A 57,671-nucleotide genomic window follows, 5' to 3' on the forward strand; every position below is an offset into this window, starting at 1 on the left:
AATGTTAGTTAACTATCTAACTAACCCTTTTAAACGCTTCATCACTGGCCATTGTGTAGCAAGCCCTAGCGTTGTTAGAGAATATCATCATGAATGGAATTTTATTACTGTATTGCGAAATCCTGTAGATCGATTTATTTCGGAATATATTTACAACAAGTTCAAAAAATCTGAATGGGCAAAAGTTGATTTAAGTATAGAGGTTTACCTCAAATCATCTGTGGCTCATGCAAAAGGGGTAACAATCGCGAACTACTTTTCGGGCTTAAGTGTGAAAGAGTTAGATAATACTAAGGAGTCTACTATTGTTGATCTGGTATTAGATAACTTAAATCATTTTAAAAGTGTTGGTTTTGTAGATGATATGGCAAATTGGAGTACAAGTTTGTCTGAAAAACTAGGCGAAAAGATCAGTTTTTCTAACAAAAATACTAGTCCAAACTCGTCAGCATTTTTAGCTATAAAAAATGATCCAGCCCTACTTGATAAAATCAAAGAGCTTTGTGCTTTAGATTTGAAAATTTATGATTTGGCAAAAATTAAGTTTGGCTAGGACTTAAAATCTAGGTTCTTGCTTCAAGGAAATTACATGGGCTTATTGACATGAGTTATGATAGTCGAAAAGAGAAGGGCTCGTCAGTTTATTTTTATCCTTATTCTCACAATAATGATTTCATAAATATTAATCAGAAAGAAATTGAAAGTTTAGGATTTAACATTACCCCGATTCGGCAGCTGTTTTCATTTGGGGCATGGCGCGCACGTAAGAATAGCGTGTTGATACTCAATTGGGTTGAAGATCAAATGTACCGCAGCGGTATTTCCTTGTTTCATGCATTAACGCTTTTCGTCTGGTTCTTTATCATTGCTCTGTTAGGAAAAGTGATGACAAATAACATTATTTGGGTTCGGCACAATTATGTTCCTCACAATGCCAAGGGTAATCTTTATTTACACGCTCTCATGTGCAAAATATTGAATATGCTAAGCACTAGGCAAATTTGTCTAGAAACTTATTATGGTCAGCAGACTATCCCTCATCCACTTTATTTATCTGACGAACAGATTCAGTTTAAACTAGCAGAGATTGAGTTCGATGTGCACACCCGCCCTCGCTTTGCTTTTGTAGGCGCAATTAAATCGTACAAAGGGATCCATAAGGCGTTAGCTAGTTGGCCTAAGTGTCAGCCTATGTTAATTGCTGGTGCATGTGACGATATCGCCTACGCACAAAGACTTGAAGCAATTATTGAAGAGCGCGGGTTAGAAGTAGAATGCCGTTATGGCTATCTGAGTGATCATGCACTCGAAGGCATTTTAAAATCTTATGACTTTATCGTCTTAGCCCACGAAGATAACCGAATGATTTCATCTGGCACTTTTTATCATGCCATTACGTTTGGCTGTAATTTACTTTGCTTACCCTCAAAGTTTACTTTAACTAAAGCCGCTGAACATGATTTCGTACATGTTTTAACGCCGAGCGAGTTTACTCCGGATAATATTGAAAGATTGCCTTTAATCTCTAGAAAGCAGGTCATGCAAGAAGCTCTACGGCATTATTCTCGTGAAAAAATACGAAATGTATGGCGTACTATACTCTCTTGAAATAAAGGCTAGAGTGCGCCTAACCTCGCAATTTTCACTTTACTTTTTCGTTCTTTTTAAAGCCTTAAGCTCTTTGAGTGAGGTGTAAAAGAAGGGCCTGAATAACAGTAGAAGTACAGCTAAGTAACATACTCCCCCCAATATTACATACAGCGTTAAGTCTAATGGCAGTAAGCCAGTCTTAATGACCCTAAACTGCAGGGAACTATATACCACGGCAAACATAGTCAAAGCGCCTACAGTGCTAGGAAAAACGCTTTCAAGCGATTTTTTGAAGCTGATATTTACGAATTTTTGGATAATACGATAGCGCATAGGTAAGGTGACAAAGGTTACTAACGTCACGGCGACAGCTATTGCGTAAATCCCAAAGAAGGCCGCTGCTATAGCCGCTGATACGTTGCCAATTAGCGTTATAACACCTAACAGAAATGCTGCTCGTGTTTGGGCCTGAGATATCATAATTGCTGGTAGAAACCAGCCAAGAATACTAGCGATAATAACAAATGACAAAATACTGATGAGCTCTGCACTGACTAACCATTTGTCGCCGAAGGTAAGTAGCACGGCTAACTCTGCAACCGCTGCGAAACCTATGATAACAGGTAAAACAATGAACGACGATGTGCGTAATACACGGTAATAAGATTCAGCCACTTTATCATTACTGATACGCGAGAATGACGGTACCATCATCTTGTTTAGCGGGCTGATTGTAAGAGAGGTCAGTGTAGTTTGGCCCCGTTGGGCGACTGATACAAACGCGAATGCTGCATTGCCTAAAACGAGAGCGACAACAAAATTCATGGTTTTCTCGGCGATAAATCGCATTAGTGCAATCCACATAAGGGGCAGGCCAAAATGTACTAGTTCTGTAATATGTACTCTATTTATTGTTAGAGCTGGGCGAAAGCGAGTTGCTGTAATCAATAAGACACTATTTAGAGCTGATTGGAGTAATCTCCCCCATATGACGGACCACACGCCGAAATCATTCAAAGCCAAGCTAACTGAAACAATACCACCTACGGTGACTGATATTAGTGTAATGGCTGATAACTGTTTGTTTTTAAAATCACGCTCTAGTTTTGCAGAGTTAACCAGCGAAACACCATTTAAAACAGGCACTAATGCTAGAAATAGTAAAACAGTGCCTGAGCCCGCTTGGTAATAATAATTGCTAAGTGGCGCAATGACCAACGCAATGATGGTGCCGATAAGTGTTGATACTCCAAGTAAAAACCAGAAACAGGTTTTGGCAAACGTATCATCCCATTCGTTTTTTTGGATTAAGTTTTGGTTGATACCAAAACCTACAAAAAGATTACCGAGTTCCAAAATAAGGAAACTAAAGGCAATAAGGCCAAACTCTTCAACGCTCAGTAATCGAGCGAGCAACACGTAAACTAATAACGATATTAGCTGATTACCCATGTTGCTCATGGTATTCCAGAGGGTACCAATCATGGTTTTTTTTGCGTATGACATATTTTGGTCTTATTGGGGAGTGACTGAAAAACTGTATTTGAATTGTAACAACCTAAAGAGATTTAACGTCGAGAAATTTTCGTTTGATTCGATTAAGCCCTTCAAAAATGCATTAACTTTTTTCGCGCGTTAGTATTTGAAGATTTTCGTTACCAATATAGAAAATCCAGCTGAATTATACATTCAACTGGATTTTAGTCATTGTGTTTGTCTGCGCGCATAGATGATGCGCAAACAACAAGCTTACTGACGGCGCAATCTAAATACGGCCGCCGCAGCACCTAGCAGTACTAGCACTGTGCCTGGAGCCGGTACGTTAGTCGGTGCTGCAGGGTTAGCAGAAACGAACGTGAAGCGTACTGCATCGGCAATTATGTTTTGACCTGATGTAGAATTGCTATCATCGATCATGACTGAAGCGCCACTAAGATCAAAGCTGTATTCGCCTAGGTCATTCCAAACCGTGCCATTGAGTAACTGATTGATAACCAAGCTAGCAGTGGATGAACCAGAGTCAATGGTGACTGCGGCGTTATTTGCTCTTGTTGGGCCTGAGGTCCAAAGCATCTCTACTTTCCAGATACCAGCAACCCACTCACTGTCGCCTGTTGGATCCCACATACCGAAATCGCCTACTGAGTTGCGTGTATCAGCCATATAATTAGCGCCGAAATAACCTGGCTCGTAAGTACTAATGTTAAGACCACTAGAGGTGAAACCAGCATCCGTGTTGTCGACTGTAATAACCGCAGCGTTAGCAGCAACAGAGGCTGTTAATAGCGCACATGTAGCTAAGCGGGTAAATAAACTTCTTAATTCCATATTCTAGCGTTCCTACTAAATTAATTTATATTGTACAAAAATTAACTAACACAATGAGTTAGAGGGGGATGTATAAACCTATCGTTTTATTGCAAAAATAAATAGCAAAAATCAAGCCGATATATTTTTATGTATTATTTTCAATGAGTTGAAAATATTATGTTGATGGGGTTTTTAATCTTGTAAATTATTCCGACACTTCATTGCTATTTAATGCTCTAAGCTCTATTTTCTAGAGCTTAACCGGTTCTTTATATGAAAAAAGCGCAAGTTTACTATGGTAAATAAGTTTTTTAAGTAAGTTGTTTAGAATGACTGTTAACGCCAGATAAATATAGAAATGGATAATAAGTGGTTATCCCTAAATACTAGGCTAAGTGCGCTATTTCAGCGCATACCAGTGTTTGTGAATAATATTTGATAGGTTGGGTCGTAAAACGCCGTTTAGATACTATTCGCTCGCTGTTTCTAAAACCGTGCGACTTCCCTCAATAGCATTCAAAATCTCACCTTCAAGGTAATAACTGATGGTTTCGCCTGCTGACACTGAAATGTGGTGAGCGTCTTTGTACATAATTTTACCGTCTTTGCTACCGCCGCATTTATCTTCTTCGCAGAAAAAACTGTCCAAGGCGATCATATTTTTACTGGGGTAGAGCATTTCTTCGAAACGTTTTAGCTTGGTAGCATATTCACTTCTGAGGACGTATTCCTGTTCATCATTCAAGCCCAGTTGTTGCCTGAAAAACGCCCTTGGGATATTGGTTTTTTGTTTGGGAATTTGCGGTACAAAAACATATTTCAAATGGTTTTGCTCAAAAAATGCGATGGTGCGTTGCAACGCTGCGTGCATTTCTTCGACTTGCGAAGATTCTGTTTCCAGTAATTCATATTCGATGTAATTGTCCCAGGCGCTCACATCTAAAATAAGGTCGTATTGATTGGTTTGCTCCAATAAATAGGATTGCATGTATTGGTTGTGTAAATGGCAATCATTGCTTCCTTTGCGCTTAGTATCTACTAGGCTGGGGCAGCCAGAGGTATTCATCGCATGGATAGTGAAACGATCAGAAAAGTTGTCTAGCGCTGACATTAATGCCGATGCGTGTGAGTCACCCCAAAGTAGAATAGAATATTCGGCATTAACCCCTTCTTTTAGCACGCACACCGAATATTGGCCTTTAAGTCTTTTTGTGTCGGTGCAAGTATCGCGAAAGGGTTCGCTGACTAAAGAGTTCGTATAAGCGGATATGCTGGGCTCAGAGATCGGCAACAAGCGATTGTTCGATTGTAGCGAGAAGAAGGAAACGCTTGCTATTAATATTGCAGCGAATCCACCTAAGGCCGTTTTACTGTATTTACTCTGATAGAAGGAGGGCTGTCTTAATGGTTGCTCAATAAATCGATAGGATAAATACGCCACTATGAACGTGAGTGCGAAATAAGCGCCCATGTAGGCCGGTGAGGTATTTTCAGTCAACCATTCAAAGCACACCCATATTGGCCAGTGCCACAAATAAAGTGAATAGGACAGCAAGCCGGTAAATACCAAAGGTTTTGAGCACATCACTTTGTAAAGTAGGCCTTTAGTTCTGTTGTCAATCAGCATCAGTAGTGTGCCCATGACAGGTAGCACGGCGTAAAAACTAGGAAAGGCAAGCTTGCGATCGTATTGAATAGCGGCAATGGCTATCATTACCAGTCCTATTTCACGTAGGTACTTGAATTGGTTAAAGGCGTTCGGTTTGTGAGTTAAGTGTATGGCGAACAGAGCACCCAAGCCCATTTCGTAAAAGCGGGTAGGCAGCACATAGAAACTAACAAAGCTTAAACTATTAGGGGCGAACCAATAGGCTAAAAATAACGATACTGCGCAGGCTACCCCGACTAGGCTGAGAACGGCACTTTTCTTTAATTTGAACAGCCCTAATAAAACCAGCGATAAAGGGAATAGAAAATAAAACTGCTCTTCAACGCTCAAACTCCACGTGTGTAGCAGCGGCTGTAATTCTAAATTGGGGCTAAAGTAACTGGAGGTCTGCCAAAAATATAAGTTCGATGAAAACAGCAGTGAAGCCATGGCTGATTTAGCCAGGGTTTGGAATAAATTAGGTGGATAAATAAATGCAAAAACCAGCAAGGTCACCAGCGTCATGAATATACTGGCAGGTAGTAAGCGCCTTGCTCTTCTTTTATAAAAGTCGAGAAACGAGAAGTTGCCGGCCAGTATTTTGGGATAAATAATGGAGGTAATCAAAAAACCGCTGATGGCGAAGAAAATATCTACGCCTATATAGCCACCGGGAAAAAGGTTAATTTTTGCGTGGAAAAGAATAACCAGTATGACCGCAACGGCGCGCAGGCCGTCTATATCCGCTCTGTACTTCATCAGATATATGCTCCATAAATTGAGCGTACACAATGAAACGTAGGCTGAATATTTGATTGCTCACTGATTGGCAAAACACATTGTGCAATGAGGAAGTTTTTTGTGAGGTGGGTCATTACTACGTCCGTATAAAACACTACTGGCATCCCTTTTAGAAGATTGATCGACTACTTAATTAGGATCATTCCACTTCATTTACTGGTGATAAAATAAACTTTACGAGCGCCTGTTGCAATACACAATCAGCACTTACTAATAGTTGCGGTAAGTAATTTTCCCGCAGGTCAACGTAGTATGGGAGCGCTTAATTACGGCGAGATCACAGAAATAGTTCCGAAAATTCCGAGTTAACAGATGCTTAGCGCAGGCAGAGCGAAACTGAAATATAGACTCGTGACTCGAATTTAGTTAACGTCAAAAAAATAAATTTTATCCCGCTTATGTCGATTGCATAAGATTGAGTGAAATGAAGATGTTTAACTGCATTTCATATGGACTTGTACTTCTAAGGTGAAAGTGTGCTGAGTCGAGACAGAGCGTTACTGCTAAAAATAACTCTGTGCTACGGGATATTCGTTATCTTTGGTAGCTGGGTGCCATTTAATGTTAATTCGCTGTCCTTTGGGGACGCAGTGAACGCGTTTATGGAATTGAATAAATTCGATTTCAGCATTGTTAATCGCTCTGATTGGTTCACTAATTTTCTGCTGTTTATGCCTTTGTCGTACTTGCTTTTTATTCTGAGCTCACGGCAAAGTTCAGCGCTGGCCCGTACCATTCAACTTATCTCTATCTGTATTGTATTACTCAGCCTTTCAGTTGGTATTGAGTTTGTGCAGCTGTTTTTGAACGATAGGGTTTCATCGTTTAAAGATGTCTTCGCTCAATTCTTAGGTATGATCACCAGCTTCGTTTTATACTTTTTTACCCGCGATAAATTTACTTCCATGGTGCATGAGCTCAACCGTCATGGTGGAGACAACAAATGGATCACCTATGCCAATGGCGCATTAACCGTATTGGTTATTTACAGTGTTATGCCACTGGATTTATCCATAAGCCCTGTGGAGCTGTTTAAAAAATGGCAAGAAGGGCGCATTACGTTACTTCCCTTTACCTCATTCGACTCAAGCATTAGCGAGTGGCTATTTGGCATTTTATCCGACATCTTTCTGTGGGGCTTTATCACTTGGCTTTATGTGAAGAGCGCCAAGTACACACCGAGTCAGATAGTAAAAAGGTGCCTCTTTTATGCCGTTGGCATTGAATTAGCACAGCTATTGGTACTCAGTCGATATACTGATTCGACCGATATCGTGACGGCGTTGATGGGTATTCTGCTTGCGCTTAAATTCTTCGCCAACTCAAATACAGGCCGCAGTAAAAACGGCGCGCAACAACCTTATGCCATTGCGACGAACATAGGACTCACGTCGTACACCCAAGAGCTGATCTTGTTCGCTTGGTGCATCATGTTGTTTGTTTTCGCTACCTATCCTTTTGAGTTGGTCGCAAATAAGCAAGCCGTACTTGGCAATTGGCACAACTTTTTCTCTGCGCCGCTTGAAACCTATTGGCGGGAAGGGCCTTTGCAGGCGGTCACGCAACTACTACGTAAGGTGCTGCTCGTTATACCCCTGGGCCTGTTGCTCGCGTCTATTTCGGCCAAGCACCAACTGAAAAAAGAGAGCCGTATACTATTTTGCCTACTTGCGGTGATGTTCCTGTTCGGCCTTGAGTTATTGCAGATAGTTATGGCCAATAAGGTAGCGGTCGCAACTGACGTCGTGTTAAATCTATTTGGCTTGTTCTTAGGTTGGAAGGTTTTTCAGATGCATTCAGGTAAACAAGGCATTGATAAACAAGACATAGCTGAACAAGACATTGATGAATGTGCAAATAGCCCAGAGGGAGCGCCGATACTACAACAAGGAGCAGATTACGCGTCATCAAAAAACGGCAGTCTAGGAGAAAATAACACCCCAGTGAATACCAGTGGCAGGTTTATCAAGTTTTATCCATTGGTTGTATTTGGGCTTATCTTTTTGGGGCTTATATTGATTCAGGGGGATCCTCGAACCCCCTATAATATAAAAGAGTTATTTGATTCTGATTGGGTTTGGCTAAGTGCGGCCATGATGTCATTGTCTTTTTTAGTAGCGTTGGGATTACCGGGCGTCGCACTTAATCTCGCCCTCAAGCTAGGCAAGACCTCAGCTTTGTGGTTATTTACAATGACGCTAGTGCATACCTTGCTTGTATTTAATCTATTTTACCTGAGCTTTCCCATTGAGAGCTTGCATGACATTTTGGGGTATCCCACATGGCGAGAGCAGTCACATTATCTCGAGTTATGTTATCGCTTTGTCGGATTTTACCTGCCTATTTCTGGCGCGTTTTTTATGGTCTACAGCTGGTTTATTACGACTCAATCCGTGGGGTTCAAAGCCAGTCGATTCGCATTTTCGTTACTCTATACGTGCCTAATGTTGCCTATTGCGTACTTGATAGTGGTGGTGCAAGCCGGTACAGACAATATTACTGAACTACTGCCAAACGATGGGTATTCCTTTAAGTTACTTAACCTTGTGGCTTATATCGTTCTACTGGTATGGGTTTCTACTTGGTGGGTTAAAAATAGCACTGCTACTCGGCCCTTAACGTTGCTGGTTTATATTACGCTCACCTTACTATCTGCCCCGTTGGGCTTTTATCTGCTACAGCATGGTATGCAAGATGTCATTATTAAATATGGTAGGGTATTTTCTAGTTTGCAGTTTATTCTGAGCCCATCTAGAGATAATTTATTAACCACAGATCAAATGTTTATTAGGTACACAATGTTGCATTTTATGCTGTTGGGGATGTTCTTTATCGCGGGGTTTTCTGCTCGGGCGTTTTCTTTTAGCACTAAACGTAATGAAGATAAGCATACCATTTTACAATCTCAGCGCACCACAGCGAGCTCTTAAAATAGCCGTTGTAATGTGCACTGAGAAAATCGATACACCAGTGTTTTTACTGCACTGTTATTACTATTAGTACTATCAGCGCGGTATTAATCTCGCTAAGGTATTGCCAAGAATATATAAAAACAAACGAATAATCATATTCATGAGAAAAGGAGCGCAGATGCTGTTATCAAGGGGAAGGGGCGTTGTTTTTTTATTAAGCGCGCTAATATATTTAATGGCTGGTGCGGTGAATGCAAACAGTAGTGCAAAGAGTATTGCAGAGTTCACCGATGGCATGGCGCACAAAGCTGGCTTTTTCGATTTTTATTACGATGACGAGAATGACAAAGTCTATTTGCGCGTCGATAAGCTGGCACAGCCGTTTTTGTTTCAAAGCAGTCTGCCCCAAGGCATTGGCTCGAATGACATCGGCCTTGACCGTGGTCAGTTAGGTGAAACGCGTTTGGTCGAGTTTCAACGCTTTGGAAATAAAGTGATGCTCAAACAGCTGAACACGGCTTATCGAGCGACCTCGGCAAACCCCGCAGAGCAGGCAAGTATTGATGAAGCGTTCGCTGATTCTGTGCTAGTAGGGTTGCCAGTTGTGGCTTCAAACGAAAATATTGTGCTGGTGGATTATACGGATTTTCTACTGTCTGATATTCACCAAATTAGCGACCGATTAAGCGCGACTAAGCAGGGCAGTTATAGCCCCGATGCCTCCCGAAGCGGCGTGTATTTGGCGCGCAGCAAAGCCTTTGTTGATAATACTGAGCTTGAATCCATGGTGACGTTTGCTGGTAGTCAACCGGGGGAATACGTTAAACAGGTGACGCCGGCGCCCAAGAGTATTTCGGTGCATTTACACCACTCGCTTATTCGCTTGCCGGATGACAACTATCAACCACGCAAGTTTGTGCCGTTTTCTGGCTATTGGGCATTGGGCTATCAGGATTATTCAGCGCCGCTTGATCAAAGCATGACGACGCAGTTTATCCCTCGCCATCGCCTAAGTAAGAAAAACCCCAAGGCTAAAACGAGTGAAGCGCTTGAGCCTATTGTGTACTACCTCGACCCAGGTATTCCTGAGCCAGTTTTAGGCGCATTGCTTGATGGCGCGCGTTGGTGGAATCAAGCCTTTAGTAAAATTGGCTACAAAGATGCGTTTCAAGTAAAGGTGTTACCAAAAGGTGCTGACCCAATGGATGTGCGCTATAACGTGATCCAGTGGGTACACAGAGCCACTCGCGGCTGGTCTTACGGCAGCTCTGTGGTTGACCCTCGCACAGGTGAAATCATTAAAGGCCACGTAACGCTTGGTTCACTGCGTGTTCGTCAAGATTATTTAATCGCCCTTGGCTTGACCAGCCCATTTGGTAACACTAAAGGCGCTACTGATACGCAAGCGCAACAAGAGATGGCGCTAGCGCGTATTCGTCAATTGTCTGCCCATGAGGTGGGCCACACCTTAGGTATTTCGCATAACTTCGCTGCCAGTGAATATGGCCGTGAGTCAGTGATGGATTATCCGCACCCGTATATTAGCCTGAAAAACGGCAAAATCAGTTTAGAAGGTGCCTATGCCACAGGCATGGGTAAATGGGATGACTACGTAATTGCCTATGGCTACCAAACGTATTCCAGTACTCAAGGTGAAGCGGCGGGCTTGAGCGAACTGGTAACACAAGCGCGCGCGAGTGGCATGCGATATCAATCCGACCCGGATGCTCGGCCTCTGCACGCGGCTAACCCGTCTGGCAGTTTATGGGATAACGGCGCAGATGCTGTCACTGAATTAAAGCGTGTTAGCGATGTTCGCAGCGTTGCAATACAAGAGTTCGGTATTAGCAGCATTCCTTCTGGCGATACGTTATCTTCACTGGAAGAGCGTTTTGTACCTATATATTTGCTTCATCGTTATCAGTTGGATGCGGTAGCAAAACTGATTGGCGGTGTGGAATATGAGTATGAAAGTAAAGGTGACTATACTCAGCCAAAGGGCGCTAAAGTTGTAGCCAGTAAAGCGCAACAAGACGCAGTAAATGCACTACTTGATACTTTACAGCCTGCATATTTAACCGTACCCCAGCATATCGTTAATTTGATCCCGCCTAAAGCCTATGGCGAGTCCCGCGATCGGGAAAGCTTTAAAGGTCGTACTGGGTTAACGTTCGATCCTGTTTCAGCAGGGGAATCAGCGGCAAATTACAGTTTAACCTTGTTGCTGCAACCCCAGCGTCTGAATCGTTTGGCTCAGCAACACAGTGCAGATAAAGATGCCCCAAGCGTTAACAGTGTCATATCAACACTGTTAACACGCAGCTTAAAACAACAAAGCGATAAGCAACTTGCACAGCGGATCAACTACGTGGTGCTTGATGGCTTGGTAAAAGTGCTAGCAGAGCCTGAATTAGCACCGGAAGTGGCAGGCGCGGTTGAATTGCAATTGCGCGATCTAACCAAGTGGTTAGGCAGTCTGAAAAAGCGTGGGCAAAACCGAGTGTTAGCAGAGCAGCTTAATCAGTTTTGGCAAACAGGAAAGTGGCCAACACATTTCGAACCTAAGCCTTTGCCACCCGGCTCTCCCATCTGATAGCAGGTTTATTTAACTCATTTCGTGAAAGCTCATTTACGTTGCATAAAGTGAATGAGCAACTTTGTCCCTCAGCTGTCCTTTTCTCGATTAGAACAAGCTATTTATTCTAACGTTGATGCTATCCAATTTGCTCTTTGAGCCAAGTTTTAGCGGCAGCTTCCTCTTCAAAAAAAACATGTTTAAGCGTAGTTTGCTGCAATATGTTGCTCCAAAATTGCTGAGAAATAGTTTTATATTGCACGTTGTCAAAAATAATAGCGTTAGCGACCAAGTTCAACTGTTGGGCCTGTTTGATTGAATCGACCATTAGGCTAGAAGCCTCTGGCGGGAGCAGTGGTTCGCCGCTAAATATAGTCAAGCTAGCCCAAGGTTTTGTGCTCATTTTGACTCGATAATCGTGCAATTCCTTCTGGTATTTTAAGACCATTTCTGTGTTCCCAGGACCTTGCGCATAAATGATCAATAATTGGCCCTCGCGGGTTATTTTTAATCCACCGTGGGCGGCAAATGTTCTGTTATTCATTTAATTCTCTGTGATAAAAGCAGCAGGACAATACCGTTTTAACACGCCAACGAGTATATGGTTATTAGCATTTAGTGTAATTTAAGGAGTAATAAGGTACCCAGAGGAGTATTGAGAATAGTTTCACAAAAGCAATTTAAGCACCAATTATAGGTATTTTGTCACGCTTAAGTTATGCGTTGTTCCATGGCTTAATCAGTAGAAAAATGACGCTCTGCCACTTGTTTCTTGAGCCATGCTTTGGCGGTTAATTCGTCATCAAAAAAAGCATGTTTCAACGTCGTGCGTTGATAAATTCCTTCCCAAAATTGCTCCGAGATAGACTTGTACTGTACATCATCAAAAACAATCGCTGTCGCCACAAGGTTCATGTGCTCAGCTTGTTTAATTGACTCAACCATCATCCCTGCTGCTTCAGGAGGCAACAAAGGCTCACCGCTGAGTACAGTCAAGCTGGCCCAAGGTTTGTGACTCAATTGCTCTCTATGTTGATTTACTTCACGCTGGTACTGCAACACCATCTCGGTGTTAGCTGGGCCACGAGCACGAATGATCATTAGCCCTGACTCTACGCATATGTTCAGACTTCCATGAATAGGGAAATTTCTGTTGACCATCGAGTCTATTCCTTTGATTTAACTCAAAATACACTCTAGGTATAACACAGATCGTAATTGATCACATAGCGTAGTATTTTACTATATCGTCGCTGAAAATGTCTGCTGAGTATCGAGCCCCAAATATGCATCAAATGCCATGCAAATGCTGCGTAACAAGAGTTGGGCTTTGGGCTGAATATACAGCGCGTGAGGTAAATCCAGCATTAAACCATCTTTAATAAACATAGTTAATCCACGTAATTCACTAGCAAAGTACTCGTCAAAATCTATGTTAAAGCACACAGAAATTGCGGTCTTATCAACCATGGAGTTACACATGATATCGCTAATTACTCGGCGACGAATGCGATCGTCCTTGCTGAGTGTTAATCCTTTCTCAAGGGCGGATTTCTGGTGTTCGATTGCATAATAATAATCAGAAAGTCCTTTTTGATTCTGGCTGTAGCTATCGCCCACGGCACTGATAGCAGACACCCCTAACCCTAGCAGGTCTGTATTTTGCCCCGTGGTATAACCTTGAAAGTTACGCATTAAACTGTTGTCTTGTTGCGCGAGTGCTAACTCATCATTCGGCAAAGCAAAGTGATCTATGCCGATAAATTGATATCCAAATTGGGTGAGTTTATCCACAGCAAGATGCATTAAGGCGAGTTTTTGCTCTGCGTTAGGTAATGTCTCTACAGATAATTTTCGCTGTGCAGCAAAACGCTCTGGTAAGTGGGCATAGCTAAACAATGAAACCCGCTCCACTTGCATCGCGTGTACGGCTTCTAATGTATTGGCAAAACTTTCAGGGGTTTGATGAGGCAAGCCATAGATTAAATCTAAATTGACCGAACGAAACTGACGCTCTTTAGCACGCGCCACCAACGAAGCGATCAGTTCAGTCGACTGCACTCTATTGATCGCTTTTTGCACTTTAGGATCCGTATCTTGTAAACCGATACTCAAACGGTTGAATCCCATGTCTGCCATGGCGTCGATACGCTCGACAGTCATATCTCTTGGGTCGATTTCAATGCTTATTTGGGCGTCTGTGGTGAAGTAAAAATGCGTTTTCAGCTCGTTCATCAATTGAAGTAACTGATCGTCCGTTAGAAAATTAGGTGTCCCGCCGCCGAAGTGTAAGTGCGTTACCGCTTTCGCACCAAACTGCTCGGCTTGCTGTTTTATTTCTTCAATTAGATGATTGAGATACACATTTGCTTTGGTCTGTAACTGGGTAACAATTTTATTGCAGCCACAGTAGTAGCAAAGATAATGACAAAACGGGATGTGTACATATAAAGAGAGGTTGTTGTTATCACTTTGTGCTGCAGCTTTTAAAAAATCGGCTTGCTTGAATGATGGTGTGAAGTTAGGCGCTGTAGGATAAGACGTATATCGTGGCCCTCGTAGCGGGTACTTATCAAGTAAAGCAGGATCTAACGTAACAGATGGGTGCATAAAGTGTGCTCGCAAGTTAACTCAGTAAAGTAAGGGGTAACAAGCGAAGTATAAATAACGTACAGAATTCAAAATTGATCTAGAACAATAAACGACAAGGCTGAAATGTGCTCAGCCCTGTCATTCCTTGTTAGGCGGAAATTAAAATCTAACCTTTAAATCCAAAGAAGTTATTTTTCATAATTTCTTCTACCGCGCCTTCAGGAAGGGCATTTTCCCACTCACCTCTACCTTTCATCACCTGTTTAAGCACGTCCCGAGAGAATATCTTGAACAAATTGGGATCGCTGCAATCGATGCCCTGAATGAAATCGTTCTCCAATAGATGGCGATACAAAAAGCGCAAGTGGTCGGGGACTTTTACCGAGGTAAAGTCGTTTAATTCACCTTCACTATCCAGTTCAGGATAAACAAATAAGCGGGTGTTATCCGGGAATAACTTACCAAAGCCTTCTAAAATGCCGCCTTCAACGCCCCGGTACGATTCTTCATCGAAAATTTGTTTAATGTTGATCATACCGACCACAATACCGATCTGTAATTTGGTGTATTGCCTGAAATAAGCGCGCAGCGAGAAGTAACGGGTGTAATCTGAAACCATCACGTTGTAACCCAAAGAATTGAGCAATTGCACTCTGGCGATAATGTCTTTTGAGGGGACTTTTGCGTCATTCCCTCGGCTGTCGTTCAACGTGATTTCGGCGATTGCTACCGTGTTGCCTTTTTCAACACCGGGCAGTTTCCCGAAAGCCAATTGCCCTTGTTCTATCATATCGACGTTCAGCTTGGTGACCGGCCTAAAAGACCCTCGAATTGTCAGTACGTTCTTTTTGTAGAGCATTTCAGCAGGAACGGCCACTGAACCATCTGGTTTGAACATGATAGCGCGGGTCTTCCAGCTTCTGATGAGATGAATGTTTTTCGCGCGGTTATCAACATCTTCAAAGTAAGGGCCTTTAAACTCAATCGAGTCTATCTCAATACGATTGGCTTTGATGTTATCCGTTAACGAATCGATGATTTTTTTCGGATTTTCAAAATAGTAGTAGGCAGCATAAATCAGGTTCACGCCGATTACGCCTAACGCTTGCTGTTGAGCCTCTGCGTTATCGTCAAGCATGCGAACATGAACTGTGATATCAGATGGCTCAGCACCTGGGTACATCTGCACGCGAATACCACACCATGCATGACATTCATTGGCACGATTGAAACTCTTTGCCGCAACGGTGGCGGCATAGGCAAAATAACGAGACGAGCGCGAGCGAGTATCACCGACACGATCAAGTACCAGCTCGAACTCTTGTTCCATCATGGCTTTGACTCGGGCTTTACTTACGTAACGTCTGTCTTCTTGTACGCCGTATATGGCATCAGAGAACTTCATATCATAAGCAGACATGGTTTTAGCGATGGTACCTGCTGCAGCACCCGCTAAGAAAAACTGCCTCGCGACTTCTTGGCCTGCGCCAATTTCGACGATTGTGCCGTACTTTTTCTCGTCAAGGTTTAGGCGTAATGCTTTGGCGCTGGTATTTCGCGAACTGGTCTGTTTGTCCATGGTCTCTCCAAAATTGTAGGGGATGTACCAACATGGTGATTGGTTTGTTAGTTGCCATTATACGCAATAAAACCCTTATTGCGTAAGACGTTAGCGTTTTTAGCCTAAGCTAACTCAGTGCTCAGCCAAGCATGATTGCTTCTGGGCACTTAAAATGTGTCGAACATTCGATATGTCGCCGTCGTTTTTGGCGGGTTTTATGCCCAAAGCACAAGCAATTAGGTTATACACTTCGATGTTATCGAAACGATTAGAAGTCGTTTGTTTAGCAAAAGCTGGGCCTTTGGCAATAAAGGTCGCTGCCATTTCTGGTGCTTGATTATCATAACCATGGGTTGCGGTGTGAGTTAGTGTCGATACATTCGGTTGGCTTTCATCTTGGCTGGCATAAATACTCCACCCAGGGTCTGCTAACAGCATAAGATCAGGTCCGCGCCGGGGGTGATTAAAATGATATTTTTGAGCTAGGGCCGGGCGTTTTATAACGCGTAGATGCGCAATGGGGTTCATCGTTAGTGCTTGGTATGCACTGTCTACGTGCGAGAGTTCACCATATAAGTTCAAAAAGGGGGAAAATACTGATGAAGTATCTTTCCCCCAATCCGAAATGACAAAATCTGACCAATTGACAAAAGAGTTTAGGTTAATGACTCGTTCGGGGCTCAAGTCAATCATGCCGTGATCGGAAACCACCACCACATTTATGTCTTGATGAACCGGCAGGTTACGCAGCCCAGAGAGCAACTCTCCAATATGCTGGTCGATGCGTTTAATCGCGCTTTGTTCTTCCTTAGAATTGACGCCGAAATCGTGAGCCGCGCTATCCACTGCGGAAAAATACAAGGTAACAAGATGAGGGCGCTGCGCTTCGGGTAGCGACATCCATTGCAACACTTCAGTGACTCGCTCAGCGTAATCCTTGTTTTGATTGTAGGTCTTTCGATAAGAAGGCTTGACTCCATTAATATCCACTTCTGAACCGACCCAAAAATACGTGGCAGCCTTCAAACCTTGCCTTTCAGCAGTGATCCAAATGGGTTCTCCGTCCCACCAGTGAGGATCTGTTGCATCTGTATTGCGCGAAAATTTACGATTAAGTTGCCTGTCAAACGGGTAGTTAGAGACTATCCCATGATGCTCTGGATGCAGCCCAGTGGCGATAGAATAGAAATTTACAAAGGTCTTAGTTGGCATCGCTGGCGTCATGCTCTTTGCAGTGACGCCTTGCTGCCCAAGGGTGTATAAATTCGGCATATTATTTTGCGTAACGCTAGTCGGGCGCAAACCATCAATACCAACCATGATGACATAAGGCTTGCCTGCTTGAGCGTGGGCGAAGCTAATGAGTGTCAGTGAAACCAGGGCAAATAGGCAGCGGTAAAGGGTCATGAAATTTCCTACAAAAGTGGTGACTAAAGGTTGCTAAAACACGTATTTTCATAAGATAACTAATAACGTGCTGAATAGATTAATATTGATGGAGCACTATAGCGAAAAAACACTGGCGACTACACTGAGCAGCATGAACCTTTTATGGCAATATACATCTTGCGCGGGTGGATAGAACGCGCTGGATTATGAATACTCTGCAATTTAAAACCACTCCAGCTTAAATTCACTGCACCTTAAATTCACTGCACCTTAAATTCACTGGGTTTATATTAGTATTCTTGCTATCACGTAAACACACATTTCTTTCATCGTATTTCTAGATTGCCACAATCTTGTTTAATCATTTTAATGACTTCACCTTTCTAAGCATACTTCAGTCCAGCCCCGAAATAGGCCGTTAAAAGTCGCTCGCAGTAATAGATTGCGGCTCGCTTTTAACTCACGTAACGAGAAGTGCTCACTCACTAAAGCGTCATTTTCTCATTATAAAAAACATAAAAGTTGATTAAGTACCGAACACACAAAGGCGCTTGGGATACTTAAGATTTCTTCGGAGAACTAAAATGAAAATAAAAGCTTCACTTCTTATTGCTGCTACGCTTTTTAGCGTTGCAACTATGTCCAGCGCCGAAACGCTGACTCGTCAAAATGGTGCGCCAGTGGGCGATAACCAAAACTCACAAACAGCTGGACCATGGGGCCCAGTGTTATTACAAGATAGCCATTTAATTGAAAAATTAGCTGCGTTTGACAGAGAGCGTACACCTGAGCGTGTTGTGCATGCTCGTGGTACTGGCGTTCACGGCTACTATGAAAACTACGTTGACCTGTCAGACATGACGGTTGCAGCGCCATTTCAAAGTGAAAACAAAAAAACAGACGTTTTTGTGCGTTTCTCAGCCGTTATCCATGGTCATCAATCCCCCGAAACCTTGCGTGACCCACGTGGCTTCGCTGTGAAATTTTACACCGAACAAGGTAACTGGGATTTAGTGGGTAACAACTTCCCGATTTTCTTTATTCGTGATGCAATCAAATTTCCAGATATGGTGCATAGCCTTAAGCCGTCACCTGTGACGAACAAACAAAGTGCAGCGCGCTTGTTTGACTTTTTCTCCCATGTGCCTGAATCCACACACATGCTAACGCATTTGTTTTCAGACATGGGTACGCCAAAGAGCTACCTAAATATGGATGGTTCAAGTGTTCATGCGTTTAAATTTGTGAATGCTAAAGGCCAAGTGAAATATTTCAAACTAACATGGAAAACCAAGCAAGGTCAGAAGAACTTTACCGCCCAAGAAGCGCAAGAAATGCAAGGTAAAGACTTTCAGCCTATGACGACTGATATTTACACCCGTATCGGTGAAAAGGGCGAAACCGCTTCTTGGGATCTGTACTTACAAACCATGGAGCCACAGCAGCTTGATGACTTCGACTTCAACCCGTTAGATACCACCAAAATCTGGCCTGAATCGCTTATTCCAGCGAAGAAAATCGGTAAGTTAACCCTTAATCGCGTGCCAGATAACTTTTTTGAAGAAACAGAGCAAGCTGCGTTTGCACCAAGTAACTTGATCCCTGGTATTGAGCCATCTGAAGACAGAATGCTACAAGGTCGTTTATTCTCTTATGCTGATACTCAGCGTTACAGAATCGGCGTAAACGCATACCGTATTCCGATTAACGCACCGCGTAATGCTGCGATTAACAACCACGAGCAACACGGTAAATTGCGTACCACTAACAGCACACGTGATGTGAATTATCAACCAAGTCGCCGGGTAGCACTAGATGACGACAACCAGTACAAATATGCCCAAACACCGTTGTCGGGAACAACCCAACAAGCGCCGTTCTACAAGCAGCGTAACTTTGCCCAAGCGGGTGAGAAATTCCGTTCATTTAGCAAAGTAGAGCAGCAGCACTTGATTGAAAACTTAGGCACCACCCTAGCGGGTGTTCCGGAAGAAGAAATCCGCGTGATCATCAGTGCATACATGTACAACGCTGATAAACATTACGGAACAGGGGTTGCCAAGTTAGCCAGTGCGCCTATGAGTAAAGTGAAAGCGACCGCTAAGCAATTGATGGACAACCAAGCAGCACTTGAAAAGCGTGCTAAGAAAGTCGCTGATGATTTCAGCCGTATTTCATACAAAGCTGAGTTGTAAGCTATTTGTATCTAAACGCTGCTTGCATGTAATCCTAAATTTGCGTTTAAGCAAGATGCCACAGCTAGAAGCTGGGTTTAGGTCAAATCAGTAATAATGGCGTGTTAGGGGATAGAACATCTAACACGCCACTTATCTTTCTAATCATTATCTTCTAACAAGTATAAAGAGGAATAAGGCATGAACCGTATCTTCCAATGGCCACTAAACGTCTTACTAACGTTACTACTTTTGACAATGGCGTATTCAAGCCAAGCAGAGCCTGTTGATAGCAAACACTTACAAACCGTTTATTTTGATGCGGCAAGGCAAGGTGATGTACCCACCCTAAGTGCATATTACGCAGCAGGGCTCAGCCCAAACGTTGCCGACGCAAAAGGGTATACCGCGCTTATTCTATCGGCCTATCATGGCAAAACCGATGCGGTAGAATACTTGTTAGCCCACGCTGATGTAAATGCTTGCCAAGAAGACAACTCAGGAAACACCGCTTTAATGGGGGCTATCTTCAAGGGAAATTTCGGAGCGATAAAGGCACTTATTAGCGCTGATTGCGATATTGACCAAGCCAATAGTAATGGTCAAACAGCTGCTATGTTTGCCACACTTTTTAATCGCACGGATACCATCGCAGCGTTAACCGAAGCGGGAGCAAATTTAACGGCCAAAGACGGTTCAGGCAATAGCTTAGTGGATATTGCGTTAAGCCAAGGTAATTATGAATTGGCTGAGAAATTGATGGAGAAAAAGACAGCAAATTAAGCCCGGGAAACAGCGCTGCAAGCCTCGTAAATACTCACGCGCTGGGAATATAGGTCTTACCAGTCTAAATGTTTGCTTAATAGTTAGGCATAAATGTGACTTAGTTACATTTTCTTGTAATGAACGACGGAAATAGTCGCGTTTATCATTTTTTGTTTTACCGGATTTTGTTATTATCCCGCGCTTAAATTAACGTTCTGTTAATCAATGAAACAACTTCATGGAATGAAAAGCGGGGTGCGCTGGGCGCGCTCTAATTCGAATCACTTTGAACAGAGATACGCGCTGTCATGATCATCTTTTTTATTTGTATCACTATCTTGATCCTTGGTTATAAGTTTTATAGCCCCTTTGTTGAAAAACAAGCAGGGATTGACCCTACGGTTGCCACACCGCAAACTCGCTTTAGCGAAGGCGTGGATTATGTGCCCATTCATCCGGTACGTGCATTTCTAATTCAATTTTTAAACATCGCCGGTGTTGGGCCTATCTTTGGGCCGATATTGGGTGCCTTGTACGGCCCAGTCGCCTTGGTGTGGATTGTGATTGGTAATGTGTTGGGCGGCGCTGTGCATGATTACTTCTCAGGTGTGATGAGCATCAAAGAAGATGGTAAGAGTCTACCTGAGATTGCTGGGCACTATTACAACGTGGTCTTCAAGGGATTCATGTTGATTTTTACCGCCATGCTATTATTTTTTGTGGGCGTGGTATTCATCATGAGCCCAGCGGGTTTATTAAGTAATCTAGACTCGTTTCAAGGCACGATATTGGCTGACAATACCTTTTGGGTATTAGTGATTTTAGGCTACTACTTCTTAGCGACTTTGCTGCCTATCGATAAAATCATCACTAAGTTTTACCCGATTTTTGGTCTATTGATGATTGTAATGACCAGCATGATTGCCGTAGCTCTACTTATTGATGCACCGCACTTGCCAGTTACTGGTGATTTTTGGGCATACTTCGAAGCGGATCATGCCCACGACTTTTTAGCGCCTAACCCCGATGGCTTGCCTACTTGGCCCTTGTTATTCGTTACAATCACCTGTGGTGCGATCAGCGGTTTTCACTCTACTCAAGCACCCATTATTGCCCGCTGTTTAACCAACGAAAAGTACGTGCGCCCAGTTTACTACGGCGCCATGGTGTGTGAAGGCATAGTGGCTTGTGTATGGGCATTAGCGGGTATAGCGGCCTTCCCTGAAGGATACGCAGGACTCAAAGCCATGCTTGACACGGGCGGGCCAGGTTTGGTCGTTAATCATGTGGCGAATAGTTACTTAGGTGTATTTGGCGGCATCATGGCGATTGTTGCTGTGGCGGTATTCCCAATTACTTCTGGTGATACAGCATTTCGCTCGCTACGTTTAACCGTGGTTGATGCGTTTAACATTCCCCAAAGCATTCGAAACCGCCTGTTGCTTGCGGTGCCTATTTTGACTATTGCTTACTTTATGACAAAGTTAGACTTCACGCTGATTTGGCGCTATTTCGCGTTCTCCAACATGTTGCTTTCAACCAGCGTGTTATGGCTGGCTACCAAGTACTTATTTGACCGAGGCACCTTCCATTGGATTGCCAGTATTCCAGCGGTGATCACCACTGGTGTTACCGTTTCTTATATTATGACTGCGGCCATCGGTTTTAACTTATCACCTGATTTAGGCAAGCCAATTGGGGCAGTCGTGGTGGTGATTGGCTTGATTTTGTTGGTGATAGCACACAATAAACATAAACAAGTTGTGGCTTAGCGCCTAAGCGATTGTTGAAAATGCGCTAACGCGTAGTGATTTATCAGAAAGCTAACCCGAAATGGTTAGCTTTTTTTGTGCCTGCGTTTTTGATAGGTGGGCGTTCTTATGTTCGGTGTATTTTCGCTGAGTGATCATTTATTAACGTGCAATGGTATAATACCAATCCGCATTAATAAGTGACCGTCTCAGAATGCGTCCAGCGGTTTTTGATTAAGGCGTCGCTATGTAGTAATGGTTGTTCCCTTTCAAATAGTGAGAACGCAGAGCAAAAGCCGCTGGGGCATTCCTTGCAGGCGAGTTTTAAAAGGGCTTACACTGCGTTGCATGACTTCGAAAGAGAACAACTATTCATTCAGTCATGCGCCTTGTTTAAGCCCTTTTAAACTCTCGCTGAGTCATCACTTATTAACGTGGAATGGTATAAAATACTCAACAAAAAAGGGATGCCGTGGCATCCCTTTTATATTCTCGTTGCGAGCTCACATATTAACGTGCAATGGCATTAAAACTGATACTGCGCGCCAATGTAACCTGCTGCGCCGGATGTGTTATAGGTAGCAATGTCTTGATAATTGGCATCAAATGCGTTTTCTAAACGTGCACTTAGACTAAGGTTTTTATTAACCGAGTAACGAGCGCTCACATCAATCACTTCATAGCCTTTTAGTTCAACGCCATCCACCGAATCATGAGATGAGCGCAGGCTAGCGGCTAACTTCCATGTGTTGTTATCATAAAATACGCTTATGCTGCCTGAGTTACGCGGGCGGCGACGACGCTGATCACCAGCAGTATCTTCGGTGTCGTTGTAGGTGTAGTTGGCGCTAACACCAATCGTATCGGTTATTGCAATATCAGCGATGAGTTCAATGCCCTCAGAGGTGCTTTCGCCTAAATCTTGTAAGTAACCCGAAAAAGTGGCGAGATCAAAGTAAATGCTGTCTTCTATCTTTTGATCAAAATAGGTGACTTCAAACTTCGAACCCGAGGTCAAAGCGTAGGTTAGACCGATCTCATAGCCTTTGGTGGTCTCTTCTTTTAAATCCACTTCAGAGGCGGGTGCAATGGAGAAAGGACCTGTGTTGTAAGCGATTTCACTTAAACTCGGTGCTCTAAAACCAGTGCCGTAAGCACCGCGAAGTTTTAATTCGTTATTACCAACAGCCCATATATAGGCACTGCTCAAACGATAACTGGTATGCTCGCCAAAATCTTCATTGTCGTCATGACGAACTCCAGCAGTAACAAAGAGGTTACTTATGACTTCACTCTGGTATTCAAGATAGTAACCGCGCTGAGTGCGGCTATCATCATCACTAGTGATTTTTTCTTGTTTCCAGTCGATGCCGTAGACTAAGTTGGCATTTTGATTTAACTCAGTACTGCCAAGATATTCAGCACGTTCAACGGTACCCTTAGTATCAAAGCTAGATAAGCCCTCGGCGATAAATTCGCGCTCGATGAAGCTTTTAGCGAGTGAAAATTGATGCTCTGAAGTGTTTGTGGAGTAATTAGCGCTGACACGTAAATCTGTTTGGTCAAACTCATTTTCACAATCATTTGTAGAGCCGGATGCACCAAAACACGAATCATATTGACCTTCTGCATTGGTGTTTCGTGCAACAAAATTCAGCTTAACCTGTTCATTCACTTGATAACCTAAGCGAGTGTGTAATGTAGTGTTGTCGTATCCGTCGTCATCTTGGTTTTCAAGCGTTGTTACGCGAGAGTTAAAGCCATCTGTTGAGAAGTCGGAAGCAGCTACATAGTAGTCAAATTTATCACTCGAGCCCCCTACATCAGCCGCTAAGTTGGTCGCGTTGTAACGGCCATATTCTGCTGATACTTGACCTGAAGGTTCGCCCACGCCATTAGCGGTTTCGATATTGATCACGCCGCCAGCATCAGCACCATAAACTAAACCTTGGCTACCACGGAGTATTTCAACGCGGTTGATGTTGCTACTTTGTATTTGACCAAAGTTAGGGCCGACTTGTGTGCCTGTTGGGTCTGACACTTCGACGCCATCGATACGAACTTGGGTGCGATAGCCTTCTTCGCCACGAATTCGCAGGCTGGTTGTTGAACCGGCGCTACCATTGCTTGTAACAGTGATCGAGGGTTGAGTACGTAGTACATCCGCTAAATTAGCGTAACCACGAGTTTCAATATCATCGCGAGTCAAAACTGATACAGAAGTCGCGATTTCGCGAATAGGCATGGCCACACGGCTTGAAACGACCACCATGCGTTCGAGGTTACTGTCAGTTTTGCTAGCAACTTCTGTTGAATTTTCTGACTGTGCATCAGAGATTTGGGCGATAGATGGGCTTGCCGATAATGCTAAAGAGATGGCGATAGCCAGTGGGCGGTGTTGCATGTGTGTTCCTCAATCTGAAAAAAGTTAACGATCGAAGGAGGGGTAAAATGCGTGAATTATAATAATCTTGTAGCTATATGCAGCGAAACGACATTTAAAATGGATGGAGTAGCGTCAAAATCAAAGCAAGCAACAAGTTAATTTGATAGGTGCATTCTAATGAAGCCCTCCGCTTCATTCGTAAATAACTAGTTCATAGGCCGGTGTCGGGCTGGCATCTCAAAGGATGCGTACCGTTGCGGGGGCAGCGATGGATTAACCTAGACAGCCATGTTTGTCTGGCGACACCATACTTCCCGTTTACCCTGTTCAGTTGAAATGGCTCACAACCAACAGGCACCTAGAATAGCGGGCGAGACCATACAAACACTGGGCTTCAAAGTCAATGAATAAGGCCGCAAACCGAGCCGTTTATACTGTGTAGCATCATGTCACGTATAGCATTGCTCCATGCTAACTAACTAAAACCGATATCATGACACCCATGATAACGATATCTTGACACCCATGATAAGGCTTAGTGAACACACTATCGTAAGAGCATTCATCTTAATATTTGGTGAAAGTAGCTCAGACTCGAAGTAGGCGAGTGTTTTTGCATAGGTTTAATGGATAAGGTCTGCTTGCTAAAAACCGATATCGTGACACCTATGATAAGAATTGTAGAGCGTACTATTGCCGAAGTATTCATCTCAAAACCGATATCTTGACACTCAAGATAAAACTCGGTGAGCGAAATGCCTTCAGAGCATTCATTTTAATATTTGGTGAAAGTAGCTCAGACTCGAAGTAGGCGATTGTTTTTGCAGAGGTTTAATGGATAAGCTCTGCTTGCTAAAAACCGATATCATGACACCTTCGGTAAGGCTCGGTGAACACACTATTGTCAGAGCATTCATCTTAATATTTGGTGAAAGTAGCTCAGACTCGAAGTAGGCGAGTGTTTTTGCATAGGTTTAATGGATAAGGTCTGCTTGCTAAAAAACGACATCATGACACCTACGGTAAGGCTCGGTGAGAATACTATTTTCAAAGCTGATATCAAGACACCCAATGTAAATCGTTTAAGAAAGCAATCGCCAATTTTAAACCTATCTATTGATGTCGCCGCGCCACTGTCGATATCTCGTTGCCGTATCACATCATCACTTCGTGAAACCCTGCACGACTAAAATAATATCGCGACACCCATGATAAGACCTAGAGCCGTTATCCTCAAACCGATGATAGGATTTGGTGAAAGTAGCTCGAGGCCAAAAATAGGCGAGCCTTTTGTATTGGCTTAATGGTTAGCGTCCGCTTGATAAGTTTGCTGTAAGTGCCTAGCAATAAGGGGGCGTTATGATGACACTCTTGCTTAAAATGGTTTCAATAAATCCAACGTTTATCTAATAAGCGCGTTACCTTTGCTCGCTTTATGCTAAAAGAAATCAGAGGTAATACTTCATTTTTATTTATCTGATTTTTGCGTCTTATGAGGAGAAGCGAAAGGTAGGGTGAATATGCGGCGTAAGGCTCTTGCGAAAATTTACACCTGAGATGATTTTACCGATTTTAATGATGAAATTTATGCTCGCTTAAGTAACTGTTTGGCTTTCCCCATGCCTCTAATACGTTGATGATGGGTATGCCGTTTGAAGGTATTCATCATAAGCTCTGCACCTGCGGCACAAAAGAAGTGCTTTTCGAACTCAGTCACCAAAATTAACCATTGGGCTGAATCTAAGCCTAACTGCTGTAAAATCGGGCTTTGATATTTTTCGATATGATCGGTTTTCTCATCAATAATACTTCGGCTGGTGGTTTGTACTAACTCGCAATAGTTTTCAAGTGAATAGGTGATGCCTTTAGGGGAATTTTGTTTCGGATTGCCTATAAAGGGCATCAGATTTTTTGGTTGTTGTTGCTTATTATTAAGAGCTTGCAGGCGTTTTTTTATAGTGGTGTATTTTGACGTTTTAGGTGATTTTTCAACTTTAGCTCGAATGGGATTCAAGTCAACATAGGCCATACACGCTAACAGTGCGCTTTCATCTAACAATGCTTGGGATTTAAATCGCCCTTCCCAAAATCGACCAGTACAACTGTCTTCTTTATTAGCCTCTCTGGCAATATGTTCATTGATATTACGCATAAACCAACTGATATCGTACAAACGCTTTCGATATAACTCAACAGTTTCGTCAAAGGTAATCAGTTCACCCGGAGTGAGTTTATCACCACAGACGTACTTCTGCGTGAGTAAGGTGCCCTTATGTATTTTGTGATAGCGGCGTAATACCTCGTCAATTTTCCAATCATCCGCTGCTGATTTATCTACGTATAGCACTATATGTGTGTGATTACTCATTACGGCATATGCACAAATGCTGATGGAAAATACGGTCGACAAGAATAGTAGACGATCCTCGACCCAACCTCGACGGTGCTCGTAAGTTTGACCAGTGTATTTATCAATACCACATAGGTAAGAGCGCCGAACGCATCGTGAAATGCAGTGGTAATAGGGGGTATCAACTAGGCTGATTTGATTTCTTCTAGGTTGAGGCACAATGCGAACACCATTATAAATAAGACTCCTAGTGATATTAGTTCATTTTGTAAAATATGGGGAATTTTACAATGGGTGTCATGATAGTGTTTTTAACCTGAGTTAGATGAAATTAACATGGGTGTCATGATAAAGATCCTTTTAGGCTCGCATTTTGGATGACGCATTGGCTTGTATTGCTTGTTCGATGACCCAAATGCGGTCTTGACCCCAAGTGACGGTATCTTGATAACGAAAACAGGGAACGCCCCATAAACCCAATGCGTTGAGCTCATCCATATTGGCTTCAACGTCTTTACGCCACGACTGGTTGCTAAGTTCTTTTTTTGCTTCTTCCCACTCAAGCCCACTGCGTTGTGCAATGATGCGCATACCTTTTTCATTGTCAGCCAATATGCCTTGGCTGTTCACGGCACGGGCAAATTCGAGTAGGTAGGCTACTTCTTTGCCTTGAGCTTCAGCCATGGCAAATAATGAATAACAGTTTTCAACGGTTTTGCCCAATGGATCGGCCACGAAACCGTAAGGAATGCCCTGTTTCTTAGCTTCGCGTTTAGTATCGTGAAAAATATACATCTTCTTGGTTTGTGGTACGTTCATGCCGCGCATCATCATGGGTAACACAGGTTTTACGACCAGTTCGCAAGCATACTGTTGGCATAATTTTACCGCTAACTCTAAGCCCAAATAGGAATAGGGACTGCGAGCTGAAAAATACAGAATGACTGGGTCCGCGATAGCCTTTAACTTCAATGGGGAAGTAAAAACGCTTTTCGTCTGGCGATTGTATTTTATCGTCTTTGCGCTGGGTAAATGGAGCAATTTGTTCAAGCGCTTTTCAAGGTGATCAAGCCGGTCTATCGCCCAATACCATTCACCTGCATATTTGATTATGCCAGGTAAATAGTGCCCTTGCTCGGCAAGGTAATCTTCATTATCTGCAATTGTTTTAAACAAGGTCAGTGGCATAGAAACATTTTCATTTTGCTTTTTAGCGACGAGTGAGCAGGGCATGTCTTGCCAGTATTGCTTGAAAATCTTCTGCATATCTTGAACTGCTGTGTCGCTATGTTCAGCTTCAAGCATCGCTCCCCAATACGGCGTAAGTTCGAATTCCGCTTTAGGACGGTATGTTGCCAATGGCGGAAACTCTAGCTCGTATAAGGCAGCGAGCCTAGTGCAATCAAGCAAGCTATTGCTCTGCCATTTTTCTAAATCGGGAAACATCCCTTGTTGTTTATCGTGTACGGTGAATAGTCTGGTTTGAATGCTATAGCGTTCTTTGATTTCAGGTAATACTTGAAGGAGTAAATAACTGTAGGGATCAGTTATGCTGACAAAAATTTCAAGTGTATGTTCACTGTTGGTGACCACTCGTTTTGCCTCAGCGACGGAGCGCTTAAAGTTGTGTAATACATCGCTTGAAATGGCTTTGGTCATATAGCGCATGAGGTGTTTTGTTAGCATTGTTATATCTCTATGGGTCTTATGACAGTGAGTGCAGTATGTAAAAATTATTACTATTCCATTTTAGGGAGACAGCGGACCAGTGGAATAGCCTAATTGGCCATTTACGTAGCATATGTGGCCAATGCGCTGACCTGTGGTAAGCTTTGTTCTCACTCGTTTGAGGCCAACTATATGCGCGACACATTTGGTGCCACAGAGCCTGCGGTGCCGACTTATTTCCCCAGTGCACTTTTTCGTTGGTTGCTAAGCGAAGGCTATCAGGCTGATACGTTACTCGTAGGTTTACCTTTCACTAAGCAAGAATTTGAACGCGGAGAAGTGAACGTCACGTTTAACCAACACAAAGCGTTTATAACCCGCTGTATCAGCGTTACGCAAAACCCTCGTTTAGGGCTTGCATTCGGCCAACACCTACAACTTACTGACCTCGGTTTACTTGGTTACGCAGCATCGAGCTGTGCAACTTTGCATGAAGCATTGCAGGTCATAGTGGACTACTTCAAGTTACGCGGGCCTTTGCTCAAGTTAACGTTAAACGTTAATGGCGACAAAGCAGTCTTAGAGGTGTTTGAAGTATTAAACTACGACACCATACGCGCATTTATGTGTGAAGCTGCTCTAGTTGCAATTCGTAATATTATTAGATTGTTAGCAGGTGATAACATTGTGCAATACGCCACTGTTACTTATGCAAAACCTGATGATTGGGACGCGCAATCAAGCTCTCTAATATTCAAGTTTAACCAAGCGCAGCACGGCGTGTATTTTGATGGGACACACCTGAATGCACCTCTGGGCAGTGTTGATATAAAAACCCAGCTAATGATCAAGCAGTTGTGCGAGAACATGCTTGCAAAAGTCAGTCAGCAAGAAGGGATGATTACACGATTATCACATGTTATTTTGCATCAACCAGATCAGTTTCCTAATCTCAAGGAAGCGGCTAAGGCACTCGCAACGTCGCCACGTACATTGCGCCGGGAGCTACAAAATCTCGGCACCACTTATCAAAAAGAGTTAGATGTCATCCGCAGACGTATCGCCATGGAGTATTTGAGCAATACCACTTTGCCCATTGAAACGATTTCTCAGCGTCTAGGCTACATAAACGCGCCCAGTTTTGCTCGGGCATTCAAACGCTGGACAACCCTGTCGGCCAGCCAATATCGTAATCGCTATAAATCAGTTTAATCTTGGCTTTTACGATATTGCATTTTTGGGTGTTAACCACACAGCTATTGAAAATAAGAGCCATCAAAGATAAAGCGTTAAAGATCTAGGCGTTCAGGTGGAACGCCCAGCTGGTTCTGATCTTTAAACCGCATTTAAACCCGAACTAAAAAGCGAGTTATAGCCCAAGCTCTGACAAACCTGGATGATCATCAGGGCGGCGGCCTTGAGGCCAATGAAATTTGCGCTCTGATTCTTTGATGGGTAAGTCGTTGATGCAAGCGAAGCGGTTTTGCATTAAGCCGTTTTCATCGAATTCCCAGTTTTCGTTGCCGTAGGAGCGAAACCAGTTGCCGCTGTCGTCGTGCCATTCGTAGGCGTAACGCACGGCAATACGATTTTCAGTGAAGGCCCATAACTCTTTGATCAGGCGATATTCTAGTTCTTTGTTCCATTTAGCTTCTAGGAATGCAGCGGCTTCTTCGCGGTTATTCACGAAAGTGCTGCGATTACGCCATTTGGTATCCACTGTATAAGCAAGTGATACCTTTTCATGATTACGGCTGTTCCAGCCATCTTCTGCTAGGCGCACTTTTTCGATAGCGCTTTCGCGGGTAAACGGGGGCAGTGGTGGGCGTGTACACATTTTTAAATCCTCTTTGGGTAAATTAACGTTTTTAATTCGGTTATAAGGCTAACGTGATTATTTGACTATCTTTCGCTGGTACCGCGCAGCATAACAATACTTCTGACGCGTCAATATGCGCACTTGGCTTGGTGCGATACGTTACAGCACCACTTTTTAGTTTAACCGCACATGAGCCACATTGGCCGTTGCGGCAACTGTATGGTGGCGTAAGCCCTTTGCTTTCGGCCACGTCGAGTAAGGGCTTTTCACCCTTGTACCAACTTTGTTCAATACCTGAGTGGGCAAACTTTATCACAGAAGATTCAGCCTCTAGCTCAGCGAAGTTGCTGGTATCTCTTGATTGGCGAACTAGAGATGATGGCCCAAACGCTTCGGCATGAATATCTTCATCTTTTACCCCAATGCCAATCAGTATGTCATACATACTTTGCATAAAACCTTGGGGGCCACACAGATAAAAATCTTTGTCGAACAGCGATGGGAAATCGTCGCTATGCTCTGTGGCCGTTGCATTGAGTATGTCCATTACCAAGCTTTGGCTAATTCGCCCTTGGGCGATGTAATCGTTCGACGCCGCAGAACTCTCTGTCTGAGCGTAGTGAATATCACTTAATATAGAATAATACTGAATACGCCCAGCGCTGCGCTTTGCAATGTTGCTCAGTTCCCCATAGAAAGCGCGTTGCTGCCTATTTTTGGCCGCTTGAATAACTGCCATCGGGCGGATATAGCGAGTGCGTATACCTTCATTAAGTGCATCATTTGCCATGGCTACCATTGGCGTTATGCCCACACCCGCACCTATTAAAATGGCTGGGCGCTGTTGTTTGTTATCGATAAAGAAATGGCCGCTTGGCGCTTTTATTTGTATTTCACTGCCAATCGATAGTTGAGAATGCAAGGTACTTGATACCAGGCCATACTCTTCACGTTTCACTGAAATACGATAACCACTTTGCGTTGGGGGACTGGATACAGTGTAATTGCGCACAAGCCAACTGTCAGAGTTTTGCTGTTTAATACGCAGGGTTAAATGTTGCCCAGGGGAAAATGGCAGTACAGGAGAATCATCTTTTGGCTGTAAATAAAATGAGCGGATTGTACTGCTCTCGTCTTCGATTTTACTGACGGTAAATGCGCGCCACTGGTTACGTTTAGCTTGTGCTTTTAACACCGCTTCTGTCTGTGACCAAGTACCGGTGGCTTGAGAATTGGGAGAGTAGCTATCGAAGCTGGCGCGAAATGGGAGTGCCGCTTTTAATGTAACGCCTTGGGTTAGGGTAAATTGCCAGCCCCGCAAGGCGCCTTTAAACCCCTTGATTATCGGTGAGTCACTCGCCAGCAATGTAACCGTGCCGGTTAACATAAAAACATCGCCACTGGTAAAATCAACAAACAGTAAACCAGCTTTAGGGTTTAACAGGAAGTTACCCAGCGTATTGAAAAAGTTATTTCCAGCATAATCTGGAATGGTCAAGGTGTTACCTTGCACTTTGATAAAGCCAGGCATTCCACCGCGATGGGACACATCAACTCCCAAGCTTTTATCTAGGCTGTTATCTGCAGCGTTGTCTTGGCCGTCATGATTAGGGTTGTTGACTAGTCTAGGGGATTGCCCAGCTGAACTTGCCACAAAAAACGTATCAGCTTGGCGGATAAAGGCCTTTAGGCTATCGCCTAATTCGAAGAACGTTTCAGCGCGTGGGGTCTTGTATGGCGCATTTGGCGAACGGATAAAATGAAGGTCGCGAGTTTGAATATACTGCGGACAATTGCCAAAAGACTGCTCAACCTGTAGCGCAAACTGATTATTTGCGGTGTCGGTGACTTTAGCGTTAACGCGATTTCTGCGCCGAGTTGGCATTTCTAATCCGAGCAAGCCTAAACGCGCATTTTTCTTAATGGCTGAGGCTAAAGGATCTCCCGGTAAAATAGGAGTATTTATCGTAAGCGAAGTGGAAGTAGGGGACTGCACGAAGCCGGGGGAACCCGGTAAAATCGATGCCCATAGCTGCCCGTGGGGGTCTGTGCTGCCGACGATCATAAACGGTAACTGGCTGAAAAACTGCCGGTGCTGCTCTGGCATGAGTTCACGAATAGCCCTGCGCCCGATAGCATCCATTTGCTCAAGGCGACCTGCACTGGATTGAAACTGACGCTCACCCGGATGAAACGGGGATGTATCGTCGTGATTAAGCATAGGTGACTCCAGTGCAGTCGGGGTGGGGGCTAATAAAATTATTTAATAAGGTTAAAAAGTTATAGCGCTAGGCCAGAAGGCCTGCTTTGGTTGTTGCCATAGGCGTGAAACCTTCAAGTCCTTCTACGTTGGCTAAAAAGCGGCGCACATTTGGGTAAGCATCAAGGGACACGTTGCCTTCTGGCGCATGGGCTGTGTAGGTATAAATAGCGATATCAGCAATGCTTGGGCTATCACCAACCAAGAATTCGCGACCTTCTAAATGCGCGTTTAGTTTGGCTAAAACCTTGTGTGCTGTGGCAATGGCAAAGTCAGCATCCAGTGGTGCATTAAACACGGTAATTAAGCGGGCGTTACAAGGGCCAAAAGCAATTTCGCCTGCGGCCAATGACAAAAACTGTTGCACTTGTGCTTCAAGTACAGGATCAGTAGGTAAATACTTTGGTGCGTACTTGCGTGCGAGATAAACCAAAATAGCATTTGAATCACTGATGACCACATCGCCATCTTCTAACACTGGCACTTGACCTGCTGGGTTGAGTGCTAAAAAGGGCGCTTTTTTATGCTCGCCACCAGCTAAATCGACGTTGATCACATTGTGATCAATGCTGGCGATGTTCGCGAATAATTCTGCACGTTGAGCGTGGCCAGAAAGAGGGAATGAGTGAATTGTAATGGTGTTTGACATGATTAGTCCTCGCATAGTCGTTGGGTTAACATTATTTTGTATGTGTCTGAGCATCTTTTAAGTGATGACCATGTGTTTAGCCGGTCATCTGCGTTGAATAAATAATAGGCGTGCTCAGTTCTGTGAGCAATATGTTGATTTATGGAATGACTATGTACAAAATATTCATAATAAAAGCGTTGGCTAATGTTTCAGTTATTGTTGTGCTAGTTGCTCGGTAAACCTTTAGAGTTTGCAATCGATGTGCACTGTGCAAACAGCCAAGAGCACCAAAGCTTGCGTGCAAGGGAAACAGAGCAAGCAAATACTCAAGCAGGCAAATAAATAGGGGGAATTCTGCGATGGACACCATTGACGGCATGCGTACGCTTATCGCGGTGGCGAAGCAAAAATCCTTTACAGGTGGCGCTAAGCAACTCGGCATAAGCACTAAGCTGGCGAGCAAGTATATTGGCCAGTTGGAGGAAAAACACGGTGCCTTGCTGTTTCACCGCACCACGCGTAGCGTCACTTTAACCGAAACTGGGCAAGCGTATTTTGCTCGTTGCGTGCCCTTGCTAGAACAATTCGAAGAGCTCGAAGATGTGATTCAGCATCGCCAGTCTGCCCTGTCAGGAGTGATACGCATTACTGCCCCCACTGCTTTTGGTAGCACCAAATTGGTAGACGCGTTGGCACCCTTTTTAGAAAAACACCCCAACATCAGTGTAGAGTTAAGTTTGTCAGACTTAAGGGTGGCAATCATTCAAGAAGGCGTTGATGTGGCTATTCGCTTTGGCGAACTGCAGGATTCCACCTTGATTGCTAAAAAACTGCTTAATATGCGCCATGTGGTGTTCGCATCACCTGATTATTTAGCTACCCATGGTAATCCTGGTCACCCCAATGCGCTCGCGACCCACAAATGCTTATTGCAAAAGTCTCAGGTCGACCCTGAAAATTGGAAGTTTAAGGAGAAAGGTGAGGCGTTTAGTGTCAATGTGCATGGTGTATTTGCCTCGAACTCTCCCAGGGCAGTGGCACAAATGGCATCCCAAGGATTGGGCATCGGCATGGGCCCGATGTACGTCACCGAGCCCTATTTAAAAGACGGCAGTTTGCAATTATTGTTTGAAGATTTTGAAGCCAATGAATTTATATTAAACGCTGTATACGCCTCAAACCGGCATCTGCCTGCACGTATCAGAGCATTGCTTGATCATCTTGCTGATTGGTTCACCAAGTAATAAGCATTTCACAAGTATTGCCGCACAGGCGAGGAGTTCAGTGCGTTTTCTAATCTTTTTAACCCTTGCTCGTCAGGGATACCGAAACGTAAGGCGTCTTTTTCGTCGCACAAACGCACGTAAATTCCTTGTTGGCATAAGGCTTCGAAAATGGCGGGGGCGTGAGGAATACGAACCGTTCTGAAGAGCAGGGTGCCCTGCACGGTTTGGGTAAAAGCTTGTTTTAGTATGCTCTTTAATGTGCTGCTTAAACGGCAGAGTACAACCCTTTGTTCTTCTTGCCAGCGTGTATTTGCTAATGCTTGTTCGCCAACGAAAAGCGCAGGGCCGCTTACCGCCCAAGGGCCTAATGATAACGCCATTGCATTAAGCCAATCTTCATTTGCCAACACGAACCCTAAGCGGATACCGGCTAATCCGAAAAACTTGCCCACTGAGCGTAATATAATCAGGGAGTCGCTGTTGTCTTGGCGCTCAGCGCTATCACGCTGTCCTATTGGGTAGTTGTTGTGCCGCCCGAATGCTTGCACCATAGATTGCTGTGGTGTTGTATCCATAAAGGCTTCATCAATGATCAATAACCCTTGTTTGGCTTTAATTGCGCTGTACAGCGCTGTGACATCTTCACTTGGGTAAAGTTGACCCGTGGGATTATTTGGGTTGATCAGTAGCACAATATCCTCGTGCTCTATTTGGCTCAGCTCAGTAACATCAGTGTAATCAATCGTTTGGAAGTTAGCCTTTTGCCATGCCTTTCGATGTTCTTGATAGCCCACTTTTGGCAACCAGACCTTGCTGCTAGCGAACCCTCGGGCGCGGCAAAGTTGCGGTAGCATTTGAATGATGCTTTGACTACCGGGCGTTGGCAGTAAATTGTGGGTTTGATAGTAGCCACGTGCGGCGTGCAATAACCCTTCATTATTTTGTGGTAAACGCTGCCAACAGGCTGTGGGAATTATGCCAACCGGGTAGGCGATAGGCGCAATACCGGTGGATAAATCAAGCCAGTCTTTTTCCTCTATTTGATAACGCTGGGCGATGGTGCTTAATTGCCCGCCGTGCACGAGTGCCTGTTCTTTAATATTTTTATCCATAAAAATAACTCCTTTAGAAAATGTTTTCGACACTTAGCCCACATAGTAGAACGAGGCATGAGAATAACCAGGCACTGCGCTGAACAAGGTTAATACTTCGTGGTATATCGGCTAGGGTAACGAGCTCGCCATTGCCTAATATTGGGCTATGAACTGCGTTGCCTTGGTAGTGTGATACTCCCCCAATGGTGAAACCAAGCGCACCTGCTCCGGTTGCCATACAGCGACCGCCGTTTTTGCTTTTGTAGCGTTTAGCTTGCTGCCATGCGCGTGCTAAATGTGTGAAACGAATAGGTGCTGGAGCGGCCAATACATAGAGTAGCGATGTGCAATAAGCGCTTAACCAACCTAAGTGGTCATCCGCTCGGGCGGCCCACCAACCAAAATGTAAAAAGCGCGGTGCTTTATAGCCCCACATAGCATCAAGGGTATTAGCAAAACGATGTAATACCGCCAGTGGCGCACCGCCAATGGCGAAATAAAACAAGCTGGCTATCACGCCGTCGTGGCCATTTTCTAAAACCGATTCTACCGCGGCGCGGCTCATGTCGTTTGGCGTTAGCTGGGCTGTATCTCGGCTGACCATATAGCTGGTGAAATGGCGGGCTTTGGTGATGTCGCCTTGTGCTAACGGATGGTAAATCTGCATTGCGTGCTCTTTGAGGCTTTGCATCCCAATGGTTAAGTACAGCACAAACGCATTTAGTAAACACATCAAAACCGTCAGCAATAACGCGTCGTTGTTCAGGGTATATTGCATAGCACTATAGTTGAGAACCCATAAAAACACTGGCATAGGCAGAACGAGTATTAGCCAACACAGAGCACCTTTGATGCGTGTTTTTGCAAAGGATGCTTGCTTTGCCGTGAATCGTTGAGTATTCACTTTAGCCTCTAAGCGATTTACAAAATACCCAAACCCTACAAGGGGATGAAAGCGTTTAGGCTCACCTAATACTTTATCAAGCAGCAAGGCGAACAACATTTGCGCGCCTATAACGGTCAAGCTTGAAAAAGACAACATGCTCGCCACCCCAGTGCTTATCTCAGTCAAGGAGGCCGCCCCATTCCAGTGTGTCATTTTGATAGCTAAGCAGCATGCCTTGGGTGTTTTTTAGTGGGCTAGGTTGGGTGAACATGCTCATCAAACAGGCGAGAGCGTCGCCATGACTGATAACGAGTACATTGTGCTGCACTTGTGATGGCTTGCTGTTTAGTGCTTTGGAATATGCGATAGAGATAAGCGCTTTTTGCATTCGCTGACGCACGGTATCTGTGCTTTCACTCTGCTTGAGGCTGTTATTAAGGTCATGGCTGTCCGGTGGAGTGATATGCGTTTGTTGGTAACAAAGAGTATTGAACTGGTGAAATTCAGCCAGCAGGGCAACAGCTTTTCCTTGCCAAGCACCTAAATGTCGTTCGGCTAAATCCGCAGTGCACTGGGGCTTGGTTAGTTGTCTGTGGTGTACTTCCTTAGTGAGAAACTCGACGCAAATCTGGGCGGTTTGTTGGGCGCGGCCAAGATGCGAACTGACGATATGGTTGATTTCCCAATGCTTGGCTTTCAACGCCAAGGCTTGTGCTTGTGCAATTCCCTTTTCGGTTAACGGGCTTTCTAAGTGCCCTTGTAATAACCCCTTGGCGTTAAATTCACTCTGCCCATGACGGCAAAGGTAAAAATGGACCGTATCAGGGCAACTAGCGGTAGTAGAGATCACGTTTGCAAACTCGGTTAATGGGGTAAAGGCGTATCAGTTTGGTAAAACTGACGGGCCTTATCGATTTGTTCGCACATCAGCGCCACTTCATCCAGCATGCGGCTGGTCATGCGGTGTACTTTGTCAGCATTGGGGTGAAAGATAAAACCGTTCTTGGCCGCTGGAATGTGCTGCCACTGGGCCCAATTCAAAGCGTCAGGTGTGTCGGAGGCATGCTGCGTCGGTTGAATAATGACTTGCGGCAATGTCACTAGCACCTGCTCTAAGCCGACGGATGGATAGTCATCGCTGGCGTTGGCAAAAGGGTTTTTGGCACCACAAAGGGCTAATTGTTGTTGCGGCCATGCATTGTTTGCCACTGTGCGCAATGGCCTAGACCAAAGCTCATAAAAGGTGCGCATAGGGGCCTTTTTTGCATAGCGCGCTTTGAGCATGTCAAGCTGCTCCCTATATTGGGAAGCGGCTGGTTCGGCAACGTCTTCGCGTCCCGTGAGCTGACCTAGCATGAGGAGTTCGTCCCCGACCTGTGACAAGGTCGTAGGATTAGAATATATAACCTTAATTTTGTACTGCTTTAGCCGTGCTAAATCGTCTCCTGGGTTACCGGTTTTCCATGCAATCACCACGTCAGGCTGCAGTTGCACGATCTTTTCAATTTGCAGGCGAGCGTAGTTACCAATTTGTAGAATGTCTTTGGCTGATTCTGGGTAATCTGCATGGGCTGTGGTGGCGATAACTTGCTGGCCCGCACCTACTTCAAAAAGCGATTCGACGATATGTGGTGCCAACGCAATAATGCGCAGTTTTTGCCGTTTATCTTTGCTAAGTTGTGTTATTTCATCAAAGATCGCATCAACTTCAGATATTTTCAGTTGACCACTATTGCCTGGGTTGCTAGCCGCATTATTTACCTCACTGCCAAGCGCATCATCAACAGCGGCATTAGGATCGGCACTTTTACTTTTAGCTGTTTCATTTTGGGCATAAACGCTTGGTGTATTGAGCGCTAGCGCGACAACACACATTAACAGCCAAACGAGCTTATTTTGCTTGGTCGCCGTCATTACCAATCAATTCCTTTTTGCGCCTTAATACCCGCCTCAAATGCATGTTTGATAGGACGTACTTCGCTGACGGTGTCGGCTAGTTCAATCACCGCGCGGTGACAGGCACGCCCCGTGATCACCACATGCTGATTGACAGGGCGATTTTCCAGAGCGACTAATACGTCATCCAAATCGATGTATTTGTAGGTCAACATGTAGGTAATTTCATCGAGTAGCAGTAAATCGATGCTTGGGTCTTGCAAACATGTTTTGCTAAATTCCCACGCCTTTTGTGCTGCGGCTTTGTCGGTTTCTTTGTCTTGGGTTTCCCAAGTGAAGCCTGTGCCCATAACGTGAAACTCCACGCCTAGTTTTTCTAATAAATCACGCTCTCCGCAAGGCCAAGTGCCTTTTACATATTGTACGACGCAAGCTTTTAAGCCATGACCGACTGCTCGGGCGACTGTACCAAAACCAGAGGTTGATTTACCTTTACCGTTACCTGTGATGACAATCAATACGCCTTTTTCGACTTGCGCGTTGGCGATACGCTCATCCACTTTGGCTTTTTGCTGCTGCATACGTGCCTTATGGCGACTATTTTCGTCTTTGTCTTCGTCTTTTTTGTTGTTTGATGGGGTGTCTGACATGAGTTTATGCTCCCTTTTTGCTGTGAGTCGCCGCGCTAGAAAAAGGCGGCGCGGTAAATTGTTGTTCAATAATGGCGTGAATGGCATCCCAGTTGAGATGCTCTTGGCACACCTGAGCTAAGCGCTCTATTTCATGCTCTTGTTGCGCCGCATAGTCTTCGGCTAGTTTTGTATTGGCACCTGCCCATGATAGTAGCTGTTGCAAAGCCAGTGGGGAATCGAACAGGCCATGCAAATAACTACCCGCGACTTGGTTATCGTCACTGATACAGCCTTCATACTCGCCGTTGTTTAATAAGATCATCGGCCGCGCATTATCAGCTCGCACGCTAGTGCCTATGTGAATTTCGTAGCCTCGAATAGGTGCGCTGCCACCTTGTTGGATTAATAAGTCCCCGTGACTTTGGGTAAGCTGTTTTTGTGCTTGTAATTGCGTTGTGATAGGCAAAAAACCTAAGCCTTCGCTGATGCCTGGCGTATCTTCAATGCCGTTGGGATCTGCAATACTTTGGCCCAACATTTGATAACCACCACAAATGCCCAATACCTTACCGCCATAGCGCAGGTGTCGCTGAAGTGCTTTGTCCCAGTGCATCTCTTTAAGTAGCGCCAAGTCGGCGCGCACATTTTTGCTGCCAGGCAAAATAATTAAATCACAGGGGGGAATAGACGAGTGCTGGGCCACAAAGGTCAGTTTTACTTCGGGGTGTACCCGCAGCATGTCGAAATCAGTATGGTTACTGATGCGTTTAAATACTGGAACACATATGTGAATTCGTATGTTTTGTTCATCCAAATTCTGCTCAGCTTGAATCGCGTCTTCAGCAGCCAATTGTAAGTTGTGAATATAGGGCAGCACACCTAACACTGGCTTTTTTGTGCGGTCTTCTAGCCAGGTTAAACCTGACTCGAGTAGTTTTATGTCGCCACGAAATTTATTGATTACAAAGCCGACGACGCGATTTTGTTCAGATTCTGACAGTAAATCTAATGTGCCAACAAGTTGAGCGAATACGCCGCCGCGATCGATATCCGCTACTATGATCACCGGGCAGTCAACGGCTTCGGCAAAGCCCATATTAGCGATATCACCTTTGCGTAAATTTATCTCGGCTGGGCTGCCTGCGCCTTCTACCACTATCACATCATATTCGTCGCTTAAGCGCTGGTGAGAGTTAAGCACGGCTTGCATAGCGACTTGTTTGTAGTCGTGGTATTTCTTTGCTTGCATGTCTGATACGGCTTTACCGTGAATGATCACCTGTGCGCCTGTATCTGAACTGGGTTTAAGTAACACTGGGTTCATGTGAACGCTGGGCTCAACGCCGGCAGCTTGTGCTTGAACCGCTTGCGCACGGCCTATTTCACCGCCGTCTTTAGTGACTGCGCTATTGAGGGCCATATTTTGTGGCTTAAAAGGAGCCACCCTAAAATCGCTATTTTTCAAGCAGCGACAAAACCCCGCCACGAGCATGCTTTTACCCGCATCTGACGTAGTGCCTTGGATCATAACGGTCGCGCTTTTAGTGGTTATGCTTTTAGGGGGCGGGTTTTTAACGGTCATGCTTTTGACGGTCATAGTGAGTTCTCATTAAACGGTGGTTTGGCGATAAAGTTCACCACAGGAACCGCTTGCTCGTATTCTGCGATAGAGACACGCGTTAGGCTGGCATAGCCAATTTGCAACTTGGCGTACCAATCACCCTGTTGCCAATTTGCAGATAACACATCAGCTAAAATTTGGCGTATCACGCCGCCATGGCTAACCACTAAGCAGTTTTGCCCTTGATGCTTAGTGGTTAAACGCTGCCAACAATGCATTACTCGTTGATGAAAGTTTTTTAAGGATTCGGCGTTTGGTAAGGTGTTATGCATGGGCTCTTGCCAAAACGCATTTAGATCAAACCATTGCTCGCTTAGATCATCAAAGGGAATTCCGTCATACAAACCGAAATCACACTCCTGTAGATCGTCTTCAATTACCAGTGGCACGGACAAAAATTCGGCGAATGCCTTGGCAAAATGGAGGCAGCGTAGGCGAGGCGATGAAATGACGACATCTACTTTTGACGTTTTCTGCATTTGCGCCTGCATAGCGTGCAAACCCTGGTCACTGAGGGGGATGTCGGTCTTGCCATAAAGTGCTGCTGGGCCGTCAACTTGACCATGGCGCAGCAAATTGAATGTGGTTGGGGTAGCTTGCATCTGGTTATTACTCACCTTGAGGGCGTTTTAATGCCATGGGTAACCCTGCGGCAACAAAGGTAACCTGATCTGCGATACTTGCCACTGCTTGATTCAACCAACCCGCTTGATCAACGAATTTTCGAGTGACGTCCCCCATGGGGATAATGCCTAAGCCAACTTCGTTTGCCACCATAATAACGCTCGATTTACTGGCGCGAAGGGCCTGGATAAAGCCTTGAAATAGCATGCTGAAATCTTGCTGTGGTTGATGGTACAACTGGTTGTTTAGCCAAAGTGTTAAACAGTCGATGAGCAATATTGCCTGTTCGTTATCTGTGGTAGCGTCCTTGTCTGAATACTGCTCGATATACTCAGTTAAATTCAGCGGAACTTCAGCTAACGCCCAATGGTCTGGACGCTCTTGTTGATGGCGCATAATGCGCTTAGCCATTTCTGTGTCTGTCGCGGTAGCGGTGGCTACAAAAGTGACATTTTTGCCAGATTGTTGGCTTAAGTTGAGGGCTTGTTGTAACGCAAAGTTGGATTTTCCTGAGCGTGCACCGCCGATAATTAAATGCAGCATTGATAAGCTCTCCAACAGAATGTTTGTAGTGATTTAATGCTACGTGTGAGGGGCGAGTTTAAGACTGTTTTTATGAATAGTAAGCTCATAAAAGAAAGCCTATGGTTTGTTCATTCACTGTTTTAGGTAACGTCACAATCAACAAAAGATAAATGAGTAACTCTTGTACTTGTTGAGCAAAGCCTAAGCAGTCCCCTGTATAGCCAGAAATATGTTTTTTAAACCAATATTTGAGGGCAAAGCGCAGCACACATGCACTGACTAAGACGAGTATTGCACTGGATAGGGGTAACCACAGTACCGCAGGTACACTTGAGGCGAACAGCCAGAGTAACACTCGAGGTTGCATAGGCTGTGCGAACGGGCGACTTTTACTGTTATCACTATTTTGCCGTGCATAAGGGAGGTGTTGCACATGGGAAATAGCCAACCCGCGAGACAAAGGGTAGGCAATCCCTAAGGCAAGCAGTAGGTGCTGATCCGCGGCCAGCGAGCTCAGCAGTACGAATTTAGTTAACAGCGCACAAATCAGTGCGCAGGTACCATATGTGCCAATTTGGCTGTCTTTCATGATGGCTAACTTGCGCGCTATAGTCTGACCTCCCCAAAAACCGTCGGCGGTATCTGCTAAGCCATCTTCATGTATCGCTCCTGTCAGTATCAGGCTTATTATAATCAGTAAGCACACTGTCGGGGTTATTCCTAATTGGGGTAGCATGAAGCAGTAAAATGCGCTTAAAAAAGCAGCCAGCAGCCAACCAACTAATGGAAAGTATCGCCCCGCTTGGTGTAATTTTCGTGGGCTGTAATCAATTGCAGCAGGCACCGGTAAGCGGGTGAAAAAACTCACTGCTAATAGCATTAAATTGAACTGATACTTTAAGAATCGAGTCATGTTCGTCTTTATTTCGCTAACGCCGCAGTCGTCATTTATACCGTCACCCCAGCGCTTTCAAACGTAGCCATATCATTGTAGAAACTGGCTGCGGCTTGCAACAAGGGTAAAGCCAGCGCTGCTCCAGTGCCTTCGCCAAGGCGCAAACCTAACGACAATAGCGGGCGAGCATCTAATTGAGCCAACACTTGCTGGTGGGCGTGTTCTGCTGAGCAGTGCGCAAACAACATATAATCCCGTGCGCGCGGCGCTATGCGCACGGCAATCAGCGCGGCCACACTGACAATGAACCCATCCACTAAGATACTTTTACCGGCTTTTGCGGTTTCGAGTATGGCACCCACAATTTGCGCGATTTCAAAACCACCTACTTCCATCAATGCTGTTTGAGGGGTAAAGGCTTTTGTGCCGTGGACTTTGTTGACTCGCTCTAAAGCATCTTCAATGAGCTGAATTTTTTTGCCGAGCTGTTCATCCGTTATGCCGGTGCCTTTGCCCGTTGTGCGCTGTGGGCTCAAACCGCAAATGAGTGATAATAAGGCTGATGCGCTACTAGTATTGCCAATGCCCATTTCGCCAAATGCCAGTACATTGCTGCCTTGGGCGATATGCTGTGCAGCAATATTTGCTCCCATCGCTAGCGCTTGCTCTGCTTGGGTTTGTGTCATCGCTGCTTGCTTTGAAAAGTCAGCCGTACCTTGGCCTGTTGTCTGTTCAATCAACATATTGCTTGCTGATTTGCGGGCATTGTCGCTAACTGGGCTGAGCATACCGGCATCGATGACTTTCATCTGCCAGCCTAGCGCGGTGCTAAAGCAGTTGATTGCCGCACCGCCATTGAGAAAATTGAGCACCATTTGCTGGGTGACGTCAGATGGGGCAATACTGATGCCATTGGCTGCAATACCGTGATCGGCGGCAAAGACCAGCATAACAGGCTTGTTTATTTCGATTCTGGTTTCAATTCGGCTGCTTCTTTGCGAGGGGCTTTGTTGTATTTGAGCAAGCTGGCGAGCGAGATCTTCAAGCTGCCCGAGGGCCCCTAAGGGCTTGGTTTTATTATTAATTTTCTCGTCTATATTGTTAAGGTTACTGGTATCGGCGGGCAATATTTGCCAGTGAGACTGATCGAATACAGATGAAGATAATGAATGTTGTTGTTCTGACATTTTTTGTGCCTTCCTTGATGTCTTTTGAACTGGATTTATTGCTTCTTGCATAGAGCCTGAGAGCTTTTTCTCGGAGTCTGCAGTTGCTGGCGCTGCAGTTACTTCAGGATCTAACATAAGTGTTGTTCCAATTGTGATTTGGTTGGGTTCTCAATATTCGTTGCTCGAGGGCCATTTTCTTTCATTTCTCGGTTTCCCCGATTATCTCTATTTGCACTAAGCATTGTCTTTATGCCTGTCGCTGACGAATGGCGAGCAAGAAAAACACGCTGCCGATGGCTGAAGTGATTATGCCGATAGGGATTTCTTGATCAGACAGGGCGGAGCGGGCAACGATATCGACTAATACCATAAAGCTGCCGCCGATAAGTACGCAGCCTAAAATTAAAGCGCGGCTCGTCACCCCAACCCAGCGCCGCACAATATGCGGGATCAGCAGGCCAACAAACCCAATGCCGCCACAGTAAGCGACTATGCACGCGGTTAACGCAGCGCAAATACCTAGCGCCATTAAGCGAAGAGCGGTGACGTTGATGCCTAAGGTTTTGGCATTTTCGTCGCCCAGTAACAGGGCATCTAAACGCCGACCGAAAAGTAACAGCAGTACCACGCTGCCCATGACGACAGGTAGCATGATCCAGGCGTACCACATTTCAGTGCGAGCAAGACTGCCCATTAGCCAGAAAATAACTTTGTTTGCGGCAAAAGGGTCGCCTAAAAATAGTAGAAAATGACTCAGAGCACTGAGCATAAAAGACACCGCGACACCGGCTAACAGCATGTGCTCACCACGGCCACCAAAAGACGTGGCGGCCAACGCTTGCACTAATGTGACCGCAAATATTGCGCCTAAAAAAGCGGCTACAGGCAAAGCGATGGAAAAAGGTACATCCGGCAGCATACCGAATATGGTTAAGGTTTCGCCTATTTGGCTGTCAAATAACAGCGTGGCGATACTCGCCCCAAGCCCAGCGCCAGATACCACACCGAATAAGTAAGGATCAGCCAAACCATTCCGGGTGATGTTTTGCAATGTAGCACCGGCCACAGCAAGACCTGCTCCAACTAAAAAGCCCACGAGTACTCGGGGTAAGCGAATTTCCCAAAATATTAGCGCGTTAACTTCAGTGCTGCACTGGCCAACCACGCAGCGATACAGCTCGGATGCTGGCAAGTCTGCAGCGCCAAAAAATATGCCGACTACGGGGGAGAGTACCGCGAGCACAAATAGCAATGACCAGCGGTTTGTCATATCGAATTGCCCTTTTTACTGCTTACTTTTTTGTGTACTTTGTTACTCGCTTCGCTTGAATGTACATTTGACTGTTGTGTGACCTCAGGCTGCGGAGGGTACTCTTGTTCATTGGAAGGGTAAAAGTCGACCCGTAGATTTTGGGTCACTTCGTCGCGACGAATTCGACAAGGAATTTTAAAAACGTGCTCTAAAGTTGTCGCTTTTAGCACACTCTCTACTGGCCCCTGTGCGATCATCTTGCCGTCATTTAGCAGACATAAATGATCGCAGTAACTAGAGGCTAAATTGATATCGTGCAAACTCATCACCACGGTCATTTGTTGCTGGTGGGCGAGGGAGCGCAGTAACTTAAGTACTTGGTGCTGATAATAAATATCGAGATGGTTGACGGGCTCATCCAACACAATGAGCGCCGCTTTTTGCACTAATGCCCGGGCAATCAGACCGCGCTGTTGCTCGCCTCCTGATAGTGAGCTAAACGTTTGATGAGTCTTCTCGCTAAGGCCAACCTTAGCGATCGATGCCGCGAGATGTTGGTGATCCTGCTCGGTTTCCCGAGACAACAGTGTTTTATGGGGTAGCCAACCCATGCGCACAATTTGCTGCAAGCTCAAAGCAAATACACTTTCATTTAATTGATTGACCACAGCAATTTGCCGAGCCCGTTCTAGTGGGCTGTATTCTTCAAGCGATTTACCGCGCCAGTCAACTTGTTCCTTACTGGCAGTTTGGCCGGATAACATTTTAAGTAAGCTGGTTTTACCGGCACCATTCGGGCCGAGCACACCCAGCACTTTGCCGCGCTCAAGAGAGAGATTAATGTCAGACAAAATACTTTTGTGCGCTATCTGGTAGGAAAGCTGTTTCGCCTGTAGGTTAGCTGAATTTGGCATGGCACCTGTGATGTTAACGTGATCAAAATACGATCTAAGGGGGAATACACAGTGCGCTCAGTATCACATACTAAAAGGACAATCTGTTACTCACGTATTCCCGCGTGAAAATAGTTAAAGGGTGAATAAGGCTGGTATCTGACTTACAAGCACTTGGGCGATTATCATCGACACATAGCTTGTTTACAGTTGCGGGTACAGTTCTGGTATCACACCAGATTCCCATTTAATTTACGCCTTCGTCATATTCGTTAAACCCGAAATAAGCACAGCATAAAACCTATATATGGCGCGCAATATAGCAAGTAAATTGACCATCTACGAGCGGAAATTAACAGCGGGTAAAATACCTACCTAATGAGTGCGATGACTCTTATTCCAAAGAATTGACTACCAGTAAACCCGCTAATTTGGCCAATTAATCAGATGCTTACATTACTAAGTTACACTTGCAATTGAAAATCATTCTCATTAACTGTATGGTGTGCGCCTTTTCCAGCCCATATATTAGTAGGATGTTTATTTCATGGCTCGCAGTACAGCTTCAATCGGTTATTTTTTATCAGGTATTACCGTCCTCGGTTTAAGCTCAGGCGTTTTAGCTCAGCAGCAGAGTGAAGACATTGAGCATTTAGAAGTGACTGGTCGAGCACAGCAATTTTATTTAGACACCCGCACTAAGTTAGGCACTAAAACAGATGCTGATTTACTTGATATACCTATGTCAGCACAAGTGCTTACCGCTCAGCTTATTTCTGACCAAGCGGCGCGAGATATCACCGATTTATATCGCTCCATTGCGGGCGTTAGCGAATACAGCTACTCGGGGGTAACATTTCGCGGTTTTCGTGATGATAACAACGTATTTTATGATGGCGTACGAGGTGACCCGTATTCAGGATTCAGCGTGCCTGATTTATTCAATGTGGATCGGGTTGAGGTTCTCAAAGGTCCAGCTGCTGCGCTGTATGGTGGTGGTGAGCCCGGTGGCATGATCAACTATGTGACCAAAAAGCCAACCTTCAACGAAAGCGCAGAAATTAACCTGACGCTAGGCAACTACGACTTGCACGGTATTTCAGGGGAGGCGACCGGGGCGTTAACCGACACCACTGCATATCGTTTGGGCGGCTTTTACGAAGCCCAAGATAGTTTTCGCAACAATGCAGATATGGAAAACATTGAACTTGCTGGTGGGCTACTACACGACTTCAGTGACGATACCCGATTAACCACTACATTTGATTACATAGTGCAAAATCTTGGTGGACACAGATTACGCGGCGTGCCAACGGATGATACCGGTAATTTTTTGGTTGATCGCACCTACAACGCCAATGAAAAAAGTGATTATCAGGATCTTGAAGCTTGGGTTGTGCAGTCTCAACTTGAGCACGAATTTAGTGATGCGTTTAGCGTGAATTCAACCTTAAGGTTGATGACCAATGAGCGTGATCAGGCTTATCACGAATCGCGCAGTTGGGTTGATGTTAACGGGGATGGTGAAGCAAATATTGATGATGAAACTATTCGCCGAGAATATCGCGATCAATACAGAGCCAACGATGAAGTTAGCTTAACCACAGACTTTGTTTATGACTTTAGCGTAGCTGGCATTCAGCACCAGCTCTTGTTTGGCGGTGATTACCATTACATTGACACTGATTATGAGTATCTACGCGCCCGCTATGAAGCCGATGGCGTGGGGAATCTGAATATATTCAACCTTAACTATGGTGAAACCGACCCTGATAGCTATAACTTGACCGATCAAAATCGTGACGGGATTAGGCGTAATCGTCAGGGCTTGTACGTGCAAGACATGCTACAACTGGACGATAAATGGACGCTGATGTTAGGGGCGCGATTTGACCACTTCGAAGAGCGTGACAAAGAGAGCGGCTTTGAGTATGGCGATCAAGATGTGTCTTATCGTACTGGAATTAGCTTTAAACCCCTTGATAGCATGTCATTTTACGCGAATTATTCTGAGAGTTTTAACCCTGTAGATGCCACGGATCAAGCAGATGCTAGTGTGACAGATCTCGAGCCTGTTACTGGGGACTCAATTGAAGTCGGTGTGAAAAATGAATGGTTAGGCGGTAGCATTATGACCACCTTGGCGGTCTATCACATCAACAAAGAGAATTTGGTCGCCAGTAATCCCAATTTTATTGAAGACGAAAATGAGGACACTGAATCAGCCTTGATCAACTTTGGCAAGGTGGAAAGTGACGGCGTTGAATTTACCCTAGTGGGCGATGTTACGGATGAGCTGAGCATTACTGCTAACTATGCGTACAACGACACCATAGTGGTTGACGGCAGTTCAAGCAACACCTTTGGGGCTGGGGATCGCTTTGTAAATGCACCGCGTCATCAAGCCGGTTTATGGGGACGTTACGCTATACATAGCATTAATTCGTCAATGGCTTTGGGTGTTAATTACGTCAGTGAGCAAATCAGCTCTGATGCCCAAAAGGTCAAGGCGTTTACGGTATTTGACGCCAGCTGGACCACCAAGTGGGACAACATACTATTTAGCCTAAACGTGAATAATCTATTTGATAAAGAATATGCAGTCAGCGGCTTCAGTGAACGTAATGGGCATTTCCCCGGGCAACCGAGAGAAATCATTGCCCAGTTAAAATACAATTTTTAATCTAGATGGCGAGCGCTAAGAAGCGCGGGCATTAGAGTAAAAAAATTGTGTAAATCAACCAAAGCAAAGTGACTTGAGCAGTAAAATTGAATAGAGCAACTTGGTTCAGCGTTCACAGTTGGCTTGGAGTGAAGCTGGCAATTATGTTGTGCTTTATCGTACTGACTGGGACGTTGGCTGTTATTTCTAACGAGCTAGATTGGTTAGCTAACCCGGCCAAACGGGTTACACCGTCAAGTGTTGAGGGTATGAACTGGCAAGCGGTGTACGCAACCGCTCAGCAAGAAGTACCCATTAACACATTGCGCTCTATTCAAGCGCCTTTGCACCCTTGGTATAGCGCTGAGGTTATTTACCTTGATGGCGATGAGCAGCGTCACCGCCTATTTTTTCATCCTACCACAGGGGGATATCTTGGGGATGGGCGCTGGCAAAACTGGCAGCGTTTCTTTCGTATGCTACATCGCCACCTAATGCTGCCACTAACCCTCGGCATTACTGTTGTCAGCTTGTTTGCCGTGGTCATGCTGGCGATGTTGGTGTCGAGTTTGTGTATCTATAAAAGCTGGTGGTCCCACTTTTTTAGAAAGCCGCGCTGGCAACACCGTAAAACACGCTGGGTAGATTTACATCGTTTAGTGGGTGTATGGAGCTTATGGTTTTTGCTGATCATCAGTGTAACGGGTTGTTGGTATTTGGCAGAACGTTGGGGGGCGACTGCCACCAGCCCAGAGCGCTTAACTGCCAATAGCGAAAAGGCTTTAACGCAATCAATCATGCCAGACAGTGAACTTTTGGCGTTGATACTAGCGCAAGCCCATGAAAAATTTCCAGCGCTGTCGATCACAAGGGTTAACTTCCCGCAAAAATCAGGTGATGTTGTGGAGATTCAAGGCCAAGCAGATGCAATACTGGTTCGCCAAAGAGCGAATTTCGCAACCTTTGACCCTGCTACAGGGCAGCCTATTCAACACCAGGATGGCCGTGACTTAAGCGTACATAATCGTATTTCAGAAGCAGCTGACCCACTGCATTTTGGGCAATGGGGCGGAATGCTCAGTAAAGTTTTATATTTTGTCTTCGGGCTATTTTTAACCGGTCTAACGGTCACGGGGACGTATATGTACGGTATGCGCGTGGCGCGTATATCGCGGCATGAGACAAAACCAAGACGACGTATTTGGCGACGCGCTCTTGCTCACATGAAAGCACTGGGCTGGGTCTCAGCTATAGGCGTATGCGCCAGTATTTTTTATGGCGTATTTATCTTCTCTGTTTAAATCTATTAAGTCATTATGTGTTGGTTAGGACAGTGTAAATGTGCGTTGTGAACGGTTAGCGTTGCCTATACCAAAAGTGCTGCTCAGCTGCGAGATCAACTGCTGTTAACTATTCTCCCACCGGGCAGTAAGTCATTGTTTTAAAACGATATATGACCACTGCCCAAGTTAGCAGCTATGACTGCATTCTTTTCCAAAACATTGAGTCTGTTTATTTTCCTTTCACTATTAATATTGCTATTTCAAATGAACTTGGCCATCAATACATAAACATGATTAGGCCACCGGCAATCATAAACAGGTTTTCAGACAAGGACACGAAGCCCAGTGGCACATTGCTGTCGCCACCTACGCAGGCGCACTTTAATTCGCGTTTATCAATATAGACAGCCTTTATCACCGAAACAGCCCCGACACAGCCGATAAATATCGAGAAAGGAGCCACCGCCAATGCTGGCAACTCGGCGACCATAGCGACACCGGCATAAGCTTCAATAAAGGGATAGATATACGCGTAGCGCAGCCACTTCATCGCGAGTAGATCATAAGTGATAAATGAATTAGTAAAACTATACAAATCTTGTAGCTTTTGCACCGCGAGCATCACCATGGAAAATGCGATAAACAACATCAGTGAGCGAACTGAAAGGAATTCGCCAGCCACGAAGTATTGCATGGCTGCAGTAAGCAATACGGCTAATGCAAATATGCTGATTACAGGGGCATAAGTGGTGCCTGTTTGCCCGGCGGGCCCTTTATCAAAATAACTGCGTAGATCGTCGTACCCGCCCACACGTTCATCGTTAATAAAGGTTTGTGGTGTTGTTTTTACATCGTATTTGGCTTGAAAACGGTCGGTTTCTTCGCGAGATGTTAGCTTGTGGTCATCAACGCTAAAGCCCTTTCTTTCCAAAAGATCTTTTGAGCGCAATCCATAAGGGCAAATGTGTTCATCGGTTACCATACGATAAAGGCTGGCAGTTTTACTCATTTTGGCCTCCTTGGGGTGAGGTGTTGTTAAATTTAGGTACCGGTCGCTGCTGGGCGTCGGCTTGTGAGAGCGCTTTGCCGTTTTGCTCTATATCCTTGAGTAACCATTGCATTTGTTTAATTTCATCACGCTGGGCCTGAATGATGTTATCTGCTAATTCACGTACGCGCGCGTCCTGGATATTGGCTCTTTCACTGGTCAAAATAGCAATAGAGTGGTGAGGGATCATAGCCTTCATATAAGCAGAGTCAGACACGGTGACTTGCGATCGAACCAGATATAGGCACAACAAAAATACCGCGATGGCGCCAATAAAGATCCCCGTGTTGCGCTTTTTATCGCGATACATTCCAAGCATAAACAACAGCATAATTACCGCCATCGCCGACCCCATATAAAGCGCCATGTAGGTTCTTGTTTCACTGAAAAACAGATGGGATAAGGCGTACGTGTTCAAGTACATCATAATGAACATGACGAGAGTAGATACGCCAATCATCCCCATGAATCTTAAGTAGGTCATCGGTAATCCTTACGTCTTCGACGTGGGTTATGTGAACAAAATACACACATATCGCCGCATAGTGTGGCTTGTGGAAAGACGTACAAGATGTATACCAAACACATAAACCGGAGTTGAAATGACCCACTGAAGTAATCTACCAAGGTGACGGATAAAACTAAGGTGACGCATGCTACTTGATAGCCAGCTCTGACTCGGCGTATGCTGATCGTTACTAAACGCTGCGCAACTTAACCTTCACAACATCCCCACAAGATCCCAGGAGAACTGATGTGAAAAGACGCCCTATGCCGAAAAAGGCGCAACCGCCAACATTCAAAAAAGCGCTTAATAGCGTAAAGGTGAGCCGTGCGCAACGCATTGCGAGCTGGATTGAAAATAGAATTGAGAAGTGGCACATCACCCGTATTATTTTAGGGTGTGTGCATTACTACTGCATAGCGCCACGAGAGGAGCTAGCATAGCCGCGTAGAATAGCTATGGGTGAAAAATTATTCTAGCAAGCAAATGATTACTGGGTATTTAATGAGTCATAAACAACCACTTTGTGCCACAGGTGAGCATAATCTTTGACGAACTGCTTGTGAATAGGGTGACTTTGATAGCTATTTTGATCCTCAATACTATTAAAAAACATCAGCTCTGAAACTTGATAACTACTATCAATAACATCGCGTGAAGTGGTTGAGGCAGGAATACCCACATGTAAGGCTTGGATCTCTGGTATGGCTCTAAGGCTGTTTAGCCCTTTTATTAAGGCATCTCGATCAGCGCTGGAGTCAGGGTTTTTAAGCCAGAAAAACACTGAGTGGATAACCGCTGGTGTTGCCATGGCGTCAGGTTTTGTCTGTGCATTAATCGGTAAAGCGGTAGCGAGAAGTAAGCCTATAGCCAGCCCAGCGTTGAGAATCATCCGCATAACGGTGCTCGTTTTTTTAATTTGCCTCATGTTTAGCTCCTTTTAATGGTTAATTACTTATTGGCCCTTTTGCTAAAATTATTTATACAAGAGCGAATTTTAATTTAACCGTGCACCAGTGCCTTTTGTAAAGGTAATATAGATGGTTTAGGGAGATATATTTTTCGTTTTGCGCACACGAAAAACACCCATAAGTCATTCAAGCATCCATCGAAAGTTGCTGTAAGCACTGTTCAACGCCGCTTTACGCTAAAGCGTTAGGGGATATTGATGTTGCTTATCGCTAGATTTAATAAGGCAGTGATGGAGTGTATTGTCGAGAGAAAATGGTGGCCCAACCCTGACTTGAACAGGGGACCTACCGATTATGAGTCGGGTGCTCTAACCAACTGAGCTATTGGGCCATTTTGAAGCGTCGTTTTACTCGCTAAAGAATTGAGCGAAGGTATAAAACGACGCGCAGTATAAGCAGTTTTTTTAAGCTTGTCATCTGTTTGCGAAGCTTTGTCGAATAGTTTGCTGGAAAAATGCGCAAACGACTGTTTTTAGCATTGAATTAGTGCTTTTTTGCTGCGCTTTGTTTGTGCTTTGCTCCACTTTGTTTGAATCACTCAAGAAAATGTGCCCAACTGATTTATAATATCCATTAGCAGGCGTTATTAAATGAAAGCGTTTGACGGTTTTCTATACACTTAAATCGAGCTTTAACTATAAACTTAACAAGCACATAACAAAGTTGTGCAAGGATAAATAAACTTTGTTATCTTGCAGGGTATAGAGTGAGCCTTAGCATAAAAATCAAAAGGGCAGTTGGAGATAAGTATGACCGAAAAACCTTTCCTCGTCAGTGGGCGTAATACCCTAATTCATAAAATCAGAAAGTTAGATTTGTTAGTGACAAATGGGGAAGATAATCCAGCGATTATTGTGAGCCACAAAAGTATTAAAGAGTTTACCGGGACGATCCCCGATAATAAACGTGAAGCTAAGCAGCAAGATATGGAACTGGTTGATGTGACGGTCGGAGATGTATTTGGTGAAGAAAAAACCCTACTGTTTATTCAAACGATTAATGGTAAAGAATACAAAATTGATTACAGTAAACACGGCACTCCCTTGTTTATAAAAATCCATCAGGACAACGCGTTTTAAGCAACTCCTCTTTTGTAAGATCCAAGTCCAAGCATAAAATGTTTATGTTTGGACTTCAGCGCTGTTCGTACCCATTCAACATGTATAGCGCATCTATTACATTTAACCTGCTTATTTCATTACTGCCATGTCTCAAACGGTAGAGAGTTGTAGCCGGTAATTGTTTTTGATTCTCCTCTGAATTGTACATACTGCCCGTCGAAAACATTTAAGCGACAAACATCAATTGGAGTGACCTCGGAAGCATTAACACTACCGATGATTTTTCCTCTTTCCATGGCTTCGGCTACCAACTCTGAACAAAACCAGCTGGAGAAGTCTTCTGAGTTCAAACTCATTTCCTTGAGCAGCGGAACGCAATCTGTTGCATCAACAGTAGAGCCAAATAGTTGCCAGATGTCATAGGGTTTATGGTTTTGTTGAAACAAAAAATCGAAGAATGCACTTTTATTCTGCTCTAAATTGGCACGAGCGGTATCACTTAAAGGGAGCCACCACATGTCGCCATCGTAGGTGGCAACACGCTCACTTAATCGAGTAAGCATGACGCCGCATTTACCGTTATAGCTGGTGGCTTCAATGGCTTGGTTGAAATACCGGCCACTATCTTCATCCAAAACCTGAGTTTTAATAACGACCGCGACATGGGTCACTACAGAGCGAGTGGTGAGCTTTGCCCATTTGGAAAAAAGACTATTGCCGCCAAATGCAATGATGTCGCCAGGTTGCATATTTTCACGAATTTGAGCATAGCTTCTTTGTTGATGTTGCTGGCAAATTGTCATGTTTTATCCTTAAAAATATTTACATCCATGTGTAATTTTTATACTAGCTAAATTCTGACACGTAACAAGATAAATATATATTCAGTTGAATACCGTTAACCGTAAGATGGTTAAACCCGCACAATCATTGCTTAATCGCTTTATCTCATTTTACCGCGCTTGGGCGATATTTAAACAACCATGTCACATTCATCATCTACCTATTAGCTGAGGCAGCCAATTACATGGCTTATTAATATTTAAATTTATTGATAGAAAACTAATAAAAGAGGAATGTCATGAAAAATATAATGATTGCGGGTGTTGTTGGACTAAGTGCTTTGTGTGCGACTTCAGTTAGCGCAGAGTATATCGATCCAGTTATGGAAAAAAAGCTGGTGAGAGTGTGTGAAGCCATTAAAAGTGATAGTCGCATTAGGTTGCATGTTGCGATTAAGCGAACAGGTGTTAACGCGCGTCACTTGGCCAAAGGGCTTGTTTGCAATGGACACGACCCAGTGACGTTTGCCGCGCTAAATAATGCGAATAAAACCGGCACATTAATGGCGAGCAGACTTAATGTCGATTATCAGGAGCTGTTAGCCAAATTATGAGTAACGATGCCTGTTCACTGGATGTGTTAACGATACGTTAGCACAGCCAGTAACGTTCATTTTCTATTGGCGGATAATAAATACCATAGGTTGCTGGTTCATGAACTTTAATCATATCGCTGTGGTACGTTAATTTCACACCATCAAGTGTTTGTTTCATCCCTAATTTACATTCCTAGTTGAACTTTTTGTTAATTTCAAATTATCGCGTTTTTGCGTATGCAATTTACCGATTAATAACAATTAAAAATTCAATTCAGGGAGTCACACATGAAACAAGCATCATTTAGGCGAAGTATTACTGCTCTTGCGGTAGCGGCGTCACTTGGTTTTGCATTACCTGCATTAGCGGATAACACAACCGCGAATATCTCAGGTTCAATTAACGCAAACGATTACTCACAATACACAGTTATCGCTAAAGACCCGGCCACTGGATTAGAGCGCGTTATTGCCGTTAGCGACGAAGGAAGTTTCCGCTTCGCTAAATTACCTACTGGTGTTTATGACATCACCGTCAAGAAAGGTGACGCTGTTGTTGCTGAGCAAAAAACACGCATCAGCTTGGGCTCTAACACCTCTTTAGCATTTGATTTTATCGATAACGATGGTACTGAGCGCATTGAAGTGACCGGGGCAAGAATTTCAACAATCGATTTAAGCTCCACTGACTCAGGCTTAGTCATTGATGAAGTTGAACTGGATAGAATGCCAGTTTCTCGAAACATTACTGCAGTCGCTTTACTTGCGCCTGGCACAGTGATGGGCGATTCAAGCTTTAGCTCGCCAAATTCAGGTGGCACGGCTTCCTTTGGTGGCGCTTCAGTTGCTGAAAACTCTTGTTATATTAATGGCATGGAAGTTACCAATACGAGCCAAGGTTTAGGTTGTGGTGAAGTTCCCTTTGAGTTCTATAAAGAATTCCAAGTTAAAACAGGCGGGTATTCTGCTCAATTCGGTAGAACGACGGGTGGCGTATTAAATGCGGTGACTAAAAGTGGTTCAAACGAATGGGAATTTGCTGCAACCGCATTGTTCACTCCTAAATCGCTTCGTGAAGATGGTCAGATTTCGTACTCGGCAGGTGGGGCAAGAGGCCCAGTGGTTTTTCGTAATCAATCTCAAGATGAATACAGTAAAAGTGAATTTACTCTCTCTGCATCTGGCGCATTGATAGAAGACACCTTGTTTTTCTATGCATTAATTAACCCACGTGACGTTGAAAATAACTTTGCTTCACAATCAAGTGGCACGCAACAATACGCACCCGATGACAACTTCATAAAGCGTGACTCAAGTGGTTCAGATAATTTGTTCTGGGGGGCGAAAGTCGACTGGTTTGTTACCGACGATCATAAAATTAGTTTATTCGGCTATTCAAACAAGAGCGACACTGAATCTACCGCTTACGAATTTGACCGCAGCACTGGGGAAGTCGGTGATGCGCTACAAACCACCATTCGTGAACGAGGTGGCGATCTTAAAAGTATTAGTTATACGGGGAACTTCACTGACGAACTAACCGTGTCAGCTATGTACGGTGAGATTGAAACTGATTACACTAATACGCCTAGTAACCTAGATTGCCCAACAGTATTAGACACAAGAAACGTGCCCGATAGCCAAAAGATCACAAGTTGCGGCTCAGGTGGTTCAACAGGTGTCAATGAAGATAAAAACAAGCAAACGCGGATTGATATTGAGTATGCGTTCGAAGATCACTTACTAAGAGTGGGTTACGATAAACAAGAGCGTGAGACGTTTCATACTTCAGCGCCTATTACCGGCCATAGCTGGACGTACTCGTCAGTTAATCCAAACGGTGTCATCACAGGTAATGACGGTCCTTTGTTTACCAATACTACAGGCACCGCAATTGATGTTGTTGCCGATCGCATATTCGCGGGTGGTGGTGGTTTCAGCACTGACTTAAATGCGTGGTACATTGAAGATGAATGGCAAGTAACAGAAGATTTGATGTTGTCACTGGGACTTCGCCGCGATGAGTTTGAAAACTCAGGTGTAACTGGCAAAGTTTTCTCATCGTTTAAAACAGATGTTGCTCCGCGCTTAGGTTTCAGCTGGGATCCTACGGGAGAAGGCGACTCTAAAATATACGGAACCTACGGTACGTACTATTTACCGGTAGCAAATAACACTAATTACCGTGCAGCATCAGGGCTAAGTGATACCACTACGTACTACACATTTGATGGCGCTGATGTAACAGGCGCGCCTACTGGTACTTCGCCAGTATCAGGCACAGTAGAGGCTTCGCAAATTGTTAACTCAGTCCCTAACCCTGCCACGCAAGAAACTTTCCAAGCGGAAGAGGCTGAGCCATTTAGCAAAGACGAGTATATCGTCGGGTACGAAAAACAAATTAATGATGAGTTTTCATTCTCAGTTCGCGCTATCTATCGCGAAGTTGCCACCGCATTAGATGACTATTGTGGGCCGTTGGCATCACAAGCGACCTGTACCTTGCTTAACCCTGGTAAGTCTTCAACTTGGCAGCTAGATAATGATTTTGACAGCGTGACTGATCCAAATAGCCGCAGAACGTATACGGCTGAAGAAATTGGTTTACCGGAAGCCGAAAATGAATACACGGCCCTGCAACCACAAGTCAACTATCGCGGCGATAATATGCGTATGTCATTGATATACACATGGAGCCGAAGTGTGGGGAATTTTGAAGGTGCAGTTAAGTCTGATATCGGACAAGCGGATGCTGGCGTAACGCAAGATTTCGATTTCCCTGCATTGATGGATGGTTCAGACGGTTACCAACCTAACGATCGTCGCCATGTATTTAAATTCTTTGGCTCGTACGATGTCACTGAGGCT

The 57,671-nt window shown here is 44.5% G+C and carries 45 protein-coding genes, 1 tRNA gene and 2 riboswitches (1 of these 48 running past the window's edge); of the genes, 15 read left to right on the forward strand and 31 right to left on the reverse strand.

Features of this window, described 5'->3' with window-relative positions:
• Together GMES_RS04255 and GMES_RS04260 are read left to right on the forward strand one after the other, a co-directional pair.
• A partial coding sequence (locus GMES_RS04255) for a sulfotransferase family 2 domain-containing protein (protein ID WP_006991345.1) occupies positions 1-553 on the forward strand: 553 nt, incomplete at its 5' end.
• A 50-nt stretch (positions 554-603) separates the two neighbouring features.
• Entirely contained in the window at positions 604-1,608 is a 1,005-nt protein-coding gene (locus GMES_RS04260) for a glycosyltransferase family protein (protein WP_006991346.1), read from the forward strand.
• A 39-nt stretch (positions 1,609-1,647) separates the two neighbouring features.
• Here GMES_RS04260 and GMES_RS04265 read toward each other — a convergent pair whose 3' ends face one another.
• From GMES_RS04265 to GMES_RS04275, 3 genes are all read right to left on the reverse strand, one after another.
• Positions 1,648-3,096: an oligosaccharide flippase family protein gene (locus GMES_RS04265; RefSeq protein WP_006991347.1), complete on the reverse strand. Its 1,449-nt coding sequence runs from the start codon at positions 3,094-3,096 to the stop codon at positions 1,648-1,650.
• 243 nt (positions 3,097-3,339) lie between these two features.
• Entirely contained in the window at positions 3,340-3,918 is a 579-nt protein-coding gene (locus tag GMES_RS04270; protein ID WP_006991348.1) for a golvesin C-terminal-like domain-containing protein, read from the reverse strand.
• Positions 3,919-4,369: 451 nt separating this feature from the next.
• The gene (locus GMES_RS04275; RefSeq protein ID WP_006991349.1) at positions 4,370-6,307 is read right to left on the reverse strand and encodes an acyltransferase family protein; all 1,938 of its coding nucleotides are present in this window, start codon (positions 6,305-6,307) and stop codon (positions 4,370-4,372) included.
• 518 nt (positions 6,308-6,825) lie between these two features.
• Between GMES_RS04275 and GMES_RS04280 the strand changes: the two genes are divergently transcribed.
• Complete coding sequence (locus GMES_RS04280) at positions 6,826-9,279, forward strand: VanZ family protein (RefSeq protein WP_006991350.1); 2,454 nt, start codon at positions 6,826-6,828, stop codon at positions 9,277-9,279.
• 160 nt (positions 9,280-9,439) lie between these two features.
• Positions 9,440-11,854 (forward strand): zinc-dependent metalloprotease, encoded by a 2,415-nt coding sequence (locus GMES_RS04285; RefSeq protein ID WP_006991351.1) that lies wholly within the window; start codon positions 9,440-9,442, stop codon positions 11,852-11,854.
• A 121-nt stretch (positions 11,855-11,975) separates the two neighbouring features.
• On the opposite strand, the gene GMES_RS04290 is transcribed toward GMES_RS04285, so the two are convergent.
• The 5 genes from GMES_RS04290 to GMES_RS04310 all read right to left on the reverse strand — a co-directional run bounded on the left by GMES_RS04290 (position 11,976) and on the right by GMES_RS04310 (position 17,396).
• Positions 11,976-12,380 (reverse strand): hypothetical protein, encoded by a 405-nt coding sequence (locus GMES_RS04290; protein ID WP_006991352.1) that lies wholly within the window; start codon positions 12,378-12,380, stop codon positions 11,976-11,978.
• A 191-nt stretch (positions 12,381-12,571) separates the two neighbouring features.
• On the reverse strand, positions 12,572-12,997 hold the full coding sequence (locus tag GMES_RS04295) for a hypothetical protein (RefSeq protein ID WP_006991353.1): 426 nt from the start codon (positions 12,995-12,997) through the stop codon (positions 12,572-12,574).
• Between the two features lie 81 nt (positions 12,998-13,078).
• Positions 13,079-14,446, reverse strand: a complete 1,368-nt coding sequence (gene hemN / locus GMES_RS04300; protein WP_006991354.1) for an oxygen-independent coproporphyrinogen III oxidase — start codon at positions 14,444-14,446, stop codon at positions 13,079-13,081.
• 148 nt (positions 14,447-14,594) lie between these two features.
• Entirely contained in the window at positions 14,595-16,007 is a 1,413-nt protein-coding gene (locus GMES_RS04305; RefSeq protein ID WP_006991355.1) for a hypothetical protein, read from the reverse strand.
• A 114-nt stretch (positions 16,008-16,121) separates the two neighbouring features.
• Entirely contained in the window at positions 16,122-17,396 is a 1,275-nt protein-coding gene (locus GMES_RS04310; protein ID WP_006991356.1) for an alkaline phosphatase family protein, read from the reverse strand.
• A gap of 566 nt (positions 17,397-17,962) precedes the next feature.
• Here GMES_RS04310 and GMES_RS04315 point away from each other — a divergent pair.
• The 3 genes from GMES_RS04315 to GMES_RS04325 all read left to right on the forward strand — a co-directional run bounded on the left by GMES_RS04315 (position 17,963) and on the right by GMES_RS04325 (position 22,089).
• Positions 17,963-19,573, forward strand: a complete 1,611-nt coding sequence (locus GMES_RS04315) for a catalase (protein WP_006991357.1) — start codon at positions 17,963-17,965, stop codon at positions 19,571-19,573.
• Positions 19,574-19,753: 180 nt separating this feature from the next.
• The gene (locus GMES_RS04320) at positions 19,754-20,335 is read left to right on the forward strand and encodes an ankyrin repeat domain-containing protein (RefSeq protein ID WP_006991358.1); all 582 of its coding nucleotides are present in this window, start codon (positions 19,754-19,756) and stop codon (positions 20,333-20,335) included.
• A 290-nt stretch (positions 20,336-20,625) separates the two neighbouring features.
• Positions 20,626-22,089, forward strand: coding sequence for a carbon starvation CstA family protein (locus GMES_RS04325; RefSeq protein WP_006991359.1), 1,464 nt, complete (start codon positions 20,626-20,628; stop codon positions 22,087-22,089).
• 505 nt (positions 22,090-22,594) lie between these two features.
• On the opposite strand, the gene GMES_RS04330 is transcribed toward GMES_RS04325, so the two are convergent.
• The 3 genes from GMES_RS04330 to GMES_RS04340 form a co-directional block, all read right to left on the reverse strand.
• Complete coding sequence (locus GMES_RS04330) at positions 22,595-24,472, reverse strand: TonB-dependent receptor plug domain-containing protein (protein ID WP_006991360.1); 1,878 nt, start codon at positions 24,470-24,472, stop codon at positions 22,595-22,597.
• Positions 24,473-24,653: 181 nt separating this feature from the next.
• A riboswitch (cobalamin riboswitch) is annotated at positions 24,654-24,831 on the reverse strand.
• A gap of 1,208 nt (positions 24,832-26,039) precedes the next feature.
• Entirely contained in the window at positions 26,040-27,023 is a 984-nt protein-coding gene (locus GMES_RS04335) for a hypothetical protein (protein WP_039986540.1), read from the reverse strand.
• Between the two features lie 141 nt (positions 27,024-27,164).
• Positions 27,165-28,490 (reverse strand): DsbA family protein, encoded by a 1,326-nt coding sequence (locus tag GMES_RS04340; RefSeq protein ID WP_006991363.1) that lies wholly within the window; start codon positions 28,488-28,490, stop codon positions 27,165-27,167.
• Positions 28,491-28,664: 174 nt separating this feature from the next.
• Here GMES_RS04340 and GMES_RS04345 point away from each other — a divergent pair, with 174 nt between their 5' ends.
• Positions 28,665-29,684, forward strand: a complete 1,020-nt coding sequence (locus tag GMES_RS04345; RefSeq protein WP_006991364.1) for an AraC family transcriptional regulator — start codon at positions 28,665-28,667, stop codon at positions 29,682-29,684.
• A gap of 157 nt (positions 29,685-29,841) precedes the next feature.
• On the opposite strand, the gene GMES_RS04350 is transcribed toward GMES_RS04345, so the two are convergent.
• The 3 genes from GMES_RS04350 to GMES_RS04360 all read right to left on the reverse strand — a co-directional run bounded on the left by GMES_RS04350 (position 29,842) and on the right by GMES_RS04360 (position 33,200).
• Positions 29,842-30,309, reverse strand: a complete 468-nt coding sequence (locus GMES_RS04350; protein ID WP_006991365.1) for a nuclear transport factor 2 family protein — start codon at positions 30,307-30,309, stop codon at positions 29,842-29,844.
• Positions 30,310-30,349: 40 nt separating this feature from the next.
• Complete coding sequence (locus GMES_RS04355; RefSeq protein ID WP_006991366.1) at positions 30,350-32,512, reverse strand: FAD-binding oxidoreductase; 2,163 nt, start codon at positions 32,510-32,512, stop codon at positions 30,350-30,352.
• Positions 32,513-32,579: 67 nt separating this feature from the next.
• A complete protein-coding gene (locus tag GMES_RS04360) occupies positions 32,580-33,200 on the reverse strand; it encodes a glutathione S-transferase family protein (RefSeq protein WP_006991367.1) in 621 nt (206 codons plus the stop codon).
• A 341-nt stretch (positions 33,201-33,541) separates the two neighbouring features.
• Between GMES_RS04360 and GMES_RS04365 the strand changes: the two genes are divergently transcribed.
• Positions 33,542-34,426, forward strand: coding sequence for a LysR family transcriptional regulator (locus tag GMES_RS04365; RefSeq protein ID WP_006991369.1), 885 nt, complete (start codon positions 33,542-33,544; stop codon positions 34,424-34,426).
• 8 nt (positions 34,427-34,434) lie between these two features.
• Here GMES_RS04365 and cobD read toward each other — a convergent pair whose 3' ends face one another.
• The 12 genes from cobD to GMES_RS04425 all read right to left on the reverse strand — a co-directional run bounded on the left by cobD (position 34,435) and on the right by GMES_RS04425 (position 45,916).
• Entirely contained in the window at positions 34,435-35,520 is a 1,086-nt protein-coding gene (gene cobD, locus GMES_RS04370) for a threonine-phosphate decarboxylase CobD (protein WP_006991370.1), read from the reverse strand.
• A gap of 13 nt (positions 35,521-35,533) precedes the next feature.
• Entirely contained in the window at positions 35,534-36,544 is a 1,011-nt protein-coding gene (gene cbiB, locus GMES_RS04375; RefSeq protein WP_039986553.1) for an adenosylcobinamide-phosphate synthase CbiB, read from the reverse strand.
• 22 nt (positions 36,545-36,566) lie between these two features.
• Positions 36,567-37,238, reverse strand: coding sequence for a histidine phosphatase family protein (locus tag GMES_RS04380; protein ID WP_006991372.1), 672 nt, complete (start codon positions 37,236-37,238; stop codon positions 36,567-36,569).
• A gap of 14 nt (positions 37,239-37,252) precedes the next feature.
• A complete protein-coding gene (locus tag GMES_RS04385) occupies positions 37,253-38,302 on the reverse strand; it encodes a cobalamin-binding protein (RefSeq protein ID WP_006991373.1) in 1,050 nt (349 codons plus the stop codon).
• The gene (gene cobO / locus GMES_RS04390; protein WP_006991374.1) at positions 38,302-38,934 is read right to left on the reverse strand and encodes a cob(I)yrinic acid a,c-diamide adenosyltransferase; all 633 of its coding nucleotides are present in this window, start codon (positions 38,932-38,934) and stop codon (positions 38,302-38,304) included. Before cobO ends, GMES_RS04385 begins: the two co-directional genes overlap by 1 nt.
• Before the next feature lie 4 nt (positions 38,935-38,938).
• On the reverse strand, positions 38,939-40,513 hold the full coding sequence (locus GMES_RS04395; RefSeq protein WP_006991375.1) for a cobyric acid synthase: 1,575 nt from the start codon (positions 40,511-40,513) through the stop codon (positions 38,939-38,941).
• Positions 40,510-41,139 carry a histidine phosphatase family protein gene (locus tag GMES_RS04400; RefSeq protein ID WP_006991376.1) on the reverse strand — a complete coding sequence of 210 codons (630 nt, stop codon included), beginning with the start codon at positions 41,137-41,139 and terminating at the stop codon, positions 40,510-40,512. The genes GMES_RS04395 and GMES_RS04400 overlap by 4 nt, the downstream gene beginning before the upstream one ends.
• Before the next feature lie 7 nt (positions 41,140-41,146).
• A complete protein-coding gene (cobU, locus tag GMES_RS04405; RefSeq protein ID WP_006991377.1) occupies positions 41,147-41,704 on the reverse strand; it encodes a bifunctional adenosylcobinamide kinase/adenosylcobinamide-phosphate guanylyltransferase in 558 nt (185 codons plus the stop codon).
• Positions 41,705-41,789: 85 nt separating this feature from the next.
• Positions 41,790-42,599: an adenosylcobinamide-GDP ribazoletransferase gene (locus GMES_RS04410; RefSeq protein ID WP_006991378.1), complete on the reverse strand. Its 810-nt coding sequence runs from the start codon at positions 42,597-42,599 to the stop codon at positions 41,790-41,792.
• A 35-nt stretch (positions 42,600-42,634) separates the two neighbouring features.
• The gene (gene cobT, locus GMES_RS04415) at positions 42,635-43,768 is read right to left on the reverse strand and encodes a nicotinate-nucleotide--dimethylbenzimidazole phosphoribosyltransferase (RefSeq protein WP_039986559.1); all 1,134 of its coding nucleotides are present in this window, start codon (positions 43,766-43,768) and stop codon (positions 42,635-42,637) included.
• Positions 43,769-43,997: 229 nt separating this feature from the next.
• A complete protein-coding gene (locus tag GMES_RS04420; protein WP_006991381.1) occupies positions 43,998-45,020 on the reverse strand; it encodes a FecCD family ABC transporter permease in 1,023 nt (340 codons plus the stop codon).
• Entirely contained in the window at positions 45,017-45,916 is a 900-nt protein-coding gene (locus GMES_RS04425) for an ABC transporter ATP-binding protein (protein ID WP_006991382.1), read from the reverse strand. Before GMES_RS04425 ends, GMES_RS04420 begins: the two co-directional genes overlap by 4 nt.
• Positions 45,917-46,028: 112 nt before the next feature.
• A riboswitch (cobalamin riboswitch) is annotated at positions 46,029-46,192 on the reverse strand.
• A 250-nt stretch (positions 46,193-46,442) separates the two neighbouring features.
• On the opposite strand from GMES_RS04425, the gene GMES_RS04430 reads away from it, so the two are divergent.
• Together GMES_RS04430 and GMES_RS04435 are read left to right on the forward strand one after the other, a co-directional pair.
• On the forward strand, positions 46,443-48,578 hold the full coding sequence (locus GMES_RS04430) for a TonB-dependent siderophore receptor (protein WP_006991383.1): 2,136 nt from the start codon (positions 46,443-46,445) through the stop codon (positions 48,576-48,578).
• Between the two features lie 86 nt (positions 48,579-48,664).
• A complete protein-coding gene (locus GMES_RS04435; RefSeq protein ID WP_039986544.1) occupies positions 48,665-49,858 on the forward strand; it encodes a PepSY-associated TM helix domain-containing protein in 1,194 nt (397 codons plus the stop codon).
• A 259-nt stretch (positions 49,859-50,117) separates the two neighbouring features.
• On the opposite strand, the gene GMES_RS04440 is transcribed toward GMES_RS04435, so the two are convergent.
• Complete coding sequence (locus GMES_RS04440; protein ID WP_006991385.1) at positions 50,118-50,849, reverse strand: MauE/DoxX family redox-associated membrane protein; 732 nt, start codon at positions 50,847-50,849, stop codon at positions 50,118-50,120.
• Entirely contained in the window at positions 50,842-51,372 is a 531-nt protein-coding gene (locus GMES_RS04445) for a DUF305 domain-containing protein (protein WP_006991386.1), read from the reverse strand. The genes GMES_RS04440 and GMES_RS04445 overlap by 8 nt, the downstream gene beginning before the upstream one ends.
• Before the next feature lie 272 nt (positions 51,373-51,644).
• On the opposite strand from GMES_RS04445, the gene GMES_RS04450 reads away from it, so the two are divergent.
• Positions 51,645-51,836 (forward strand): hypothetical protein, encoded by a 192-nt coding sequence (locus GMES_RS04450; protein WP_006991387.1) that lies wholly within the window; start codon positions 51,645-51,647, stop codon positions 51,834-51,836.
• A gap of 47 nt (positions 51,837-51,883) precedes the next feature.
• Here GMES_RS04450 and GMES_RS04455 read toward each other — a convergent pair whose 3' ends face one another.
• Positions 51,884-52,321, reverse strand: coding sequence for a Dabb family protein (locus GMES_RS04455; protein ID WP_006991388.1), 438 nt, complete (start codon positions 52,319-52,321; stop codon positions 51,884-51,886).
• Positions 52,322-52,618: 297 nt separating this feature from the next.
• Positions 52,619-52,695: transfer RNA gene (locus tag GMES_RS04460), tRNA-Ile, on the reverse strand.
• 418 nt (positions 52,696-53,113) lie between these two features.
• On the opposite strand from GMES_RS04460, the gene GMES_RS04465 reads away from it, so the two are divergent.
• The gene (locus tag GMES_RS04465; RefSeq protein WP_006991390.1) at positions 53,114-53,443 is read left to right on the forward strand and encodes a hypothetical protein; all 330 of its coding nucleotides are present in this window, start codon (positions 53,114-53,116) and stop codon (positions 53,441-53,443) included.
• Between the two features lie 119 nt (positions 53,444-53,562).
• Here GMES_RS04465 and GMES_RS04470 read toward each other — a convergent pair whose 3' ends face one another.
• Positions 53,563-54,228: a hypothetical protein gene (locus GMES_RS04470; RefSeq protein WP_006991391.1), complete on the reverse strand. Its 666-nt coding sequence runs from the start codon at positions 54,226-54,228 to the stop codon at positions 53,563-53,565.
• A gap of 278 nt (positions 54,229-54,506) precedes the next feature.
• Between GMES_RS04470 and GMES_RS04475 the strand changes: the two genes are divergently transcribed.
• Both GMES_RS04475 and GMES_RS04480 read left to right on the forward strand, forming a co-directional pair.
• Positions 54,507-54,821: a DUF3718 domain-containing protein gene (locus GMES_RS04475; protein WP_006991393.1), complete on the forward strand. Its 315-nt coding sequence runs from the start codon at positions 54,507-54,509 to the stop codon at positions 54,819-54,821.
• A 270-nt stretch (positions 54,822-55,091) separates the two neighbouring features.
• Positions 55,092-57,671, forward strand: partial view of a TonB-dependent receptor gene (locus tag GMES_RS04480; RefSeq protein ID WP_006991395.1) — the 5' portion only. It continues 444 nt past the right edge of the window; only the first 2,580 of its 3,024 coding nucleotides appear in the window; it begins with the start codon at positions 55,092-55,094; the stop codon falls past the right edge of the window.

The sequence above is a fragment of the Paraglaciecola mesophila KMM 241 genome, assembly GCF_000315015.1.
GTDB classification, from domain to species: domain Bacteria; phylum Pseudomonadota; class Gammaproteobacteria; order Enterobacterales; family Alteromonadaceae; genus Paraglaciecola; species Paraglaciecola mesophila.

Bases quoted from the DNA above. Each gene is read 5' to 3' on its own strand.
- GMES_RS04260 (WP_006991346.1), top strand. From the start codon at position 604: ATGAGTTATGATAGTCGAAAAGAGAAGGGCTCGTCAGTTTATTTTTAT.
- GMES_RS04265 (WP_006991347.1), bottom strand. From the start codon at position 3,096: ATGTCATACGCAAAAAAAACCATGATTGGTACCCTCTGGAATACCATG.
- GMES_RS04270 (WP_006991348.1), bottom strand. From the start codon at position 3,918: ATGGAATTAAGAAGTTTATTTACCCGCTTAGCTACATGTGCGCTATTA.
- GMES_RS04275 (WP_006991349.1), bottom strand. From the start codon at position 6,307: ATGAAGTACAGAGCGGATATAGACGGCCTGCGCGCCGTTGCGGTCATA.
- GMES_RS04285 (WP_006991351.1), top strand. From the start codon at position 9,440: ATGCTGTTATCAAGGGGAAGGGGCGTTGTTTTTTTATTAAGCGCGCTA.
- GMES_RS04290 (WP_006991352.1), bottom strand. From the start codon at position 12,380: ATGAATAACAGAACATTTGCCGCCCACGGTGGATTAAAAATAACCCGC.
- GMES_RS04295 (WP_006991353.1), bottom strand. From the start codon at position 12,997: ATGGTCAACAGAAATTTCCCTATTCATGGAAGTCTGAACATATGCGTA.
- hemN (WP_006991354.1), bottom strand. From the start codon at position 14,446: ATGCACCCATCTGTTACGTTAGATCCTGCTTTACTTGATAAGTACCCG.
- GMES_RS04305 (WP_006991355.1), bottom strand. From the start codon at position 16,007: ATGGACAAACAGACCAGTTCGCGAAATACCAGCGCCAAAGCATTACGC.
- GMES_RS04310 (WP_006991356.1), bottom strand. From the start codon at position 17,396: ATGACCCTTTACCGCTGCCTATTTGCCCTGGTTTCACTGACACTCATT.
- GMES_RS04315 (WP_006991357.1), top strand. From the start codon at position 17,963: ATGAAAATAAAAGCTTCACTTCTTATTGCTGCTACGCTTTTTAGCGTT.
- GMES_RS04320 (WP_006991358.1), top strand. From the start codon at position 19,754: ATGAACCGTATCTTCCAATGGCCACTAAACGTCTTACTAACGTTACTA.
- GMES_RS04325 (WP_006991359.1), top strand. From the start codon at position 20,626: ATGATCATCTTTTTTATTTGTATCACTATCTTGATCCTTGGTTATAAG.
- GMES_RS04330 (WP_006991360.1), bottom strand. From the start codon at position 24,472: ATGCAACACCGCCCACTGGCTATCGCCATCTCTTTAGCATTATCGGCA.
- GMES_RS04340 (WP_006991363.1), bottom strand. From the start codon at position 28,490: ATGCTAACAAAACACCTCATGCGCTATATGACCAAAGCCATTTCAAGC.
- GMES_RS04345 (WP_006991364.1), top strand. From the start codon at position 28,665: ATGCGCGACACATTTGGTGCCACAGAGCCTGCGGTGCCGACTTATTTC.
- GMES_RS04350 (WP_006991365.1), bottom strand. From the start codon at position 30,309: ATGTGTACACGCCCACCACTGCCCCCGTTTACCCGCGAAAGCGCTATC.
- GMES_RS04355 (WP_006991366.1), bottom strand. From the start codon at position 32,512: ATGCTTAATCACGACGATACATCCCCGTTTCATCCGGGTGAGCGTCAG.
- GMES_RS04360 (WP_006991367.1), bottom strand. From the start codon at position 33,200: ATGTCAAACACCATTACAATTCACTCATTCCCTCTTTCTGGCCACGCT.
- GMES_RS04365 (WP_006991369.1), top strand. From the start codon at position 33,542: ATGGACACCATTGACGGCATGCGTACGCTTATCGCGGTGGCGAAGCAA.
- cobD (WP_006991370.1), bottom strand. From the start codon at position 35,520: ATGGATAAAAATATTAAAGAACAGGCACTCGTGCACGGCGGGCAATTA.
- cbiB (WP_039986553.1), bottom strand. From the start codon at position 36,544: ATGTTGTCTTTTTCAAGCTTGACCGTTATAGGCGCGCAAATGTTGTTC.
- GMES_RS04385 (WP_006991373.1), bottom strand. From the start codon at position 38,302: ATGACGGCGACCAAGCAAAATAAGCTCGTTTGGCTGTTAATGTGTGTT.
- cobO (WP_006991374.1), bottom strand. From the start codon at position 38,934: ATGTCAGACACCCCATCAAACAACAAAAAAGACGAAGACAAAGACGAA.
- GMES_RS04395 (WP_006991375.1), bottom strand. From the start codon at position 40,513: ATGACCGTCAAAAGCATGACCGTTAAAAACCCGCCCCCTAAAAGCATA.
- GMES_RS04400 (WP_006991376.1), bottom strand. From the start codon at position 41,139: ATGCAAGCTACCCCAACCACATTCAATTTGCTGCGCCATGGTCAAGTT.
- cobU (WP_006991377.1), bottom strand. From the start codon at position 41,704: ATGCTGCATTTAATTATCGGCGGTGCACGCTCAGGAAAATCCAACTTT.
- GMES_RS04410 (WP_006991378.1), bottom strand. From the start codon at position 42,599: ATGACTCGATTCTTAAAGTATCAGTTCAATTTAATGCTATTAGCAGTG.
- cobT (WP_039986559.1), bottom strand. From the start codon at position 43,768: ATGTCAGAACAACAACATTCATTATCTTCATCTGTATTCGATCAGTCT.
- GMES_RS04420 (WP_006991381.1), bottom strand. From the start codon at position 45,020: ATGACAAACCGCTGGTCATTGCTATTTGTGCTCGCGGTACTCTCCCCC.
- GMES_RS04425 (WP_006991382.1), bottom strand. From the start codon at position 45,916: ATGCCAAATTCAGCTAACCTACAGGCGAAACAGCTTTCCTACCAGATA.
- GMES_RS04430 (WP_006991383.1), top strand. From the start codon at position 46,443: ATGGCTCGCAGTACAGCTTCAATCGGTTATTTTTTATCAGGTATTACC.
- GMES_RS04440 (WP_006991385.1), bottom strand. From the start codon at position 50,849: ATGAGTAAAACTGCCAGCCTTTATCGTATGGTAACCGATGAACACATT.
- GMES_RS04445 (WP_006991386.1), bottom strand. From the start codon at position 51,372: ATGACCTACTTAAGATTCATGGGGATGATTGGCGTATCTACTCTCGTC.
- GMES_RS04455 (WP_006991388.1), bottom strand. From the start codon at position 52,321: ATGAGGCAAATTAAAAAAACGAGCACCGTTATGCGGATGATTCTCAAC.
- GMES_RS04465 (WP_006991390.1), top strand. From the start codon at position 53,114: ATGACCGAAAAACCTTTCCTCGTCAGTGGGCGTAATACCCTAATTCAT.
- GMES_RS04470 (WP_006991391.1), bottom strand. From the start codon at position 54,228: ATGACAATTTGCCAGCAACATCAACAAAGAAGCTATGCTCAAATTCGT.
- GMES_RS04475 (WP_006991393.1), top strand. From the start codon at position 54,507: ATGAAAAATATAATGATTGCGGGTGTTGTTGGACTAAGTGCTTTGTGT.